Consider the following 57,671-nt stretch of genomic DNA (forward strand, 5'->3'; position numbering starts at 1 on the left):
CAGACCGTGCCGACCGGGCTGGTGCCGGACGAAGACCAGGGCTATTTGATGGTGGTGCCGGTGATGCCCGATGCGGCCTCGATGGCGCGCACGCAAAAGGTGACGGCGCAGCTGGACGCCACCTTGATGGCTGATCCGAATACCGATCAGCTGATGACGTTTAGCGGTTTCGATCTGTTGTCGGGCACGTATAAATCCAGCGCCGCCGCGCAGTTTTTAACGTTGCAGGATTGGGAAAAACGCAAAGGCGACGGTCAGGATTCGTTTGCACTGGTGCGCAAGGTGATGGGCGCGGGCGCGCGCATCAACGATGCGGTGGTGTTGGCGTTTAACCCGCCGCCGATTACCGGCATGTCCACCACCGGCGGTCTGGAAGCGTATATCCAGAGCCGCGGCACCACCGACCCCGCCGCCATCCAGCAAGCCATCCAGGCCTATCTGGAAGCGGCGCGCAAACGCCCGGAATTCTCGTCGGTCAGCACCACCTATCGCGCCACCGTGCCGCAAATGTTTTTTGATCTGGACCGCGACAAAGCCAAAACGCTGGGCGTGCCGGTCGATCAGGTGTTCAGCACCATCTCGGCCACGTTTGGCGCGCAATACGTCAATGATTTCAACATCTTCGGCCGTACCTACAAGGTGCAATTGCAGTCGGATGCCAACTTCCGCAGCTCGCCCAACGACATGCGCAATGTGTTTGTGCGCGCCAACAGCGGCGAGATGATTCCGCTCAGCGCGCTGGTGACGGTCAAGCCGGTAGTGGGGCCGGAACTGGTCGAGCGCTTCAATGTATTTTCCGCCGGCAAAGTGATGCTGACCCCGGCGGCGGGCTATTCCACCGGCCAGGCCATTGCAGCGGCGGAAGAGATTGCCGATAGCGCGCTCAGCGGCGATTTTGCGCTGGCATGGATGGGCAGCGCGTATCAAGAAAAACTGGCCGGTAGTACCTCCAGCCAGGCGTTTATCTTCGGCATCATCATGGTGTTTCTGATTCTGGCGGCGCAGTACGAACGCTGGACGCTGCCGATTGCCGTCATCACCGCCGTGCCGTTCGGGTTGTTTGGCGCGTTGCTGGCGGTGTGGCTGGTCGGGCTGAACAACGATGTGTATTTCCAGATCGGGCTGGTCACCCTGATTGGCCTGGCTGCAAAAAACGCCATTCTGATCGTCGAATTTGCGGTGGAAAAACACCACGAAGGCATGACCTTGCATGAGGCCGCACTGGAATCGGCGCGGTTGCGTTTCCGCCCGATTGTGATGACGTCGCTGGCGTTTATTCTGGGCTGTGTGCCCTTGGTGACGTCCAGCGGCGCGGGCGCGGCCAGCCGCCATTCCATCGGCACCGGCGTGATCGGCGGCATGCTGGCGGCCACCTGCATCGCCACGTTTTTTGTGCCGCTGTTTTTCCGCTTGATTATGGGCATAGGCAGCAAAAAAACGGTCGCGCCATCCCCGCCCGCCGCCTTGCCGCCACCGCCGCAGGAGGTGGGCCATGATTAAGCGCCGCCTCACCCTCGCCCTGCCCGCGCTGATGTTGCTGGCCAGTTGCGCGCTGATGCAACCGGACACCCGCGCGCCCGCCTCCGACCTGCCGACCAGCACGGTCGACAGCGCGTGGATTTCGCCGCAATGGTGGGCGCAGTTTGGCGATGAGCAACTTAACCAGCTGATCGCCCAGGCCCGCGCCAGCAATCAGAACCTGGCGCAAGCGGTGGCGCGCGTGGCGCAGGCGCGCGCCGCGCTTAACATCAACCAGTCGGCGCAATGGCCGCAACTGGGCGTCGGCGCGGACGCCGGGCGGCAGCGCGTGCCGCCCACTGCCTCCACCACACCCGGCGTATACGACAGCTACCAACTGGCGGCGCAAGCCAGTTGGGAAATCGACGTGTGGGGCCGCCTGGCCAATCTGACCGAAGCCGCGCGGCGCGACTGGCTGGCGGCGCAATACAACCAGGAAGCGGTGCGTCTGTCGCTGGATGCCGAGGTAGCGCAAACCTGGTTCAACCTGTTGTCGCTGGATGCACAATTAAGCATCGCCAGCGACACCGTACAAAGCCGCCAGCAAAGCCTGGCCTTGCAGCAGAAGCGCTTTACCGGCGGGCTGATCAGCGAACTGGATGTGCGCCAGGCCGAAGCCGAATTGAACACCGCGCAATCCACGCTGCCCGACATCTTTACGCAACGCGCCGCCACCGAAACCGCGCTGGCCATCCTGCTGGGGCAGACGCCGGCACAGATCAGCACCATCGATTCGTCGCGCCCCACCACGCTGGCCAATATCAAGCCACCGCTCCCCATTCCGGCAGGCTTGCCTGCAGATTTGCTGGAGCGCCGGCCCGATATCCAGCAAGCCGAAGCGCAGTTGATTGCGGCGCGGGCGCGGATTGAGGCGGCGCGTGCGGCGTACTTTCCGCAGATTTCATTAACCGGATTATTCGGCCTGCAAAGCGCCGCTTTTGGCGATCTGTTTACCGGCGCGGCGCGCACGTGGTCGTACGCGGGCAATCTGACCCTGCCGCTATTCAACGGCGGCTTGACCGCCGCCCAGGTCAACCAGGCGCGCGCGGTGGAACAAGAGGCGCTGGCGGCGTATCGCGGCAGCGTGCAGCAGGCATTTGGCGATGTGCGCAACGCGCTGGTGGCCGACCAGCAAGGCACGCTTAAAACCACCGCCCAGGCCGAGAAAGTCAAAGCGCTGACACGCCAGCTGCATCTGGCCAATCTGCGCTACGACAACGGTTATTCGGATTATCTGGATGTGCTGGATACCGAGCGCAGCCTGTTTGATGCGCGCTTGTCGCTGGTGCAGGCGCGGGTGGCGGAACTGAACAATCGCGTGGCGCTGTACAAGGCAGTCGGCGGCGGGTGGCAAGCGCCGGCGGGTCTGGCCGCGCAGCACTGAAGCTGGCATAGTTAGCGCTGATGGCGCGCCGGGCGGGCGCGCCATTTTTTATGGGTCCGCCCCGGAGCGCAAAACATGCAGGTACGTATCGGTTTGATTGGCGATTTCAACCCCGATGTGGTGGCGCACCAAGCCATCCCGCTGGCCCTGGCTGCGGCCGGGCACGTACTGGATGTGGAATGGCAAGCTGACTGGCTGGCCACCGAAACTCTCACCAGCCCGCATGCGCTGGCCGGTTATCACGGCTTGTGGGCGGTGCCCGCCACGCCGTATCGCTCGATGGATGGTGCACTGCTGGCCATCCGCCATGCGCGCGAAACCGGCTTGCCGTTTCTGGGCACCTGCGGTGGTTTTCAGCACGCCCTGGTGGAATACGCGCGCAATGTGCTGGGCTGGGCCGATGCGCAACATGCCGAAGAAGCCAGCGGCGAAGGCCGCGCGGTGATTGCACCGCTGCATTGCGCGCTGGTGGAAGTAACTGATCAGGTGCGCTTGCTGCCTGGCAGCCGTATCGCCGATGCCTATGGCGAGGATGCGGTGCACGAGGGCTATCACTGCCGTTACGGGCTCAACCCGGAATTCCGCGCCGCGTTGATTAATGGGCCGATGCGTGAATGCGCGCTGGATGAGGCCGGCGATGTGCGCGCGGTAGAACTGACTTCGCACCCGTTTTTTGTCGGCACCTTGTTCCAGCCCGAACGCGCCGCGCTAGCGCAACGCCGCGCCCCCATCGTCGAAGCCTTTATGCGCGCCGCCATGGCGTAACCCGCCTGTGGCCTGTGTCGCGCAGCCCCCAAAAAACACAACCCCAAACCGTCAGCAGGTCGTCCGTAGGGTGCGTTACCCCGGCTTTTCGGGGCAACGCACATTTGGGGCCTTCGGCCCCGGCCCCACCTGGGGCCACCCCGCGTCCATGGCATAACCGAAATGTGCGTTGCCCCATAAACCCGGGGTAACGCACCCTACGCGTAATCTTGAGGGCGCACCCTATACGGCATGGGCATGGGCGCGGGCGCGCAGCAGGGAGACCTCGATGCCGTGGCCGATGGCCACTTGCAAGCGTTCCAGCAGCATCACCTGGTCGTTGCTGGGCGTTTGCAAAAATCCCAGTTCGATCACGGCGTTGGTGCCTTCGCTGCCCGTCATCGGCAGCGCCAGCACGCAGCTGGGTGCCATGTCGCCGAGTTGGGACGCCAGCGGCATATAGTTGGGCGGCACGTCGTGCAGCCATTGCGCCTGTTGCGTGCGTGCGCTCTCGCCAGCCACGCCCTCGCCCACATCAAAACCATCCACCGCATGGCTCTGGCGCACGATGCCGTGGCCGCTGATGCGGGCAAAGCGCTGCCCATCTTCCGCCGCCACATAAAATGCGCCGACCAGCGCCCCACTCCATTGGCACAACATCGCCAGCAAGCCCTGGCCGATATCCGCCAGATCGCCGCTTTCCACAAACAAGCGCGCCACGCGGCTTTCGGCTTCCGCCATGGCAGTCTGGTGTTGCAATACCGCGTTGCTGCGGGCAAAGGCTTGCTCGCCTTCGCGCTTGAGTTGCGCCACGCGTTGCAACTCGGCGCGGCCGCGAATCGCAAACGCCAGCGCCAGCGCAATAAAACCAATCAGCACGCCGCCCGCCAACAATGCTAGCGTTACGCCCGCCCGCTTGAGGCCCTCGGCGCGGCGGATGCGCTGGCGTTCGGCAATCACTTCCAGGTTATCGGCGATATTGGTAATCAGCTGTCGCCCGCGCCCCTGCCGGATGATGGGCACCACGTCCTGGCCCTGCGCTTGTTGCTGGATCAGCGCATCCACGCGCGTGTGCCAGGTGCGAAACGATTCTTCCGCCAGCACCGCATCGCGCAACTGGTCCGCGTCGCCCGCCAGCAATTGCTGCAGATGCTGCATTTGCGTGTGCAAGCGCGGCACGTTGTCTTTGTACGGCTGCAGAAATTCATCGTTGCCGGTTAACAAGTAACCACGCTCGCTGCTTTCGGCCTGATGCAACTGCGTGCCGATATGCGTGGCCAGCTTGGCGATTTCGGTGGCCTTGCCGCTATCGAGCATCGATAAATACAAAAACACGATGATCACGCCCAGGCCGAACACGGCCCCACCCGCCACACCCAGTGGCATCAGGATGAGCTTGCGAAACGACTGGTCAATAAACTGGTTGGGCATGGCAATAAGCATCTGCTGATAAGTGGCGCGATTATGCAATGAACCGGCCGCGCTGACATATCGATCTGCAGGGCAAGCAGCACCGGTTGCGCTCACGGCAACGCACGGTGTAGCGCGCATCACGCCAGACGCTGCGCCTTAGGCGGTGACCCGGCGCGGCGGCGCGGTGGAACCACGCACCACCAGCTCGGTGGGCAACACAATTTGCGGCGATGCGGCCTCCAGCCCGGCAATCAACGCCAGCAAGGTATTGACGGCCGAACGCCCCATTTGCTGCATCGGCTGGCGCACCGTGGTCAGCGGCGGATGTTGTTGTTCCGCCGCCGGGATATCGTCAAAGCCCACCACCGACACATCGTCTGGAATGCGCAAGCCGGCATCGCGAATCGCCTGCAACGCCCCCAGCGCGCTCATATCGTTGGCAGCGAACAGCGCAGTCGGGCGTTCGGGCAAGGCCAGCAAGGTTTGCGCGGCGGCATAGCCTTCCGCCTTGGCGTAATGGCCGGGCACCACCAGCGCCGGGTCTTGCGGCAGCCCGGCTTGCGCCAGCATGTCCAGATAGCCGCGATGCCGGTCCTGCGCCGACGCCATATGTTCGTTGCCGGTAATAAACGCGATGCGACGATGGCCTTGCGCAATCAGATGCCGCATCGCCATGCAAGCGCCGGCGTAGCTGTCGGCGGCAATGGAGGGAAAGCGCGAATACTGGCCGTGCTGGTCCACCGTAATCACCGGCACGCGCGCTGCCACCAGCGCATCCAGATAGCGGTATTCGTAGGGCAGCAAGGCGATGATGCCGGCGGTGACTTGCTGCATCAGTTTCAGCACGCTGAGCAGCGGCGGCTGATCGTGTTCCACCAGCGAGTACACCAGCAATTCGTAACCGGCCGGGCGCGCCGCGCGGCCCACGCCCGCCACCAGCTCGCCAATAAACGGATTGTGCAGTTCAGCGGTAATCAGCCCGACGATCTGGCTGCGGCGGTCAGAAGAACGTTGTTCGGCGCGATGCCCCACATAACCGAGTTCGGCCGCAATGCGCAGGATTTCATCGCGTTTGTCGCGCGACACGCCGGGCTTGCTGGCCAGCGCCCGCGACACGGTCATCTGCGAGACGCCCGCAGCGGCGGCGATGTGTTCAAGGGTGACATTCTGGCGCGGCATTGCGGGTTTCCTAGCGGGCAATAGCGGCCGATGTTACTACGTTAGAGACAACGTTAGAAACAGCAAAAAAACGCGTTAGAGCACGCCGCTGCCAACGTAACCCACGAAAAGCCCGGCACAGGGCAAAGCCGCTTATTCATTAGAACTACGCCGTTTCCAGCATCGCTAAAACGCCCGTTTAAACCCGCCGTTCATCGGTCGCGCTACGTTAGCGTGTAGTCGCGCAATTGACGCTACATTCGCCGCGCCAATAACGTGGCTTCCGCTTTACGCGACTCTGACAAACGCACTCGATGCGGGAGAACAACGATGCACAAGATCACAGCCCTGGGCGGCTTGCTGAGTATCTGTCTGGCCTGGGCCGCCGGCCCGGCGCATGCGGCGGACCAGGTCATCAGCGAATGGGACCAGATGACCAACACCGCCGCCAGCAAGATCATGAACGATGCCGGCGCGCGCTTTGAAAAAGCCAACCCCGGCTTTAAAGCCGAACAAGCGCACATCCTTAACGAAGCCTACAAAACCAAGTTGAAGATCGCCTTTGGCGCAGGCCAGCCGCCGTGTGTGTTTGCCAGTTGGGGCGGCGGACCGCTGCGTGAATACGTCAAGAGCGGCCAGGTGCGTGACTTGACGCCTTATCTGGCCAAAGACCCGGCGTATAAGGATCGCTTTGTTTCGACGGGTTTTAACGCGGTCACCATCGACGGCAAGATTTATGGCGTGCCAGCCGAGAACACCACCGCCGCCGTCATCATTTACAACAAGGATCTGTTCGCCCGATACAAGCTCAGCCCGCCGCAAACCTGGGATGAGTTGCTCAATGTGGTGAAGGTGCTCAACGCCAACCATATCGCGGCATTTGCGCTGGCCAACAAAGCCAAATGGCCGGGCTCGATGTACTACATGTATCTGGTCGATCGCATCGGTGGCGCCGACACCTTCCGCGACGCCGTCACGCGTAAAAATGGCGGCAGCTTTGCCGCACCGGCGTTTGTGGAAGCCGGCAAACGCATTCAGGAACTGGTGAAGGCGGGCGCGTTTGCGCCGGGCTTTAATGGCCTGGATTACGACGTCGGTGCTTCGCGTCGGCTGATGTACTCCGGCAAGGCAGCGATGCAGCTGATGGGCAGTTGGGAGCCATCGACCATCCAGAACGAGAACCCGGGTTTTGTCAGCAAGCTGGGCTATTTCAACTTTCCGTCGCTACCCGGTGGCAAGGGTGATCCCAAAGATGTGATCGGCACCGTGGGCGACAACTTCATGAGCGTGTCGTCCAGCTGCAAAAACCCCGACGCCGCATTCAAGCTGATCCAGGCGCTGACGGATGACGTATCGGCGCAAGCGCGGCTGGCGGACAAGCGCGTGATGCCGCTGAAGAATCTGAACGTCAGCGATCCCTATCTGAAGCAGATCCAGGCCCTGGTGTTGCAAGCCCCCAGCGTGCAGCTTTGGTACGACCAGGAACTGCCGCCCAAGCTGGCCGAAGTGCATAAGGACACGGTGCAAGCGCTGTTTGGCTTGAGCGTGACGCCAGAGGCCGCGGCGCAGCAGATGGAAGCGGCGGCAAAAGCTGAACTGCATTGACGGGACAGGCTGTTTGAACGCAGGCGTGGGTAGCGCGCCGGGCTGGCCGCTTTGCGTGGCCGGTCTTGAGGGAAAGCCGAGTCCCATCCTGAGGTGTCTTTATGCATATGACTTTGAATCGGCCCGCGGCGCTGCCTTTGTTGCGCTGGCCGCGGTCGCCGGCGTGGCTGGTGCCCGCCTTGTTCCTCGCGCCTGCGGTGCTGATGTTGGCGGTGTTTCTGCTCTACCCGCTGCTGTCCAGCTTTCAGTTGTCCTTGCTGGACTGGAACGGGCTGGGCGAGCAAGGCCGCTTTATCGGACTGGGCAACTGGCTGCATCTGCTGCATGACCCACTGTTCTGGCGCGCACTGGGCAATAACGCGTGGCTGGCGCTGTTCTCCATCGTCATCCAGTTGCCATTGGCGCTGGCCTTGGCGGTGTTGCTGGATAAGGCCGGCGAGCGTTCGCGCTGGCTCAAAATCATCTACTTTCTGCCACTGCTGATGTCGAGCGTGGCCTTGGGCGTGCTGGCCAAAAACCTGTATGACCCCAATTTCGGCCCGATCAATCTGCTGTTGCAGCAACTGCATCTGGACGGCCTGGCGCATGACTGGCTGGGCGATCCCGCCTATGCGCTGGGTGCGGTGATTGCGGTGGTGTGCTGGCAGAACGTGCCGTTTTATATGGTGCTGTTTCTGGCCGGGTTGGCGTCGTTTCCGGAAGACCTGTCCGAGGCGGCCACGCTGGATGGCGCCAGCGAATGGACGATCTTCTGGCGCATCAAACTGCCGCATCTGCGCGGCACCGTGCGCACCGCCGTGTTGCTGGCCATCATCGGCTCGCTGCGCTATTTCGATCTGGTGTTTGTGATGACCGGCGGCGGCCCGGAGCATGCCTCCGAGCTGATGGCCACCTATATGTATCGCACGGTGTTCAGCGGCTTTCAGCTGGGTTATGGCAGCACGATTGCCTCGGCGATGTTCCTGGTCGTGACATTGATTGCCGCGCTGGCTTTGCGGCTCTCGCGCCGCTTTCAGACGGAGGTGTGAACCATGGCCACTCCGCTGTTGTTACAAAAAATCCGGATCGGCCGCGTGGCGATTCCGGTGCTGGCCTTGTTCTGGCTGGGCGTTACCTTGCTGCCGTTTGTGTTGATGGTGTTTACCAGCCTCAAGTCGCAGGAAGACAACTTTGCCAGCCCGATGTGGGCCCCGCCCAGCCATCTGGAATGGGGCAACTATCTCAGCGTATTGCACGGCTCGTTTCTGCTGTATCTGCGCAATAGCGTGTTTGTGATTGGCGTGGCGCTGGGGCTGACTTTGCTGTTTGCCTCGATGGCGGCGTATGCACTGGCGCGGCTCAGGTTTAAAGGCCAGGGCTCGCTGTTCGGGCTGATTGTGGCCAGCATGATCGTGCCGCTGCATGTCACCCTGGTGCCGGTGTATCTGCTGACGCGCAATGCCGGGCTGTACGACACGATGTTCGCGCTGATCGGCCCGTATGTGGCGATGAGCCTGCCGGTGTCGATCTTTATCCTGACCGAATTCATGCGGCAGATTCCGCGCGAACTGGAAGAAGCCGCGCGCATTGACGGTTGCGGCCCCATCGCCGTGTTCACCCGAATCTTCTTGCCGTTGTCGGGCCCCGGTTTGTCCACCGTGGCCATCTACAACGGCATCAATCTGTGGAACGAATTCATCTTTGCCTATGTGCTGACCTCCTCGCCCAACCACCGCACGTTGCCGTTGGCGGTGTGGGATTTCCAGAGCGAATTCGCCGCCAATATCCCCGGCATGATGGCCGTGGTGACGCTAACCGCTCTACCGCTGATTGTGGCCTATGCGTTTGGCCAGGAAAAAATCGTCAAAGGCATGATGGCCGGCGCGCTGAAGGGCTAAGCGCCCGTCACCGGGCTGCCGTCGCCCCCGTTGCACTCTCTACCCGCTTGCAGGAAACACCCGCCATGACCGCGCTGTACAAAGACCCGCAACACCCCGTGGCCGACCGCGTCGCCGATCTTCTGGCGCGCATGACCCCCGCTGAAAAAATCGCGCAGATGCATGCGTTCTGGCTGCTGCTGTCGCCCGATGGCGAACACCGCGTGCGCGAAGATGCGTTTACCGGCAAAAGCGATCCGGCCACCTTGCAGAACCAGTTGCGACTGGGCCTGGGCCAGATTACGCGGCCGCTGGGCAGCCACACCGTCGATGCGCGCACGGGCGTGCAGGCGTTTAACCGGCTGCAGCGCTTTATGCTGGAAGAAACGCGGCTGGGCATCCCGGTGATGGCGCATGAAGAATGCTTGCTGGGTCTGATGAGCAAAGGCGCGACCTTGTTTCCGTCGCCGCTGGCGATGAGCGCCACCTGGAACCCGGCGCTGATCGAGCATGTGGCGGCGTTGATTGGCGATGAGGCGCGCAGCGTCGGTTGCCATCAAGGCCTGGCCCCGGTGCTGGATGTTTCGCGCGATGTGCGCTGGGGCCGCACTGAGGAAACCTTTGGCGAAGACCCCTATCTGGTGGGCGTGCTGGCCACGCGCTATGTGCGCGGCTTGCAGGGCCCCAGGCGCGATCTGTTCGCTACGCTCAAACACTATGTCGGCCATTCCTTTAGCGAAGGCGCGCGTAACCATGCGCCGGTGCATCTGGGTTGGCGCGAGCTGAACGACACGTTTTTGCTGCCGTTTGAGATGGCGGTCAAACAAGCCAACGCCGGTTCGGTGATGCCCGCGTATCACGACATCGATAACGAACCGAGCCATGCTTCGCGCCATTTGCTGACCGAAGTGCTGCGCGAGCAATGGGGCTTTGATGGCCTGGTGGTGGCCGATTATGTGGGCGTGAGTTTGCTGTACCAGCATCACGGACTGGCGCGCGATCAGGCCGAGGCGGCCGCGCTGGCCTTCAATGCCGGGCTGGATATCGAACTGCCCGGCGACGACTGCGCCGCGCATCTGCACACGGCGGTGGAACGCGGGCTGATTTCGCCGCACAAGATTGATGAAATTGTCGCGCGCATCCTCCAGCACAAATTCGAGTTGGGCCTGTTTGAACACCCCTACGCCGACGAAAACAACATCCGCCTGCGCAGCCCGGCCGCGCTGGCGGCCGCGCGCGAAGTCGCGCAGCAATCGATCGTGATCCTGGAAAACAACGGCATCCTGCCGCTGGCGCCGGCGCAACAAAACATTGCCGTCATCGGCCCCACCGCCAACGACGCGCTGGCGATGCTGGGCGGTTACAGCTTTCCGGTGCATCTGATTCTGAGCGAAGCCCATCAGGCCGAGCAGGCGGTCATCACGCCGCTGGCAGGCTTGCAAGCGCGCTACGGCGCGGAGCACGTCAGCTATGCGCAGGGTTGCGCCATCCTTGATGAGCGCGTGTATGGCACGCCGGTATTTCCGGGCGATGTGGCCGACAGCAGCCAGTTGCTGCAGCAATCAGCGGTCTCGCATAACACCGACGGCATCGCCGCCGCCGTCGCGTTAGCGCAAGCAGCAGACGTAGCGATAGTCTGCGTCGGCGATCTGGCCGGCTTGTTTCAGACCGGCACCGTGGGCGAAGGCTCGGATACCGACAGCCTGAATCTGCCCGGCGTACAACAGCAATTGCTGCAGGCGGTGGTGGAGACCGGCAAACCGGTGATCGTGGTGCTGACTGGCGGCCGTCCCTACAACCTGCAAGGACTGGAACAGCGTGTAGCGGCCTTGCTGATGGCGTTTACCGGCGGGCAAGAAGCGGGCCCCGCGCTGGCGGCGGTGCTGGCGGGCGATGCCGCACCGTCCGGGCGGCTGACTGTATCGGTGCCCAAAAGCGTTGGCGCGATGCCGTATTACTACAACCACAAACTGAAAAGCGCGGGCACGCCGGTGGCGTTTCATTTTGGCAGCGCCTATCCGTTTGGCTACGGCTTGGGCTACACGCAGTTTGACTATGCCGATCTGCAGATCGAAGCCAGCGAGGTGGATATCGACGCCGGCGACATCGTGTTCAGCTTTAGCGTGCGCAACACCGGCGCCCGGGCAGGCGTGGTGGTGCCGCAAATCTATGTGCGCGATCAGTTCGCCTCGCTGGTGCGGCCGGTCAAAGAACTGAAAGGCTTTGCCCGGCTGCACCTGGCGGCGGGCGAAGTGCGCACGCTGCAGGCGCGCATTCCGGTGGATATGCTCAACTTCACCGGGTATAGCGGTCAGCGCATCGTCGAGCCGGGCCAGTTTGAGCTGATGGTGGGCGAACACAGCGCCGATATCCGCCTGCGCGCCGTGGTGAATGTCACCGGCCGCGAGCGCACGCTGGGGCGGGACTGGCGCATGGAATCGACCGTGATTGCGCTATGACAGATACGCCCGCGCCAGCCGCACCAGCTGCTGGCGCATGGCGTCCAGCCGATCGGCGCTCAGCTCGCCTTCCAGCCAGCCTTGCAACGGGCCGTTGAGCGCGCCCATCAACGTTTCGGTAACCAGCACCGGTTGCACAATGTCTGCGGGCAGGGCCGCCACCACCGCACTGCGAATGCGCCCGCGCATGCTATCGAGCAAGGCGCGGCTATCCACCATGGCCGCCACGGCATACAGGGCGCTGGACACGTCGGCGCGGTCGATCTTGGCGTTGAAATACGCAATTGCAATCGCCTCGCCCACGTCGGGCGCGGGCGCACCGCGGATTTGCGCGCATGCGGCCTCGACCTTGCCGGTCACCCGCAGCAAGTGATTTTCCAGCACCGCCGCCAGCAGCGACTGCTTGTTGGGGTAGTACTGATACAGGCTGCCCACCGACACGCCGGCCCGGGCGGCCACGCGCGTGGTGTTGAATTTCTCCAGGCCATCGCTGCGCAAAACCTGAATGCTTGCCTCAAAAATCGCTTCCACCGTCACGGTGGACCGCGCCTGAACCGGCCGCCGCCGCGGCGCGAGCGGGATGTCATTGGGCTTCATGGGAAAGCGAATTCCATATGTGAAGGATTCTTCATAATATAACCGGACTCCTCTCTACACCACTCAGGAATCCTGTTTATGACATCCGCACAACGTACCGTTCTGATCAGTGGCGCCAACAAGGGCATCGGCCTGGAAACCGCGCGCCAGCTGGCAGCCGAGGGCTATCGCGTTTATGTCGGCACGCGTGATCTGGCCAACGGCCAGGCCGCCATCGAAAGCCTGCACCTGCCCGATGCTGATCTGCGTGCCATCCAGCTGGACGTGACCGACGCCGCTTCCGTGGCCGCCGCCGCCGCGCAGATTGATGCCGAAGTCGGCCAACTGGATGTGCTGATCAACAACGCTGGCATCGCTATCGATCTGGCGCCGCCATCGCAAGTGGGTCTGGACAAGATGCGCCAGACTTATGACGTCAATGTCTACGGCCCGATCACGCTAACCCAGGCGATGCTGCCATTGCTGCGCAAAGCGCAGACGCGCGTGGTGGTTAATCTATCGAGCGAGCTGGGTTCAACCACGCTGCACGGCTACCCCGACTTTGCCTATTACGGCGTCAATCTGGCGGCGTACAACATGTCGAAAGCGGCGCTGAATATGTACACCGTGTTGCTGGCCAAAGAGTTGCGCGACGAAGGTTTTCATATCAACGCGATCAACCCCGGCTACACCGCCACAGACCTGAACAACCACCAGGGTACGCGCAGCGTGCAGCAAGCGGCGGCCGTGGTCGTCAAATACGCCACGCTGGATAAATCCGGCCCCAATGGCGGCTTTTATACCGATGGCGGCGCAATGCCGTGGTAAGCGCTTAAGGTGGTCTGCCTGGGCCGGATTGCTCCGGGCGCTGACAGGCAGACCACCCGCGCGTGCTTAAGCTGTAGGCATCCTCGGGCCATGCCCGACTCACTGTCTGCAGGAGCACATCATGAGCAATACACGTGTCGAACTTGAACAACGCCCCGGCCACGATCCGATTACGGGCGAAGATGAATTCCACCCCGCTGGCACCGCCGGTGGCGCGGTAGTTGGTGGCGTAGCGGGCGTCGGTGTCGCCGCAGCGGCGGGCGCGTCGTTGGGTGCGGTGGCTGGCCCGATCGGCATGGCGGCAGGCGCAGCGATCGGCGCGGTGGCCGGTGGCCTGATCGGCAAAGCCGTCACCGAAAAATTTGACCCGGCGGCAGAAGACACCTATTGGCGCGAAGCCCATGCGGGCCAGCCCTACGCCAATCCGGACCAACCGTTTGAGTACTACCAGAGCGCCTATCGCGCTGGTTACGAGGGTGCGGTGCGCTATCCGGGCGAGAACTTTGAAGATGTCGAAACGCATATCCGCCGCGATTACGAAAGCCACCGCGGCGCCACTGATCTGGACTGGCCCGATAGCCGCGACGCCGCGCGCGCCTCGTGGGACCGCGCCTCCAGCCGCCTGGTGCCGCGCTAAGCCATGGATATCACGCAACTGATCCTTGACGATCATCACGAACAACGCCGCATGTTTGCCATCCTCGAACAGATCGACCCCAGCGAGACTGAAGCGCTGGGCGCGGTCTGGGCGCGGCTGGCGGCATTTCTGGAAATCCATGCCGAAGCGGAAGAGCGGTTCTTCTACCCCGCCCTGCTGCGCAAAGGCCGCGGCGAAGGCGGCCGCGACGATGCCGCCGACGAAACCCGTGACGCCATCAAAGACCACAACGAACTACGCCAGGCGGTGGCAGCGGTGGCGGATTTTCATGTGGGGACGGACGAATGGTTTGCGGCGATTGCCAAGGCGAATGAGGCCAATGGCGATCATATGGCGGAAGAAGAACGCGAAGGTTTGACGGACTTTCGGCGGACGGCTTCGCTGGCATTGCGGGAGAAGCTGGCGGTGCAGTTTGTGGCGTTTGAGGCGCAGCATTATCGGGGGGTTAAGCCGGTGGATAAGGATCCGGAGGCTTATGTGGAGGCGCATCAGGGGTGATGAGTTTGGATACCCTTTAACCGCTTAGCCTGCGGCGCATTTTTGATACCCGGGGGTGCCCGGGAGCACGTCACTTTTCTTTGCTTCGCCAAAGAAAAAGTAACCAAAAGAAAGGCGACCCCACTCGCGAATCCTTCGCTCGCCAGGGGGCCCGGTAGGTCAAAAGCCGAAACGGACCGTCTGGGACTTCCATGTCTCAGCTGCCGCTCCGCGGAACTTCGGTCGGATGGAGCCCCAAAAACGGGTCTCCTTCCCCTCCCTCGACAGGTAATGTCCGCTGTCTGCCTAGCGTGCTGCCTCGTTCCTTCGGAACATCGGGTGGGCGTGGTGGCGACGGGTGACAGTGAACATCGGCACTGCCTGCTTAACGCACCACGCTTCATAGGGTGGGTCGAGACCCACCACCCAAAGTCATCGAGCGATTCGCCAGCGTTGAAATCACTTCTCTGACTATCTTCCGCTGCGCTTGCAAGCCTCGTCCCCCGTTTTATGGCATTCCATCCAATGCGACACCCCTGATATTTGCGCGCCGCGCTGGAGCATGCCCATGCGCCATCGCCAAACAAAACGGGCGACACCCGTTTGGGGAGTCGCCCGTTTTTAACAGCTAGCGTCCAGCGTTATTGCTTGCTGGGCACGCTGCCCATCAGTTCTTCTTTGCGGGCGGCCATTTGTTGGGCCAGTTCCGGCATTTGTTCGCGGCCTTTGGCGCGGACTTCGGGGAACCATTCGCCTTCTTCTTCTTCGACGTGGTGTTCGATCATTTCGCTCAGCACGGTAAAGCGGGCGTCGTACATGTCGTCGCCGGCGTGCATGGCTTCGAGTTGTGCGATCAGCTCTTTACAGCTGGCGTGTTCGACCAGCGATTCGTCGATTTCGTCGTCATCACCCAGAATCTGGCGGCTGGCCGGATAGAAGATTTCTTCTTCGATCTGGGTATGGATGGTCAGCTCCTTACAGGCCTCACGCACGATGCGTTCTTTTTCGGCGTTGTCGTCGCTGTCCTTGATCTTTTCAAACTGGCGGAACAGCGCTTTCACCTTGCGGTGATCGGCGATCAGCAGATTGGTTGCGGCGTCGGACTTGCTGCCCGGTGCGGCGCGCTGAGTGGTGGATTTACGGCTGGTTTTGCTGGTGGAGGCTGCAGTGGCCATGGTGTTGTACTCCGGGTGCGTTGAACATGACTGCAGCATGCCACCGCGCTCCGGCGCAGGCTGTCGGTACGCCAACGAACCCGGCGTAGGCGTGTTTTGGCTGGCCCGTGCCAGACACTGACACGGCGCGTGCCGGATGACCTCCGACCCTGGCGCGATCGCTCACGGGCGGGCTGCCATGACGCGATGGCGCGAAAAGTGGCGAAGCTTCACAAAAATGACATTTTTGTCATGCAGCGGTCATGCGGCGCTGCGCGCTGCGGGCCTAAATTGCACGCCATGCCGCGCCATCCGACGCGGCGCGATCCAGCAAGGAGACCCATCATGAAAAGCCTGATCACCACCGTATTTGCTGCCTGCCTGAGCACCGTCAGTCTGGCCGCGCTGGCAGCCAACACCGACGCCAGCCCCCTCGCTTATGGCAGCCCGGTGGCCGAGAACACCACCCAACCCGTGCGCCAGATCAACCTGAACAACGGCCAGTCCGTTGACGTACAGAAGGGCGAAGTGGTCGAGCTGGTCAGTGGCAGCGCGCATGAAGAATGGAAGTTTGATGGCGTGCAGCCCGAGTTCACGCTGGCGCATGTCTTCCCCGCGGCCGATCATGCAAATAGCATTCGCGTGTATGTGGCCGACCCGGATCATCAAGACTGAGCGTCCAGCGCCCGCATAACCCTCAAAACACCTGCCCCGCCGCCCAACCCACGGAGACCGCTGTGCGCATTCTGATTGTCGAAGATGAACCCAAAACCGGGGATTACCTGCGCAAAGGTCTGCAGGAATCGGGCTTTGTGGTCGACCTTGCGCGCAACGGCATCGACGGCCTGCATCAGGCGCGCGAAGAAGCGTATGACCTGATCGTGCTGGATGTGATGTTGCCAGGGCTGGACGGCTGGCAGGTGCTGACGCGGTTGCGGGAAGACAGCGAGATCCCCGTGCTGTTTTTAACTGCGCGCGACGAAATCGCCGACCGCATCAAAGGTCTGGAAATGGGCGCGGATGATTATCTGATCAAGCCGTTTTCGTTTGCCGAACTGGTGGCGCGCATCCGCACCCTGTTGCGCCGCGGCCCGATGCGCGAAGCCGAGCGTTTGCAGGTGGCCGATTTGCAGATTGATGTGCTCAAGCGCCGCGTTACCCGCGCGGGCACGCGTATTACGCTGACCAACAAGGAATTTGCCCTGCTGCAATTGCTGGTGCAGCACGAAGGCGAAGTGCTGTCGCGTTCGCAGATTGCCTCGCAGGTGTGGGATATGAATTTTGATAGCGATACCAATGTGGTCGATGTCGCCATCCGCCGTTTACGCGCCAAGGTGGACGAGCCGTTTGTGCCCGCGCCCCGGCTGATCCATAGCGTGCGCGGCATCGGCTATCGCTGCGAGGTGATCGATTGAAAGCGCGTACGCCGTATTCGTTGACCCTGCGCCTGGCGCTGCTGCTAGCCAGTTTGTCGTTTGTGGTGATGGGCCTGGTGGGCGCGGCCTTATATAACGTGCTGGCCGTGCAATTGCGCTTGCGCGACGACGCGGCCCTGGTGGCGCGCGTGGAGCAGATTCGCGCATTGCTGAAAGACACCAACACGCTGGAGCTGATCCACCGCAAACCCACGCTGTTTGCCAATATGCTCAACAACCGCGAATCGATGCTGCTGTTGCGCTACCCGGGCCAGCCGCCGCTGATCGAGATCAACCCCAATCACGCCGATATCCCCGCACCCACCCCGGTGCAGGCCGATACGCCGGTGCAGATGAGCTCGGTGGCGCATTACCGCACCGCCAGCGATATTCCGGTCAGCGCCGTTACCGCGCGCGCCCGGGCCGATGGCGCAGCGGGCGAAATCGAGATCACCGCGGCGCGCACCATGCTTGATCGCACGCGTTTGCTGGCGCTGTATCGCGAACGGATTTTTGCCCTGGCCCTGGCGGGCGCGTTGTTGTTTGCGCTGGTCGGCTATTTTTTATTGCGCCGCGGCCTGCTGCCGCTGCGGCAACTGGCGGCGCATGCCGACACCGTCAGCATTGCGCGGCTGGATGGTCGGCTGGATGGCCGCGACGCCCCGCGTGAGTTGCTGCCGCTGATTACCGCGTTTAACGAGATGCTGGCGCGGCTGGCCGACGGCTTTATGCAACTGCGGCAGATTTCGGCCGATCTGGCGCATGACTTGCGCACGCCGGTCAACAATCTGCTGGGGCAAACGCAGGTGGCGCTGGGCCGGCCACGTAGCGTGGAAGAATACGAGACGCTGCTGGCGTCGAATGTGGAAGAGCTGGAGCGGCTGATCCGCATGTCCGACAACATGCTGTTTCTGGCGCGCTCCGAACATGCGCAGATGGCAGCGGAAATCCAGCCCTTGCCCATCGCCGAAGAACTGGCGCGCGTAGCCGAATATTTTGAGGGGCCGGCCGAAGAACGCCAGTTGCGTATCAGCGTGCATGGCGAGGGCCAGATCGCCGCCGACCCGATCCTGCTGCGCCGCGCGCTGGGTAATTTGCTGGCCAATGCGGTAACCCATGCCGACGTGGGCAGCGAGATCCGCGTACTGGCCGAGCATGGCGCGCACAGCGTAACGCTGGCCGTGGAAAACCACGGTGCGACGATTGCGGACGAACATCTGGAGCGTGTGTTTGATCGCTTCTACCGCATTGATGCGGCGCGCACGCAATCGACTACGTCGAATGGACTGGGGCTGTCCATCGTGCGCAGCATCATGCAACTGCACCACGGCGCATGGCAGGCACACAGCGCCGCCGGCCTGACGCGCTTTAGCCTGGTCTTCCCCAACCCGCCGCTTTGAAAATACATAAGGTGGGTCTCGACCCACCCCCCAAAGCCGCCTTCCCAAGCCACGCGGGTGGCGTAGGGTGCGTCCAGCGCATGTTAGCAATACGACCCGACCCGCCAGCGCTTGATGACAATTTTGTCATTCACCCGTCATTAGTCAGTGCGTGCGCCGCCATTAATCTGAGCACAGCTGCCGCATGGTGCGGCTGCGCTTTTCGACTGGATGGCCGATGGCGACTTCTCTTCCTCCTCTACGCGCGTTGCGCCAGGCATTGCACCTGCCGCCCGACGCGCCCGTGCTGCGCCCCGCTTTATGGATAGGCGCGGCGGCGCTGGCCGTGCTGGGCGCGTATGGCGCTGCTGCGGGCTGGTTTAGCCCGCAGCGGCTGAGCCCGCGCCGCATTATCAATACGTTTAATGCCAACTTTGGCGAGCACCCTGGCTACCGCCGCAATCACGCCAAAGGCGTGTGCGTACTCGGTTATTTTGAAGGCAATGGCAGCGCCAGCAGTTTGTCGACCGCCGCAGTGTTTGGCACCACGCGCACGCCGGTGGTGGGCCGCTTTGCCGTGCCCGGTGGCAATCCCGGCATTGCCGATGGCAGCGTGCCGGTGCGCAGCATGGCGCTGCAATTTTCTTCACCGGGCGGCGAACAATGGCGCATGGGCATGAACAACGCGGCGCTGTTTACCGTCAACACGCCGCAAGCGTTTTACCAGCAGCTGATCGCCACCCGGCCCGACCCCGCCACCGGCAAGCCCGATCCGGCCAGGGTCAAAGCCTTCTACGCCGCGCATCCCGAGTCCGCCGCCGCGCTGGCGTGGGGCAAAAGCCATCCGCCCTCAACCGGCTTGGGCAACGGCACGTATTACAGCATCAACGCGTTTGAACTGATCGACGCGCATGGCGAGAAGCATGCCGTGCGCTGGGCCATGCAGCCGGAGCAACCGTATGCCGCATTGGGCAAACCGGCTCCGACTGATCCCGATTTCCTGAGCCATGATCTGCAACAGCAACTGCAACAAGGCCCGCTGCGCTGGCATCTGATTCTGACTCTGGCCGCACCGGGCGACCCCACCAACGACGCCACCCGCGCCTGGCCCGCCGACCGCCCCACTGTCGACGCCGGCACGCTCACCCTGCAAAACAGCGCGCCACAGGCCGACGGCCCCTGCCGCGACATCAACTTTGATCCGACCATCCTGCCGCACGGTGTCGCGCTGTCGGACGACCCACTGCTGGCCGCACGCCAGGGTGCTTATTCGCGCTCGTTTAATCTGCGTACCCACGAAGAAGCGGCAGCGCAGACGCCCGCTGCCCGCAAGGTGAACCCATGACCCCATCCACCCGACCGATGCGATTTTCCTTGCCCGCGCGCGTGCTGCACTGGCTGATGGCGCCTGCGATTTTTGTGATGCTGCTGCTGGGCAGCGGCCTGGTCACCACCGTATCGATATGGCGGCCGCTGCTGCTGGATACGCACAAGACGCTCGGCATGCTGTTGTTGCTGTTGGTGCTGCTGCGCCTGGCTATCCGCCTGACGCGGGGCGCACCGGCGTTGCCGTCCAACATGCCCGGCTGGCAACGCGGCCTGGCGCATCTGTCGCACTGGCTGTTGTACGGCCTGATGCTGGCGATGCCGCTGATCGGCTGGGCCATGCTGTCGGCGGCGGGCTACCCCTTGCCCGGCATCGGCGGTTGGCATGTGCCCGCGCTGATGGCACCCGATGTGGTTCGTTATGCCTTGCTGCGCCACGCCCACGGCGTGCTGGGACGGGTGTTTTTCTGGGTGATCCTGGTCCATTTGTGTGCGGGGCTGGCCCATGCGCTGCTGCTGCGCGATGGCGTATTCAACAGCATGGCCTTGCGCTTGCGCCGCTAAACGCAACAAGGCCCGGAACGCTGATGCCTTCCGGGCCTTGGGGTGTTGCTTGACGACCGCAGATTAACGCGTGGCGGCCGCAGCGCCCACCGGGCTGCCCGCTTTCGCCGCCGCTGCAGCGGCATCCGCATCCACGCGATGGCCGCGTACGCCAAAGTGCACGATATACAGATAGCAAACCAGCGGAATCGCGAACGACGCCAGGATGTTCATGTGGTCCGCCAGGAACGCCTGCAGCACCGGCACCAGCGCGCCGCCCACAATGGCCATGCTGAGGATGCCCGAGCCTTCGGAGGTATGTTCGCCCAGGCCTTCCAGCGCCAGCGAGAAGATGGTCGGGAACATGATCGAATTAAAGAAGCCCACCGCAATCAGCGCCCACATCGCGATATGACCGCTGCACGCCATTGCCAGCGCAATCAGCACCACATTCATCAGCGCATTAAACGCCAACAAACGTGCCGGTTTGATTTTGGTCATCAGCGCGCTACCGATAAAGCGGCCGACCATGGCCGCGCCCCAATAAATCGACAGATAACGACCGGCCGCTTCCGGGGTCAGACCTGCAATTTGCGGCTGGCCCATCAGGCTAACCAGAAAACTGCCGATGCCCACTTCCGCGCCCACATAAGCAAAGATGCCAATCGCGCCCAGGATCAGATGGCGATACGCCCACACGCCGCCTTTTTTGGCGCTGGATTTGCTCGCGGCCTTGCTGACCGGCTTGACCGCTTCTTCAATCACCGGCAAACGGATCAGCCAGATGGCGGCGGCCAGCGCCAGCAAAATGCCCGTCAACACCAGATACGGCGTTTGCACCGCAGACGCTTGCGCGGCGGCATTGCTGGCCGAATTGGCCTGGCTGCCGGCAATACCCAGAATGACGGTTGCGCCCAGCAACGGGCCCAAGGTGGCGCCCAGCGAGTTGAACGCCTGGGTTAGATTAAGCCGGCTGGATGCGGTTTCGGGCTTGCCCAGGGCCAGCACGTACGGGTTGGCCGCCACCTGCAAAAACGCAATGCCGCTGGCCAGAATAAACAATGCACCCAGAAAGAACGCATACGATTGCGCGCCCGCCGCCGGATAAAACAGCGCACAACCCACCCCCGCCGTCACCAGGCCCACGATAATGCCGCGCTTGTAGCCAATCTTGCGGATTAACGCACCCGCCGGAAAAGACACCACAAAGTAAGCCGTAAAAAAACAGAACTGGATCAGCGCGGCTTGCAGATAGCTCAGCGAAAACAGCGCTTTCAGATGCGGAATAAGAATGTCATTCAGCGAGGTAATCAAACCCCACATAAAGAACAGCGAAGTCAGGACGGCCAGCGCCTTGCCAAACTTCGGGTTAGTGGCAGATGGGTACATGCAGAAAACTCCACAACGCAACTTGCAAAAACTGGGCGGCGCAAGGGCCAGCCCGGCACGGGAAATCTGCATAAAACGCGGCGGGCCAGCCACTGTCCATGGTGGCGGTTGGATCGGCGTCGCGCTTGGGTCGCTTCAGGCAGAGCGTCGTCAGGCATGTCAGCGGTTATTGCTAATGCACAGGCAATAATCGACCGCATCCCGATCGCGCCTGCGCATACTAACGCCGCATAAGGACGGCTTCATATACCTGGAAACGTTGATTGCTGCGTCGCAGAATGGCCTACACGCAAGGTTTTTCGCACCATTGCTGGGCTGTTTGCTGCGCGGCAACAATTAATTTCCTGTTTGTTGATAATCGAACGAAGGGCGTTGTGATGCAGCGGGCCTCACCGGTTCGACCCGCCTGCCGCCCTTGCAACCGAACGCATCATCCCGTTGGCCCGTATATCTATCGAAAATCGCGCCCGCCCCACCCCTTCTGCAAAAGCGCTTGGCAATTTTTAAGGGATGACGTATAGTGCGGCCTCTTCCGCGGAGAGATGGATGAGTGGTTTAAGTCGCACGCCTGGAAAGCGTGTATAGGTTAATAGCCTATCGGGGGTTCGAATCCCCCTCTCTCCGCCAAGAATATCGTTTTGAATAGCGCAAGACATAGTAAATAACCGCTTAAGAATGTTCATCTTAAGCGGTTTTTTTGTTTTAGCACCCCGGACGAGCCCTCGGTGTTACGCCATCCAGTTTATTGGGGTAGTTTCAGTGGCGCTAGCCGTCTTTTGCCGGTCATCTACCCTTTAAATTTCGGCTACGCCGTCTGCAGTGCTGTTTATGGCACTGACGGGGAGTGGATCATGCCAAAAACATCACTCTGCTGCTGATGCATGCATCAAGAACGGCAAGCTGCGCGATAGGATGTGCAAGCCGTCTGGCGGTGACGGCCCGTACCTCCAAGCCCCCCCGCGACCCGCGTAGCTGGAGGTTCAGTTTCGCCGGGCCGACAACGAGGAAACTCGCTGGCCTTCAGCCCCTTGCCCCGAAATCACCTTGCAAAAAGCCCGGGAAAAGCGACTAGCGATTTGCCGAACCGGCAGTTGATAACCTCGTGTACCAGCGACAATGTCCACAAGCAATTCAAACTTGAATTACCGCTGGTATCGTTACCGCAAGTATCGTATTTCACCGCTAGCATTCCGCTGCAACTCCTGCTTCTGAACGCTGGGCTTTGCCGGATGGCTTGGAATGGGCTTTGCCAGCAACGTCTTCTAGCCGCCATCGGCAAATTCGGGATGAGAGCGAAAACGGTCGTCACACTCCGGCGAGTCGCAGCCACGCTAGCCACTGTTTGTCTTATCCCCACAGCTTTGATCGCTTGCTGCCGCATGCCCCTAAAGCGCATAGTGGCCTAGTTTTCAGCCGGCTGACGTTCATTGCACTTCATGCGACATTACGAATTAGCATTACTTTCCAAGAAAGTTGACAGCTCTTCCAATCCAAGCAGCACAGCAATTTGCCCAGAAATCATAGAAAAATCGCATATATAATATATTAATGGCATGAAGGGGATTATGTGGCGTCCTCTGCTCATAGTAAGCGAAGGCAGTGGTCATCATAAAAAATATTGCAAATCAACAACATGGCAGATTGGAATTGGAGGCTAGCGGCAGTTACGCGGAAAATTAGTGCGCGGGGATGCCCCATAAACGACTTCTACGCCTGCTTGCGGACATTGATGTGGAGGAAACCTCCAGCGGCATCACGAACAAAATGTCGCGTGGGACGAATTTCGCTTTTTCTGCAATGCATGAAAGCACTCGGTCGCACTCACATAGAGCCTAGCCTCGGCAAAATTGGTCCCAAGGGCTGCTTGAATCACAAATGGTCGCAGTTGGGTCCTTTGGTACCTGTAGACGTCTTGCCATCGGAACAGGGCGGATTGCAGGAAAAGTAATTGACAAAGAGTTGGCACGGTACAATAGAAAACCGTTCTAAAATTAATGGCATAAGCAAGCATTCTGGCGTTTCCGCCGTGCGGGAATTGAGAGAACTATGAACAACATTGACGAAACCAAACAATTGCTTCGTGAGCAATATGAAGCCGACAACCGGCCTTGGGTTGTGGCCTATTCAGGGGGGAAAGATTCTACTCTTGTCCTCCAACTCGTCATGGAGCTGTTGCTTGAACTCGGTCCAGCTGCGAAGAAGCCTGTGTATGTGCTATCCAGTGATACGAGGGTGGAGGCTCCCATCGTATCCGAATATGTGATGGACGCGATGAAGCGCATCGAAACTTCTGCTCGGGCGCGAAATCTTAATGTACAAACCCAATTAGTATTTCCGGACATCGATGAAGGGTTCTGGGCTAAGTTGATTGGAAAGGGCTATCCACCGCCGAGCCGATGGTTCAGATGGTGTACCAGTAATATGAAGATTAAGCCATCGCGACGCGCGATTGATAATATTGTCGCGAAGAGCGGGAGCGTAATTTTATTGCTTGGGTCACGCATGGATGAAAGCTCGTTGCGCGCTCAGTCGATTCAGTCGTTTACTAACAGCGAACGGAACTTAAACCCACACCATGAGATACCTGATGCAATGGTTTTTAAGCCCATCGTGTCGTGGACTACAGATGAGGTGTGGGAATATCTTTACTCCAACCCGCCCGCCTGGGGGGGCAGCCACGACAAAATCATTCAGTTGTATCGTCAAGCCAACGGTGGCGAATGCCCTGTGGTCTTCGATTTAAATACACCGTCTTGTGGTGGAAGCCGTTTTGGTTGCTGGACTTGCACGGTAGTTAGGCAAGACAAGTCTATGGAGGGCTTCATCGCCACGGGTGAAGAATGGATGAAACCTCTAAACATTTTCAGAGCAAGTCTAATTGAGTACCGTGATGCCGAAGGGATGCGCAGTTCAGTCAAACGAGACGGAACTCCAGGCACGGGGCCTTTCACCAGCGAGGCCCGTAAAAAGATTCTGCGTGAACTCTTGGAGACGGAAAAACAGGCGGGTTGGGAGCTGATATCCGCTGAAGAATTAACTAATATACAGCGCATTTGGAACACCGAATTCGATTATACAAAAGCGGAAGTAGTTGATCTCGCCAAAGCCTTCGGTCGCACATTAACTGCTGATTACTTGGAGCATCCCGAGGAGGCTGTAAAAGCGGCAGCTGCCGATTTCCTAGAAACGGCTGCGCTGGAAGCAGATGTGCCTGCCGAGCTGTTACACGCCATCTTGCATCTCACAAAGAATAAGTGGTCCTCGTTAGAAATATATGGTGCAAAGACGGGCTTAGAACGCGACCTTGAAAAAACGTTGATTTTGGCTGCTAAGCAGGTGGAACAGGCTGCCCCATGATTTTTAAAAATATTACAATAAAGAATTTATTTTCTTATCGTGAAGGTGTTTTTGATTTTCCTGATGCCAATGCGGCGGGGAAAAACGTAATCTTGATCCACGGTCGGAATGGCTTTGGCAAAACCAGTTTCATTAATTCATTAATTCTATTTTTTGTCGGTAGTGGCGATACCGAGCTGCGTACTGTGTCCAGAGGAAAGTTATATTCGCCTCGCGAATATATGCTTGGGCGCGGTGCGGAATGGGAAGGGGTATTCAACCGAAAAGCCTTGGCCGCCGGGGAAGCAGAGTGCAGTATTTCCGTCACGTGGCAAGAGTCGAAAGGGACCGTCACGGCAGTCAGGTCTTGGGTCTTAGATGGAACCTCCGCAATTGTCGAGACATTGTCTGTCAAACCTAGCTTTGCAACGGATCAGGATGTCCTTGATGAGGCCGAGCAAAGGCAGGAGTTTTTGAATAGAAGACTTCCAAGGTCGCTAGTTCCATTTTTCATCTACGATGCTGAGCAAGTACAGAAGATTGCTGAGAGTAATTCGGAAGCAGTGTTAGAACAAGTTGAGCGCCTTCTGGATATTACCTCTATTAATACCGCCGATAGTTATCTAAGCCGAGTGCTACAGAAGCTTCGCCGAGACAGCGACGCTAAGCAGGAACAATTGCGCTTAGAGGAGCTACGTGGGCAATACGAAGTAGAACGGTCGAAACGTTCGCAAATCGAGCTCGAAATTGACAACTTCGAACGGGATGATATAGAGCTCAAGCGCCGAATTAAGGAACTTGACAAACGCTTGAATACATCGCGCGCCTCAATGAATGAACAGAGCGAAAGCATTGTTAGGGCACAAATCGCAGAGAAGAAAAGCGACTTGGAAATTAAAACGTCACTGTTTATCGACTCATTTCCTGCCGTCGCGCCGCTAGTCTGCCATCCCAAACTTCTTGCCGCTACGATTTCTAAGGTAAAAGATAGTTCGCAGGGCAAGGCCGAACTAGTTGAGGAGTTGCGCGCTATTATTTCTCGGTTGCCAGCGAGATTGTTTGATGAGCCACAGTTTCCTAAACCAGTTTTAAGTGAATCACAAACAAGGTTTCTGAAACAAAAGGCGGAATTGCTAATCGAAGCCGAAATTGAGCTGGCCAGTGCATCAAATGAGAAGGATGCGTGGCGACTTGGTGTTGATCGGGCAAGAAAAATTGAGGCCATTTTGCGTCCGTTTACCACAAACGGTGTCGTGCGCGAGACGTACACATCCCAGCTGCGGGACATTATCAAGATTTCTAGAGACGAGTTATCACTTTCGGCGCAGTTGGAGGATTTAAGTTCGCTCCCAGAAGTTGAACGCGAACGTCAATTAGCGAGACGTGAGGAAATCGCCGATTTAACTGGCCAGTCCGATAAAATTCGAGAACGAATTGGCTTTCTGAAAGAGAGCCTGAATCCAGCCGGTCGTTTAATCGAAAAATTGAAGATTGATGTCAACGTTCAAGAGCGAAAAGTGAGCGAGGCAACAAGGAATCAGATTGGGGTCGAAATTGCGGAAAAAGCGCTGAACGGGATAAGACTGTACAGAAGCGCGCTGAAGCAGGCGCATCAGACACAAATTCAACAGAAGATGAATGAGCATTTTCAAGTATTAATGGACTCAAATTCATTGATTCGTAATATTGTTTTTGATGAAGACTACAAAATAAATTATCTCGATTCGGATGCAAAACTTGTCGGAATGGGGAACATATCGGCTGGTATGAAGCAGCTTGCGGCGCAATCGTTCCTCTGGGCGTTGAAAGATGTTGCAGGAATGCCTTGCCCCGTCGTGATTGATACTCCCTTGGCGCGTATTGACGCTGGACATCAGAAACTATTGATTACTAAATTTTATCCGTCCGCTGCTGAGCAGGTAATTGTTTTGCCAACTGATTCCGAATTAGATGCTTCGAAGTATGCTTTGCTCAAGCCATTCATTGCTGGCGAGTTCTGCCTGAGTAACCCCAAAGGCGACTCTACTACCGTGGCGCCGGGAGTTGCGATGCACTCGGGAGTTGGAGAGGTTCAATGAGTAAAGTATATATAAGCGAAGAAGATGAGTTGCTTGTCCGGAAGATTTTGAGAAAAGGCCTGTTAGCTGAGGAGCGAGAGCCGAAATGGAAGGCTCTCCGTTTAGCATTGGCATTATCATTTGCGCGCGCAGAACCCCCATCTGAAGACTATGACGATTATCGCCCGCGTGGCGGCGAATACGCTTGGGAACAGCTGCTTGGGAAGGAGCCAGAGGTGAATTACGAGGACTCCTACCGGGCGGTACTCTCCGTCTACCATAATTTGGACCTCTTTGATGCAGCACATGACGAATTCGGTCGTCTGCTTCAGCGCCATATCCGTAGGGGCTTGGCAGAGATTCGGAAAGGTTGGCGGGAAACTCACAATTTCTACGAGTTTCTCTATCAAGAATTGCTGAGTCGGGTGCAAGTTCCAGATGCAGTCGAGACCGACTTGAGTGGTCCGCTAATGGGTGCTTTAGCCGAGTTGGGGATAGCTGCCCAGATTGCAAAAAGCACGGTGGGCCCACGATTGCAGAGCGTTGATTTGGTCCTTGCAGATGCGACGCAGTTGCGCACTCTTCAAAAAGCAAACGAAAATCTAGCTTTAATTTTGGGGACGGGGCCAATATCCTTTTCATTACCTGGCACACCGAGGACGGTTACCGCTCACATTCCTAAACCGAAAGACGCTTGGCATACTGTCACGTGGGGTCAGATTGTTTCACAGGTACCGGATGAGCCGGACGCTCATTTGGGAGTTTGCCTTGGAATGGACCCGTTAGGCGCCGCAGTAAAGTTTGATTTGACCCAAGCTCCTCATCTCTTGGTGGCCGGAACTACTAATAGTGGAAAGAGCGTAACCCTTCATGCCATTTTGGGTTCTCTACTTGTTAAGAGTGGGACGGATAAGCTTAAACTGTCTTTAATTGACCCGAAGCAAGTTGAGTTCGCCGTTTATAAAGGGTTGGCCCATTTAACTGATGAGAGTCCGATTACCGACATGGCTGTCGCCAAATCTCATCTCGACGAAATCGTGAATGATATGGGGGAGCGTGAGGCGAAGTTAGCGGAACTGGGCTTTAAAAATCTACAAGAATGGAGAAAGCGACGGACTGATGCGCCGCCCTATCATGTGGTATTTATCGAGGAACTTGCTGATTTGATTATGCAGTTCCCCGAGGCGGAGGTCCCTTTAGTTCGCCTTGCCCAAAAAGGACGGGCCAGCGGTATCCACTTGGTACTGGCGACACAACGCCCAGATAGCGTAACACTGAGTGGTCTGCTTAGGACTAACGTTCCGAGTCGGGTGGCATTGAGTGTGCAAAAAGCTTCGGAGTCTAGGATTATTTTAGATGATTCGGGGGCGGAACTTTTGCTTGGACAGGGCGATGCACTTGTTAAAATCGTTGGGGAAGAAGTGCGGCGTGTTCAATGCGCTTTTGTAGATAACTCTGATATTAAATCTATTATTTCTGGCCGTCGTTCTTAAGAAGGTAGTCATGGACAATTCGTTTATTTTGACTGAGTTTGTGCCGCTTTGCCTAACACTAGAGCGAATTGGGCCATTTCAGGACAGAGTTGAATACTTTGACTTTAGAGACGAACCCGGCGAACCAAGTAATTATTTTTTGTTTTTGAGCGGGAACGGGAAAGGTAAGACCCATATTCTCGAGACCATGGCTGCTCTGATGGGGGTTTTAGGAAATCATCCCGAGCGTGCTGCAACTAGTTTCGGTTTCGAACCATTAGATGCAGGGAATGGACGGGCCCAACTGGACTTTCGCGCGTCGTACGCCAGCGAGGGAGTTTCGCACACTGTCGTTTTCTCTATTTTTGGTGGTAAGGCGGATTCCGAGGTGTGGTTCAAGCCATGGTCTAAAGATATGTTACTCGAAGTCCGCGCAGACAGCTGGCATAACGTAGGCGTGATTAGGCGAGGCAGCGCTGACTACCTTTGGGCTGGCATGGCCGATAATTGGTCTAAGGAATTTGTCTCCTGGATTGCAGATAGCGTTGGCGACAATGTGGAAGCTTTCGCCAGTTCTCCGTTATCAGCGCCGACGATGATTTATTTCCCAGCCTATCGCGACATTGTGAAGCTCCCGTCGACTGAGCATCGCGCTATCGAACCCCCTGCAGATTGGAACTATCGCCCCCTACATGTTTTCCGACAGGAGGGTCGTCGCTGGACAGAGTCATTAGATAATCTTCTTGTTTGGATGCTTTGGCTCGACGACGGTAGGTACGATGCAGCTCTGGAATTCGTTAACGAATTCATGTTTGCTGACTCCGAAAAAGAGCTTATGGGAATTCCCAATCGTAACGAGCTCGTTGCAAGGGTCAGGACGCAGGGGTCCCAGCCTTACCGACTTGACCAGCTGAGTAGCGGCGAAAAATCGTTGATGCAAATTTTTCTTCGGGTCGGTGCGCACATGACTCGAAATACGATACTCATTGTCGATGAAGTTGATGCCCACTTGCACACCCAGTGGCGCTCTCGAATTTCACTTAGGTTGAAAGAAATGCTTCGTCGAAACGATGGCTTGTCTGTCTATCTCGCAAGCCACGCCATGGAGATAATCGATTCTCTCGCCATAGAAATTGATGAGCCGGGCCTAAGGAAATCTGCCGCAATCTTGGAGAGTCCGGAAGAAGAAGAACGAGCTCAGAAAATTCAGCAAGAGGTAGCTTTTCTGAAACGTAGCTTTGAGGGGGGGCATTGATGGCTAGCATACGTGGTCGAGGCCTTTCAACGTCCCAAATTCGGAGCCGGTATGCTAACCGGGTCGAGATTTTTGTGGAGGGCCAAGATGACCTTGGCGTTTACAAGAATTACTGGTTTTCTGGTATAGCGGATAAAGCGGTTTTCAAGCTGGCTGAGACTGGACCAGTTCCTCTGCCGGGATGCAACGGAGTGGAGCGGAATGTCCTCTATCAGCGAGCTGCCGGAATTCAGGCATACGGGCTTGTTGACCGTGACGCAGTCGAGGACTCGGCACTTTCATGTACGCCGGATGATTCATTATTTTTGTCTGAAAATATGAACAAAAATCCGAACATTTACTACACCCTTCGATGGGAGCTGGAGAACTATTTAATTGACGCGGTAGCTTGGGAGCAGGAGCGGGTCAATTCCAAGACTAGAGGAGACGGCCGCCGCCCTGCTGAAGAGGTAATGGTTGAGATTTTTTGTCACTGCGATATCCTTGTCGCGCACGCGGCAGCTAACGCCCTATTGCACTCATTAGGGAAGCCAAAAATAGGTGATGGTTTTGGTACGAAGGTTGATACCCGAGCGGATTTCGAAGACCTTCTTTTCGCAGGTCCTTTCAAGGGACTCAGCGCTGCAGACATTGCTGATTACTCGTCTTGGAAGCAACGCATCGAGGCTTTCGACTTGCCTCATGGAACAGTGGAGCAGCGTGTTTTCGCAATCTCGCGACGCATTCACGGCAAAGCTTTGCTAGAGCGCTTCTTTAAAAAATATAGCATTCAAGATGACAAACGATTTAGCGTAGCCAGCCGAATTTCTGGAAGAATTCCGCAGGAAATTGCATTACGTGTAGCAGAATGGGTTCAAGGGAATTAATATATACCACTATCAATTTTGTTAAATAACAGAAATATTGGTGTCCGATTGCCGTAATTCGCGCCGCGCGAGCAATTTACTGAAAAGAGATTTTTTGAAGTTTAGACGTCACTACTGTTATTACGGGCCCTGTTGCATAAATCAAATTTGACAAAAATTCCGCCAATCCAGTGCTGGATTTATGCAATACGGGCCGGGCCCGGAGGCGAGCCTGTTCCGACACTTTGGCGCTATCAGCGCCGTGCATACCCGGCCCCTGTTCGGATCCAGGGCAAGTGCACTTTTCATCATGCGCGCCGCTTTGAATCTCCACCCTCCGCGCCTTCTATCTACCTACCAATATCTTCCATCCCGTGCCGTCGACTCCCAGATGCAACGCCTCACTGCTGCTCAAAGCTGGCAGTATCACTTGTGAGTAGCCTGGCTGACGATGCACGTTGTTTGGTGATCACACGCCAGTCGGCAAATCGAGTTCGCCAATCTGATTGCAAAGATGCGGCACGCAGCGATAGCTGGAATACTGCTTGAGCCCCGCGCAGCACCTTAACGGTCGCGTCAGGGAGACTGCTGCGTTTGCCAAGCCCGGCGCCGTCTGACGTGCGGTACTCGTTTCCACTCACACCTTTACATCGCACAGGGCTAAACAACGGTGGCAGTTCTACCTATTGCTACTCGTTTCTCAGCCGAAAAAGAGCTTCATGCTTACTCCGAACATATTTTGCTTTGATTTGCGCCGTAGATAGGAAAACTATTGCCAACGCCAAAATTGGAGGTTTTTATCCATTCCCTATTCCTTAAAATCAGCCAGTCATGCTCGTTCTTGCCATGGTTCGAATCCCCCTCTCTCCGCCAGCAGAATTAGTTAAAAAAGCCCTCGAATGATTCGAGGGCTTTTTTATTTTCTGCGGGGCATGGGCACTATCGCGAGTAACTACTGCAAATCGCCCAAGTCACCGGTGTTCGCCACATAGCCATTGTCGGATCCACGCAAGGATTGCGAATCTCAGCGCTTAACGCTGCTTTGCAAAAATGCCTTCACCTGGCCGAGTACGCCCGCCGCCTCCAGCTGGTCTTTAGGGAAAAAAATCGTAAAGATACGCGAGTGCACCAGGATAAAGCGGCGCGATTCAGTCACCCGAGAAAATTCGCTCCAGAACATTTCTCGCGCAAATTCAGCTTTTTTATACCGTAGCCCGGTTTCGCTCATGGTGTAATCACACGTATTGATCAGGGGATTTTTCTGGCGAGTAAAAAATAATCCGCCCGCCAGCATCGCCGGACCAATAAAAAACGTCGCGATGAATAACACCCATGCGCCAGCGGTCCAATGCGCCCCGCTGCTCACGAGGTCGTGATACACAAAAGCGGGAAAGCCAAACAATGCGAAAAAAAACGATGGTTTTTTATATGAGATTTCCAAAAGTCCGCGCAGATGAACGCTTACCGGTGTATTTACTCTGAATTTAATTTCTCCCGGCATGATCCCATCTACTGGATCAACCGGCGTTTCGATCACAGATTGTTGATCGCGCCCGCCAGTCTTTGCGGTATGGGTGCCTATCAGCGAGCGTACCGCTTCAAGTTGCCCTTGCATGCTTAACAGGCGTATTGGAAATACCAGAACGTCAAATTGTCCAGAGTGCAAAAAGATAAAGCGCCTGGATTCTTTTACCTTGCGAAATTCAGACCATTTATATTCGTGCGCGAAACCGGGGCCGGCTTTTTTAATGCCGTAATCCGACACCGTGTACGCGAAAGGCCCCTTTTCCTGCGGGTTATACCAACGCGACCATGCGAGAGAAAAAATAATGGCGGCTTGTAAAAACAACGGCAGCAAAAGGGCCGAGTATATATTGCCCAGCACAGGCAAACCTGCTTTGTAACCGGACCGGATGAAAACAAAAAACAGCAATAAATTACCAATAAGCAGAAACCACCCCGTGCTCCGCCACATGGCCAGCCACGCCATTCCAAACGACATGGGAGCCGAAAATGACACTTGTTTTTGCATGTTTATTCAAACGGCCATCAAAAAAAGATGGGCCATGATAGCGAGCGTCGAGCCGGCGCGACGCGCAAGTGCATCGCGCCGCTATACGCTGCGGTAAAAACACAACAAATAGCCGCGAATAGCGCGGACCAGTTTCATGCAAATACATCATTGCGACGTGATGCGCTCACCGCGCCACAAACTGCTGCGACTCCCACGGCGAGCAGCGGTCCTTGCCCACGTAATGTTTAACGCAGCCCGACACCGCAAACGTATAGGTCGCACCCGCGTTGGCGTGGTGGATGGTAAAGCGGCCGCCGTCGCCGCCCGACCCATCTGCGGTATGCACCGGTTGGCCCAGGCGTTGCCAGCGGATGTGGTATTTGCTCCAGCTCTGGTCGGCGCTCCATTCGATGACGAGGTCGGTGCCGCGCATGTAATGGTTGCTGATGCAGGGCTGGCCCGCCGCGCAGCCGACCGTGTCGCCATCCTGGTTACCGGCGCGGGCCGATGTCATTGCTGCCAGCGTGGCAATGGCCAGCAACGCCCGTGCTGCACGGCGGGTTGTTGCCGCGCCGTGGGGTGAAAGTTGACGTGCCGTGGCGCGGCTGGAGGGCGCTGCCGGGATCGCGGAAAAGAACATGGGCGGATACCTCTCTTGGTGACCAGACGCCGTTCGCCGCTCATGCCGTCGCTGGCTCGGCTCGCGCACGCCATCGCGATAAAAAACCAGCATAGGTGGCGCTTGCGCGCGGACGGTGTCAGGGAGACAGCCGGTGCGGCGCGGCCGGTTGAAAAAGCCCGTATGCGCCGGGGCGCGCCCGTGGTTCGGCGCTTATATCCCTGGCACGGCCGGCGCCAGCGCCACCGCCGTCCGCATCAAACCCGCAGGCGCATCTCGCATCCGTTGCGCGTCCTGCGCGGGCGGCGCGCCAAACAGCTGGACGTAATCGCGGCTGAATTGCGATGCGCTTTCGTAGCCCACCGCAAAGCCCGCTTCGGCCGCATTCAGCGCTTGCGCCACCATCAGGCGGCGCGCTTCCTGCAAGCGCAGATGCCCGCGAAATTCCAGCGGACTGATGCCGGTAACGGCCTTGAAGTGCAGATGAAAGGTGGAGCGGCTCATGCCCGCAATATCCGCCATCTGCTCGATACGGCACGGCTCGCGATAATGCGCGCGCAGCCAGCTGATGGCCTTGCCGATCTGGCGCAGGCGGCTATCGGCGGTGGCCATCTGGCGGATCGCGCTATGGCCCGGCGCCATCAGCAGGCGGTACAGGATTTCGCTTTCGATCAGCGGGGCCAGCGCTTCGATATCGTTGGGCTGGTCCAGCAGCGCGGCCAGCCGGGTGACGGCGTCCAGCAGTTCGGGCGGCGTTGCGCCAAATGCGACGGCGGCTTCGGGGCTGTTCTGCGCGGGCGGGTGGGCAAAGCGCAGCGCCAGCTCGCTCAGGCGCGTCATGTTCAGGTCGATGACCACGCACAGATACGGTTGCTCCGCGCTGGCTTCGATCACCGTGCCCACCAGCGGCACGCCGACCGAGGCCACCAGGTAGCGACTGGCATCATAGATAAATGCCTGGTCGCCAAACAGCACGCGTTTGCGCCCCTGCGCAATCAGACACAGCGTCGGTTCGTACACCACCGGCATCGGCAAGGTGGGGCTGCTGGCGCGCACCAGCGACAGCCCCGGCACCGCCGTGCTGCACGTGCCGTCTTGCGGCAGATGTCGACCCATGATGTTAACCAGTCTGGCGCAGGCATCCATCCCGTGCTGTCTCCTCTTTTCATTCTATACCGGATAATCGTGCAATAACGTCGGCGTATCTGGCTACGCCCTGCGCGAGCGGCCTATTAGACTTGCTCAGGCTTTAACACACCTTTCGCAACGCAGGAGCATACACAATGTCACCACCGATCGCACTCGACCATTATCGCTTGTTAGGACGATCAGGCATGCGCGTGTCGCCGCTGGCCTTGGGCACAATGACCTTTGGTTCCGACTGGGGCTGGGGCGCCCAGGCCAGCGAGGCCGCGCGGATTTTTGATGCCTATGTCAGCCGAGGCGGCAATCTGATCGACACCGCCGTCAATTACACCAATGGCTCGTCCGAGCAGATTCTGGGCCGTCTGATCAAGCCTCAGCGCGAACGCCTGATCATCTCCACCAAGTTCACCATGGCGCGCCATCCTGGCGACCCCAACTCGGGCGGCAACCATCGTATGAACCTGGTCAATTCGGTCGAAGCCAGCCTGCGCCAGCTCGATACGGACCGCATCGAATTGCTGCATTTGCATGCTTGGGATTTCACCACTTCGGCCGATGAAGTGATGCGCGGACTGGACGATCTGGTGCGCGCCGGCAAGGTGCTTTATCTGGGCATCAGCAATACGCCCGCCTGGAAAGTGGCGCAGCTACAAACACTGGCCGATTTGCGTGGCTGGGCGCCGCTGGTGTCGCTGCAGATCGAATACAACCTGCTGGAACGCAGCGTGGAGCACGAGCTGATGCCGATGGCCCGGGAATTGGGCTTGGGCGTGATGCCGTGGTCGCCGTTGGCGGGCGGCATGCTGTCGGGCAAATACAGTTCAGCCGATCTGCTGGACAGCAACGAGGCCGATGTTTCGAAAACCCGTCAGGGCGTGATCGCCTCCACCGGGCATATGTCAGCGCATGCGTTGGCGATTGCCGATGTGGTGGTGCAAGTGGCGCGCGAGCTGGCGGTCACGCCGTCGCAGGTTGCGCTGGCATGGACCTTCCAGCACGACGCGGTGGTCGCGCCAGTGATGGGCGCGCGCACGCTGGCGCAGGCAGAGGAGAATTTTGCGGCGTTGGCGATTGAGCTGAGCGATGCGCACCTCGCGCGCCTGCAACAAGCCAGCATGCCCGCGCCGATCTTTCCGCAACGTTTTATCGAGCGGCCGATGGCGCAGCAACTGATCTCGGGCGGCGCACGCTTTCCGTTACGCGCTTGATGCAGCATATGGCGGGCGGGCCAGCAGCAGGTGCTGGCCCGTCGGCCTTATTGCGCCAGCATCTGGCCGGTGTAAATGGCCACCGCTGGTACCATGCTGCCGCCGTCCGCCACCACCGTGACGGTGGCGTTGCCGCTGGCGTCCACACTGACCGTGTCGCTGGCGCAGGCGGTGCCCGCAGTGTTTTTAAGGCCATGCACGATATTGCAATAGGTGCCGCGCGGCAGGCCGGTGTAGAAGGTTCTGCTCCATGCCGTGCTGGTGTTGTTCAGCGCCACAAAACCCACGCCACCGCGACTGAAGGCGATCTGGTTGTTGTTGCCCGTCACCCAGTTGCTCTGCGCCAGGTTGCGTGTGGCGGCGCGGAACCGGACCATCGGCGCGATATCGCTCCAGCGATGAAAAAAGTCCCAGGCCACGTTGATTTGCGCCACGCCATTCAGATACGGGCTGGCGCTGGGGCGGTCCTGATCCTTGTTGCTAAAGCGGAAACCCGAAAACAGCTGCGCCTCGCCATAGGCCTGCGCCAGCATAAAGATATTGGCCAGTTCGTAGCGATGATTACCCTGCGCGTCGTTGGTGGCGCCGCTGCCATTGTCAGCAGTCAGCCCGGTCAGCTCGCGTTCGGTATCCCAGTTGGTAACAAACACGGTGGCGTGCTGCGGCTGCAGAAAATACCAGGTGCCACCCCACTGCCCCGAGGTGCCCATCACGGTGGGAATCGACGCGGGCGTCAGTCCGTTGGCGTTGCGCCAGGCATCGCGCATCACCCAGGTAAAGTCGAATTCGTTCAGCGTGCCGACGGCGTAATAATCCGCGCGCACCACTTCGCCATCCGGCACCACTTCCTGGGTCACCCAGATGGGTTCGCCCAGATTGGTGGTGGGATGCGCCGCCTTCACTAGCGCCATGATGGCTTGCAGCGATGCGGCCGATTGATGCTTGGCCGCGTCGATGCGAAAGCCGTCGATGCCCAGCGCCAGCAACGAGTTCATATAGCCGGCGATATGGCTACGCACATAGCTGCTTTCGGAGTTCAGATCCGGCATCGAATTGAGCCGACAGGTCTGCACATGCGCCTGGCTGGCGTCGTAATCGGTTTGCTGGATATCGCAAGCGGCATGGAAATCATTGGCGCTATAGCCAGGATAAGTCAGCGTGCCAGCATCCCAGCTCGAACCATCCGTGGCCACGCCTTTAACCGCGCTGGCGCTGCCCGCCATCTGGTTGGCGACGATATCAGCGTACACGCGCACGCCTGCGGCATGGCAAGTATTGATCATGGCCTGTAACTGCGCCTGCGTGCCAAAGCGACTGGTCAGCGCATAACTGACCGGCTGATACACCGCCCACCAGTTGGGCGCAACCAGCGAGGCGGACGGCGGCGAAATCTGGATAGCGCCGTAGCCTTGCGGGCCAAGAAACGTGGTGCATTCGGTGGCCAGATCGTTCCAGCTCCATTGGAACATCTGCACCGAGGTATCGGCCGGGTTCAGCGTGGCGGCGCTGGGCGCGGGCGTCGGCGTGGGCGTGGGCGTGGGCGTGGGCGTGGGCGTGGGCGTCGGGGTGGAGGCGCTGCTGCCGGGCGTGGGCGTCGGCGTGGCGTCCGGCGCGTTAACGGGGACCGGCGTGGGCGTGGCGCCCGTAGCGGAAACCGGGGTCGGGCTGGCGGTGGGGTTGGCGGCCGCGACGGTCGAAGTGGTCGCGCTGTCGTTGCCGCCACCGCCGCCGCAACCTGCCAACACACTGGCGCTGACGATAATCGCCAGCAAATCCTGAAAACGCATTGCAATTCCTTGGGCAGATGCCGCCGCATTGCGCGGTCTAATAAGCACACGATGGCAACGGACAGCCCGCCGCCAGATCGCAAGAAAAATCCTTACGCCATTGTGCCCAAACACCCTTACGCCCGGCGGCCGCGGCCCCGCCAGCCGTCTCGCCTGCTGCGCCGCCCGTCATTGATTGGCCACAATCAGGCCCATGCGCCCTGCTCAGACCACGGCATCCCAATACGGCGGTGTGCCGATCGCCTCGCGCAGATAGTCCGCTACCGCGCGCACTTTGGGCGAGCGCAAACGGTTTTCCGGGGACAGCACGTGGATCTGGCTGGGCGTGGCCTCCACCGCAGCCGCCCATTCCGGCAGCAGCCGCACCAGGCCGCCACTGGCAAAATCGGTCGCGCGAAACAGCCACGATGGAAACAGCACCACGCCGCGCCCCACCCTTGCGGCTTCCAGCAAGACTTCGGCGTTATTGCTGCGCAAGGGGCCGCTGGCTTCGATCACCACTGCGGTCTGATCCGATGGCGACCGGAAATACCAGCGCTGCGGCCCGCCCGCGCCTTTGTAAACCAGCGCGGCATGCTGCAGCAGATCGTGCGGCGCGGCGGGTTGGTCGTGGGCTTGCAGATAGTCCGCGCTGGCCGCCAGCACATAACGCTGATCGCAAATCTTACGTCCGATCAGCCCCGAATCGGCCGGTTGCCCCACGCGAAAAGTGATATCCACGCCCTCGCTCACCGGATCGATAAACGCATCGGTCAGCGTCAGTTCCACGGTCAGTTCGGGGTAGCGTTGTTGCAGGCCGTCCAGTAAGGGCGCGATATGCAGCCGGCCCAATGCCACCGGCACGTTAAGGCGCACCAGCCCACGAATGTCGCCGCCCTTGCCCGCGATTTGCTCGTCGGCGGCATCCAGCAAGTCCAGCACTTCACGAATCTGCTGGTAATAGCGTTCGCCGGCGTCGGTCAGCGTCACGGCGCGCGTATTGCGATACAGCAGTTGCTGCCCGACCTCGCGTTCCAGCGCCGCAATAAAGCGCGAAACCGACGAGGCCGGCACCTGAAAATGGCGCGCCGTGGCCGAAAAACTGCCCGTGGTCGCCACCATCGCAAAAAACCGATGCGCTTTTAGATGCATGTGTTGTCCCGCCCCCGGATTCTCGCATTGCGATAATCGCAATACTGTTTTGAGTTCTGGCTGGATTGTAGCGATTACAGCAAGCCTGCACGATAGCGCCTCTTTGGTATTGGGGCGCAGCAGGTGAAGCATTTCTGGGTATTACCGCTGGTGGTGTTGGCGGGCATGGGTCTGTCGGTGGAGGCCGGCCTGCTCGGGCCTTTGGGTGCCGCCGCCGGGCATTTGTGGGCCACGCTGGGCATCTTTGGCATCGGCACCACGCTGCTCACGCTCGGGCTTATCTTCAGCCGACCCCGGCTGGGCCTGCTGTTTGCGCAACCGCGCTGGTTGCTGACTGGCGGCCTGCTCGGCCCGGTGTATGTGGTGGCTCTGACGCTGGCCACGCCGCATATTGGCGTCGGCCTGACCATGGTCGGCATCCTGTTTGGCCAGGTGGCCGCCAGCCTGGTCATCGACCACTGGGGCCTGCTGGGCAGCGCGCGCCGCGCGGTCGACCGCTACCGCGTGGGCGCTCTGGTCGCCATCCTGGCCGCGCTCTGGCTCATCCATTAATCGGGAAAAAAATGATGGTCTTTTTGATGTTGTTGCTGGTCATCCTCAGCGGCGCGGTGTTGTGTGCGCAGTCCGCCATCAACGGACGGCTGGGCGCGGATGTGGGCGTGCTGGAAAGCGCGTGGCTGACCTTTGCGCTGGGCACCCTGGTCAGTTTTTTACTGGCGTTTTTTCTGGAACCCCCGCACGCCTTCACGCTGTTCAGCGTGCCGCGCTGGCAAGTGGCGGGCGCATTTTTTGGCGTGATCTACATGCTGGTGATTGTGTTCGCCATGCCCCGCATCGGCACCGCCGCCGCCACCGTGGCCGTCATCAGCGGACAATTGTTGATGAGCTTGCTGATCGACCACTTTGGCTGGCTCGGCAATGCGGTGATCGCGTTGGGAGCGCGGCGCGGCTGCGCGCTGGTGTTGCTGGCGGTGGCGCTGGTGCTGATCTATCAGAGCAATGCGCGGCGTGAGCAAGCAGCGCAGGCTTAAGCGGACTACGCCAAGGCAAGCAGCGGCATAACCCCACATGCTGGAGGGTGGCCCGGCCAGCATCAACCATTGGCCACCTGCCCGTTCTCATCCTTGCGTCCGCGCGCTGTTTGCCCCAGCAGATCGTAGCGCGCCAGCAGCGTGCGGATCTCGTTGCGCGTCAGTCCCAGCAAGGTGGCGGCGCGTAGCTGGTTGTAGCCGCTGTGCTCAAAGGCTTCGCGCACCAGCAGGCCTTCCAGCTGGCTGAACAAACCTTCGCCATCGGCACCCGCCGCCTGGTCGAACAAGCGGGGCGACTGGCTGCGGATGATTTCCAGCGGGGTCTCGGCCAAAGTCGCCGTGCGCGTGGGCGTATTGCGGGAGAACGATGCGGCGGCGGACGAAAACTTCAGATGCTCCGGTTCGATTTGCGCGTGGCCCGATACCAGCACGGCAAAGTGGATCACGTTTTCCAGCTCACGAATATTGCCCGGCCAGGCGTAGTGCTTCAGCGCCGTGGCCGCCGCATCCGAGATCGCCGGCTCCGGCAGATTAAGCCGCTGGCTGTGTTGCGCCAGAAAATACTGCGCCAGCGGCAGGATGTCGCCCACCCGCTCGCGCAAGGGCGGCAGCGTCACTTGCGCGATATTCAGCCGATATAACAAATCCAGCCGGAAATGCCCCGCCGTCACCGCGTCGTCCAGATCCACGTTGGTGGCGGCCACCAGCCGCACATCAATCGGAATCGGCTTGCGCGAGCCAATGCGCACCACTTCGCGCTCTTGCAGCACGCGCAGCAATTTCACCTGCAGATTAAGCGGCAAGTCGCCAATCTCATCCAGAAACAACGTGCCGCCGTGCGCCGCTTCAAACCAGCCTTCGCGCCGCCCGGTAGCGCCGGTGAATGCGCCCGCTTCGTGGCCAAACAGTTCGCTTTCGGCCAGTTGCTCGCTGATCGCGCCGCAATTCACGGCCACAAACGGGCCTTTGCGCCGCGACAGCAAATGAAAATGCCGTGCCACCAGTTCTTTGCCGGTGCCGGTTTCGCCGGTAATCAGGATCGGCGCTTCGGAGGGGGCCAGGCGCTCCACATAATTCAGCAGCGCGCGCGAGGCCGGGTCGACAAACACCAGCGCCTTGGCCCGGATGGACAAGGGTTGGGTTTCCCCTTGTGGCAAAGCAAGCAACGGCGAGTGGGCGGGCGGGTTCTGACCCATGGATAAGCTCCGGTAGTGACGGCTTGGAACCCGACTATAATCAATCCGTCCATGTAACAAAAAATAATTATAAATTGCTTCTATATTCTTTTGAAAGATAAAGGCGGCGTGCAAACATGGCTCGCACCGTGGCCTGGCCGCGTTGCTCAACGCGCAGCGCACGCCCGATTGGCATGTTTTGTGCTGGATAGCGCTGCTCCCGCTGTCGGGTCACGCAACCTGGAGTATCCAACTGATGACGCACAAGGTAGACACCGTCTGGTACACCCGCTGTCCGGACCCTACCCCCTTGGGCCTGGCCGCGCGGCTGGGCTGGATTGATGACGAATTCGCCCACGACGACTTTGCCGTGCGCACCATGCACGAGGTGCCCGACCCGTCGTTGCAGATGTCGTACGTCACGCATCACCAGCGCTATTCCATCCGCCAGGGCGGCAATGTGCCCGCGCTGTGGGCCAAGGCCAGCGGGGCCGATACGCGCTTGATCGGCTTGTCGTGGGCCGATGAATACCAGGCCATCCTGACGCTGCCCGATTCGCCGATCCAGCAACCGGCCGATTTACGCGGTGCGCGGTTGGCGCTGCCGGTGCAGCAGACGCGCATCGACCAGGCGCGCGCTGGTGCCTTGCATGGTTTTCTGGTGGCTTTGCAACTGGGCGATGTGGCCGAGGCAGAAGTGACGTTTGTGCCGATTGCAGTGCGCCCGATCATCCATCAAAAGCCGCATATGCAGTTTTTTGGCGGTTATGGCGTGTTTGCCGAACTGGTGGAAGCGCTGGTCACGCGCCAGGTGGATGCCATCTATGTGAAGGGCGCGCCGGGCATTCAGGCGGCACTCAAACTGGGGGCGCACGAGGTGATCGATTTGCGTCGCTGTGCCGACCCCAACCACCGTGTCAACAACGCCGCGCCACGGCCGATTACGGTGGACAGCGCCTTGCTGCGCGAGCGGCCCGATGTGGTGGTGCGCTTTCTGCGCCGCATTGCCGACGTCGGCTACTGGGCCCCGGCGCACGCTGCAGAAACCGTGCATTACGTGGGCCAGGAAACCGACGCCGCACCCGAGATCGTACGCGCCGCCTATGGCCGCAATCTGCATCTGTACCAACGGCTGGAATTGTCCACGCAATCGGTTACCGCGCTTGATTACTACAAGCGCTTTCTGGTGCAGCGTGGCTTTCTGCCGCGCGACTTTGATCTGGATGCCTGGATCGACCCGGCCCCGCTGACCGAGGTGGGCCGCTCGCTGCAACTGCATTACGCATAAGCCAACAGCGCCGTGCTGAAAAACCAACACAGCCGCCGCCAGCTGGTGATTTTTCAGCAGCAAAAACGGGCCGCAACGCCAGCAATGGCGCGGCCAGCGCGCTGACTGCGCATGGCACGGAAACTGCTCCATTGACGGCATCGCGGCCGATGCCGTAGCAAGGAGCAACATCCGATGTCGATCGAATTTCTGTGGCGGCTGCCGGTTCATGGCGATGGTCGTAATGCGCATGACCAGCACACCCGCGGCGAGTGGAATGCCCGCGCCGCCCATCGCGTCGCGCCACGGCAGCAAGACCCGGACTTTGCCTATATCGATTACCTGGGCCAGGTGGCGCGCGCGGCCGATATCAACCATTTTCATGGTGTGCTGATTCCGGCGTTTCGCCATACCGAAGAACCGTGGATGGTGGCTGCGGCGTTGGCGCGCGAGACCCGCCGCCTGCGCTTGCTGATTGCCATCCAGCCGTGGTTTATCCACCCCGCCTACGCCACGCAAATGGCGGCCAGCCTGCAACGGTTGAGCCAGGGCCGGGTGGAATGGAATGTCATCACCGGCGGTGGCGGCGCGGAGCAAGAAGCGTATGGCGACTTTATCGGCCATGACCAACGCTACGAGCGTACCGGCGAATTTCTCGATTTCATCAAAGGCTATGCCTCGGGCGAACCGTTCAGCTATGACGGCAAGTATTTCAAGGTCAACGAAGGCGGCCTGACGGCGCCGATGACGCACTACCCCACGCCGCGCATCTGGTTGGCGGGGGCCAGCCCGGCGGCGATGGCGGTGGCGGCGCGCCACGGCGACATCCATCTGACGTGGGGCGAGCCGCTGGCCAAACAAAAAGAAGTGATCGCCCAGGCGCGGCGCGCGCTGGAAGCCGCCGGCAGCGAGCGCGATCTGCGTTACGGCATGCGCATCGACATTCTGGCGCGCGATACCGAAGCCGAGGCGTGGGCCGAATTGCGCCGCATGTACGGCACCGTCACCGAGCAAACGCTGGGTTTTGGTCGCCGCAAAAACAACAGCAAAGCCGCCAGCGAGTCAGTCGGTGCGCAGCGGCAATTTGCATTGCACGGTGGGGCCAAAGATTTCGATTCGCTGATCGTCGGGCCCAATCTGTGGTCGGGCATGTCCAGCGTGCGCGGTGGGCCCGGTTGCGTGATAGTCGGCAATTACGAGCAAGTGGCGCAGCGGCTGGCGGAGTACGTCGATATCGGCGTCAGCCACTTTATTCTGGCCAGCAATCCGCACCTGGAAGAAGCGTATCGCGTCGGCGAAGAAGTGCTGCCGCTGGTGCCGCAAGCCGTTAAAGGCGCGCTGAGCATCGCCGCCGAAACCGCCACCACCGCCACCGCCACCGCCACCGTATAAGCGCCGCCATCATGACCTCAACAATCTGGTACACCCGCTGCCCCGTGCCCACGCCGCTGGGCATTGCCGCAAGACTGGGCTGGTTGGATGACGAATTTGCGCCCGATGGCATTGCGATCCGCTCGCTGCAGGATGGCGGCGTCAGCGCGGCGCAACGGCGTTCACATGTAGACCACACCTTGCCGCATTCCTGGCGCCAGGGCGGCAGCATTCCCGCGTTGTGGGCGCGCAGCAATGGCGCCGATACCCGCGTGCTGGGCTTCTCGTGGGTGGATGAATCGCAGCTGATCATCACGCGCGCCAATTCGGGCATCCACACGCTGGCCGATCTGCGTGGCCGTCGCATCGGCTTGCCGCTGCGCGCTGTGGATAACGTCGATATTTTCCGGGCGATGGCGTTGCGCGGTTTTGTCAGCGCGCTGTCTTTGGCGGGCCTGGGTCTGGCAGATGTGGAGCACGTGCATGTGCCCGTCACCGACACGCCCGATATCGCCATCAACCCCGAGCAAGCCGGAGCGCGCCAGCCGTCCGCGCTGCGCAGTCGGCGCTTGTATGCCGCAGAAACCGGCGCGCTGCTGCGCGGCGAAGTCGATGCGATTTACGCCAAGGGCTCGCTGGGACTGGAGCTGGCCTATATGGTCGGCGCGCGCGTGCTGGTGGATATCGGCTTTCATCCCGATCCGCAAATCCGCGTCAATAACGGTTCGCCGCGCCCGATTACGCTGGATGCCGCCGCGCTGCAACAGCATCCCGAGCATGCCCGGCGCTTTTTACGCCGCATTGTTGAAGTGGGTGACTGGGCGCGCCAACACCCCGATCACGCCATCGACTGGCTGGCCGGCGAAACCGCCAGTGCGCCCGACTGGGTGCGGCTGGCCTACGGCGCACGTGTGCATGAAGGCCTGGCCACCACACTGGACGACGCCACGCTGCGCGCCTTCGATGAGTTCAAGCACTTTTTGCTACAGCACCAGTTTTTGCCCGCCGACTTTAGCGTGCGCGATTGGGTGGACCCCGCGCCGCTGGCCGATGTGCTGGAACAACTGCACGCGCGTGCCGCTTAAGCCCGCGCACTAAAACAACAAGGAAATCCGCTTTATGTCTTTTCGTCATTTTTTGCTGACGCTGCTGGGCGCAGCCACGCTGACCAGCGCCGCCCTTGCCCACGCCGAGGCCGCGCCGCCGCTGAAAGTGGTGCGCATTGCTACCATCTCGTTTGCCAACAACGGCAAGGTGGGCCATACCGCCGAAAGCGCCGTGCTGGACAATGACGGCTGGCTGCAGGCCGAACTTAAAAAACGCGGCATCGGGCTGGAATGGGTGCCGGTGTCGCCCGCCGCCGTTGGCCCGCAAGTGAACGAAGGCTTTGCCAATGGCCGCATCGACTTTGCGGGTTATGGTGATTTGCCATCGATTATCGCCAATGCCTCGGGCATCCAGACCCGGCTGATCGTGCCCGGCGGCCCGGGCAGCAATACCTATCTGGTGGTGCCCGCGGGCTCGGCCGCCAAATCGATCAAAGACCTGAAAGGCAAGCGCATCGCCTTGCATCGCGGCCGGCCGTGGGAATACCCGTTCAGCAAATTGCTGGCCGCCAACGGCCTGACGTTTAACGATGTCAAAATCGTCAACCTGAACCCGCAAGCGGGCGCGGCGGCGTTGGCCTCGGGCAGCGTGGATGCGTTTTTTACGCTGGATGACGCCTATCTGCTAGCCGATAAAGGCGTGGGCAAAATCATCTGGGACAGCAAACAATCCTCGCCCGACTGGAAGATGCGCGCCGAGTTGTGGGGCCGCAAAGCGTTTATCGACCAATACCCCGACGTCACCCAGCTGATTGCCACCGCGCATATCCGCGCCGCGCATTGGTCGGCGCAAGAAGCCAATCGCAAAGCGTATTACCAGTTGGCCACCGGCAGCGGCATTCCGCTCAGCGTGGTCGAGCGTGAATATGCAGGCGATATCACGCCGTGGAAAGACCGTTTTTCGCCGCTGTACGACACCTTTTTGCAAGACCATTACCGCGACGAAGTGGTGTATGCGCGCAATGCGGGCGTGATCCATGCCGATCTGGATTACCGCACGTTGTTTGATACGCGCTTTGTCGATGCCGCGCTGAAAGACCCGGCGCTGGCGGGCTTCTGGGCCGCGCGGCGGAGCCAGTAACCATGAGCCTGAGCCTGCCCCTGCCCTTACGCGGCCCGCATTGGCGGCGCGTGCTGGCGCATCCGGCGTTTTTGCTGGTGTCGCCGCTGGCCTTGCTGGCGTTGTGGCAAGCCGCGTGCAATAGCGGCGCGGTCTCACCGCAATTGCTGGTGCCCCCGCTGCAAGTGTGGCGCACCGCGCTTAGCCTGGCCGCCAGCGGCGATTTGTGGCTGAACCTTAGCGCCAGTCTGTATCGGCTGGCGGTGGGCTTTGTCAGCGGCACCGTGCTGGGCCTGCTGGTGGGCGCGTTGCTGGGCACGTCGCCGCGTTTTGTGGTGTGGGTGGGGCCGACCTTTAATGTGCTGCGCCAGGTGCCGGGCATTGCGCTGGTGCCGGCGTTGATTTTGCTATTGGGCGTGGGCGAAGCCTTCAAGATTGTGCTGGTGGGCAAGGCGGTTTTTTTTTCGGTGGCGCTGGCCACCAGCGAGAGCATCCGCGCGGTATCCGGCCGCTGGTCCGAAGTGGGCACGCTATACCGGCTGAGCCGCTGGCAACAACTACGCCATATTGCGCTGCCCGCCTCGTTGTCGCCGGTGTTAACCGGCATGCGCATCGGGCTTAATCGCGCCTGGATGGTATTGGTGGCCACCGAGCTGATCGCCTCCGAAAGCGGCCTGGGCCAGATGATGGAAATGGCGCGGCAGATGTTCCAGATGGATGTGGTGATGGTGGGCATCGTGCTGACCGGCGTGATTGGCTTTGGCCTGGATCGCGGCTTGCGCCTTGTCCAACGCATGCTGTTGCAACGCCAGGGAGGCCAGCAATGACCGCGCGTGTGTCCTGGCCTGATCGCTTGCGCGGTCTGGCGATTCCGGCCGCCCTGCTGCTGCTGTGGCAATGGGCGGCACACCACAGCACCGCCTACGCCTATGCCTTTGTGCCATTCGAACAAGTCTGGCGCGGCGCGGTGCAGGCGCTGGAAAGCGGTGGCTTGCTGCCTAACCTGGGCGCCAGTCTGGCGCGTACCTGCGCCGGTTTGCTGATCGGCAGCGTGCTGGGTCTGGCGCTGGGTGGTGTGCTGGCCATGTCGACGCTGGCCGACAAGCTGGCGGGCACGCTGTTCCACGCCTTGCGCCAGGTGCCGTTGCTGGCGTGGGCCCCGCTGATAGGGCTGTGGTTTGGCAATAGCGAACCCGCGCGTTTGCTGGTGATTAGCCTGGCCGCGCTGTACCCGGTGACGCTGAACACCTTCGAAGGCTTGCATCAGGCCGAATCGCGGCATCTGGAGCTCGCCAGCCTGTATCAATTGACCGCATGGCAGCAATTCTGGCGCGTGCGTTTGCCCGCCGCTTTGCCGCACGTGTTTACCGGCTTGATGCATGCGCTGACCTTTGCCTGGATCAGCGCCGTGGGGGCCGAGATGCTGTTCTCGGCCGGGCCCGGCATCGGTTCGATGATGCTGACCGCCGAGACCAATCAGCAGATGGAAATCGTGCTGATTTGCGTGATCACCATCTCGGCCATGGGCACGCTGATGAACCACGCGCTGACACTGGCGGCGCGCCGCTTGTTGCGTTGGCATCGCTGAATTGAAAAAGCAGCAGTGCTGTTGAAATCTCAACCTGCGCCACATTGATAATCCAGCACACCCCGCAAAACGCAGGCCGCCGCGCCTGCGTTTTTTGCCTTTTACCGTTAGTAATCAAGCACTTGCAATTCTGGCACAGCGCTTGCTGTACAGATGACATTGCCGCGTAGCCAAGGCGGTCTATCTGCAGGGAGCATTGCATGAGTCTCGAATTTTTCTGGCGTTTGCCGCTGGGCAGCGATGGCGCCAATCTGGCCTCCGATAAAAACAACCGTGGCGCGGCCGAGCATGCGCCAGGCCATATCGCGCCGGGCCGTCTGCCCGATGGTTCGCCCGACGGCTTTAACTACATCGATTACATCGCGCAGGTGGCCAAGGCGGCCGAACTGGCGGGCTTTGAAGGCGCCTTGCTGCCCACCGGCCCCGAACCTTGGGTAGCGGCCGCGGCGCTGGCGCGTGAAACCCGGCGGCTGAAGTTTCTGATTGCGTTTCAGGCCACGTGGATCTTGCCAGCCTATGCCGCGCAAATGGCAGCGGCGCTGCAGCATCTGTCGGGCAACCGCGTCGAGTGGAACATCATCACCGGTGGCAACCCGGCGCAACAACGCGCCAATGGCGACTTTGCCGAACACGATCTGCGCTACAAACGCACCGGCGAATTTCTGGATGTGGTGCGTGGCTTGTGGTCGGCGCCGCAGTTTTCCTACCAGGGCGATGTGTACCAACTGGAAAACGGCAGCCTGCCACCCGCGCTGCGCCACGAGCGCATTCCGGGCATCTATTTCTCCGGCTTCTCCGATGCCGCACTCGAAGTGGCGGCGCGCCATGCCGATGTGTATCTGAACTGGGCCGAGCCGGTGGACAAGCTGAAACCGCATATCGAACGCGTGCGCGCACTGGCTGCGGCGCAAGGCCGTAGCGTGCGCTTTGGTATCCGCGTGGACGTCCTGGCGCGCCATACCGAAGCCGAAGCCTGGGCCGAAGCGCGCCGCCAATACGAACTGATCGATGAAAAAACCCAGGCTCGCTTGCAGTGGATCGGCAAGGGTTCCGATTCGGTGGGCGCAGCGCGCCAGCAGGCCTATTACCAGAACGCCGAGCGCTTTGAGGACCTGATCGTCGGCCCCAATCTGTGGTCCGGTTTTGGCAAGGCGCGCCCCGGCCCCTCCATCGGCATCGTCGGCAGCTACCAGAACGTGGCCGAGCGCCTGAATGAATACCGCGAAGCCGGCATCAGCACCTTTATCCTGGCTGGCAATCCGCATCTGGAAGAAGCGCTGCGCGTGGGCCAGGAAGTGCTGCCGCTGGTACACGCCGCCGCGCGCAAACCGGCCAGCGCCGCCGCGCAAGATTCGCAACAACCTGCCCTGATCGTCTAACCGGAGAACCCGCATGAACCAACCCGCCCTGCCCACGCTGTGGTACACCCGCTGCCCCGTGCCCACCGGCCTGGGCATTGCCTTGCAACACGGCTGGCTTGATCAGGCGTTTGCCGCGCAATGCACCGAAGTGCGCTCGCTGCGCGAATCCAATGACCGTGCGGTGCGCGAATCGCACTTTGATCACACGCTGCAAAACTCGGTGCGCCACGGCGGCAATATTCCGGCGCTGTGGGCGCGCAGTTCGGGTCGCGAAACACGCGTGATTGGCTTGTCGTGGGCCGATGAAGTGCAGCTGATCCTCACCCGCCCCGATAGCGGCATCCGGACCCCGGCCGACCTGAAAGGCCGTCGCTTTGGTTTGCCGCGCTGGCGCGATGTGCAGATTGATTTCACCCGCGCCCAGGCGCTGCGTGGCCTGGAAAACGCGCTGAAACTGGAAGGCCTGAGCGTGGCTGACGTTGAGCTGGTGGATTTCGACATCAACGCCGGTTACAGCGACGCCCCCGCCACCCGCGGCCCTGGCGGCACAACCTGGAACAACCGGGGCCACCACAACCACGAACTGGTGGGCCTGCTGCGCGGCGAAGTGGACGCCATCTTTTTGAAGGGCGCGCACGGCGCACAAGCAGCGCGTGATTTTGGCCTGCATGTGGTCATCGACACCGGCAGCCATCCCGACCCGCTGATCCGTAGCAACAACGGCACGCCGCGCACGCTGACGGTGGACCAGCACTTGCTGACCCACCACTTTGACGCCGCCGTGCGCATCGTCGATCAGGTATTGCGCGCCGAGACGTGGGCGTGGGCGCACCCCGATGAAACGCGCCGCTATCTGGCGCGCGAGGCCAATACCAGCGAGGCCTTGGTGGTGACGGCCTATGGCGAAGATGCGCATCTGCGTCTGCGCACCAACCTGGCGGAGACCTCGATTGCCGCGCTGCAGGATTTCACCGATTTTCTGGCGCGCTGGCAGTTTATTCCGCAGCGTTTTGATGTGCGTGACTGGATCGATCCGCGCCCGTGGGCGGCCGCGCAAGAACTGCAGCGCGCCAACGCCGAGACGGTTGCAGCATGAGCCAGACCGCCGCGCCGGCCGAGGTGCGCCGCTTTGTGTTCGCCTTTGCCGGGCTGAGTTTGATCTCGGGCATCACCATCGGCATGAACAAGATCCTGGGCACGCTGCTGGGCCTGCAGTTGGCCGTCACGCCGTGGCAACTGGGCGTGATCAGCGGGGCCGAAACACTGGCCCTCGCACTCGGCACATTACCGGCCGGGCGACTGTTGGGCCGCGGCGACCCGCGCGTGGGTTATGCCGTGGTCAGCCTGTTGCTGGCCGCGGTGTTTGTGCTGCTGCCGCGCCTGGGCCAATGGCAATGGGTGGCGCTGGCGATGTTTGCGGCGGGTCTGTGCATCTCGTTCCGGATCGTGGCGATGAGCACGGTGTTTTTGCTGCAGCTACCCCGCATCGGCCAGGCCAAAGCGGGCTGGTACAAGGGCTCGCTGACGTTGGGCATCCAGTTTGCCGGGCCGCTGATCGCCAGTTATTTCACCGCGCAACTGGGGCTGACGCTGGCGTTTGGCATCTCGGCCGCGCTGTTTGTGTTGCTGGCGTTGCTGGGCTGGCTGGTACTGCCCGCCGACACCGGCGCGCCGCGCAACGCCGCCCGCGCCGGTCTGCGCCAGGTGCTGCAATTGGCCGAAGTGCGCCGCGTGTATCTGTTTGAAGTGCTGGGCAGCATGACGGCATCCGCGTGGGGCGTGTTTGCGATTTTGTTGGCGGTGCGCTTGTTGCACTGGTCCGCGCATAACGCGGTGTGGCTGGTGGCGTTGCAAGGCATCAGCTATGTGGCCGTGCTGTTTTTCGGCGGCCGCTGGTTGTTGGGCGCGGCCAGCGAACGTTGGTATCAGACCGGCCACGCGCTGATCCTGGCCGGCTTGTTGCTGGCCGGGCTGTTTCACTCGGACAGCGCCTTTGTGCTGGCGGCGTTGGCGTTTGGCTTTGGTCTGGGCTTTAACAATCTGATCAATTTCAGCCGGCTGGCGCAGGCCCCGGTGGACAAGGCCAGCGTGTCCGCGCATCTGACGCTGTTCCAGATGCTGGGCAGCGCAGCGGGTGCCATGGGCTCGGGCTGGCTGGGCAGCCATCTGGGCTTGCAAGCGGTGTTTTTGCTGTGGACCGCGCCGTGGATCATCACCTGGCCGGGCTGGCTGCGTGTGTGGCAACGCATCGCCCGCACGCCTGTCGTTATCGCCAACAAGGAAACCGCATGAACGCTCCCGTCCCTATCAACACCGCCCGCCAGGCGCGCGGTGCGCTATCGGTGATTGGCATCAACAAACAGTTTGGCGATGGCAAAGCGGCGCTAACCGTGCTGCAGGACATCAATCTGCATATCAAACCGGGCGAATTTGTCGCGATTGTGGGCGCCAGCGGCTGCGGCAAATCCACGCTGTTGCGCTTGCTGGCCGGGCTGGATACCGAGTTTGACGGCGTGTTGCTGCACGACGGCGAACCGTTGCGGGGCGCCAGCGCGCAGCGCGGCCTGGTGTTTCAGGACCACCGCCTGCTGCCATGGCTAACGGTGCGCCAGAACATCGATCTGGCATTGCTGAATGCCGGGCTGGATGCCACCACGCGCCAGCAACGCATTGCCGCGGGCGTCGAACAAGTGGGCCTGACCGCGTTTATCGACGCCTGGCCGCATCAGCTCTCGGGCGGCATGGCGCAGCGCGCGGCGATTGCGCGGGCGTTGGCCGCACGGCCGCAAGTGTTGTTGCTGGACGAACCGCTGGGCGCGCTGGACGCGCTGACGCGGCTAAAGCTGCAACAGGAACTGCGGCGGCTGTGGCAGGAAGAAGGCATCACCATGGTGATGGTGACGCATGACATCGAAGAAGCGCTGTACCTGGCTGACCGCGTGATTGTGCTGGACGCCCGTCCCGGCCGTATCCGCAAAGAAGTGCGCGTGGAATTGCCGCATCCACGCAGTCGCAACGGCCTGACCTTTGTGGCGCTGCGCGACAGCTTGCTGGCCGACTTTACCGGCGAGCACGCCACGGAAGCGCCGCCGCCCGAACCGCATCAGCAATGGCGCGGCAGTGACTGGCTGCAACGCATGAGCTGGTAGGCCGCTGCCCTTCTCGTTTTTTCTGGCCACTGCGCTGGCCGCGTTTACCCCCTTTTCAAACCCTCAATTGCAAGGAGTTTTAACCATGTCTGTACAACCTGTTGCCGCGACGCTGGAACACGCACTGGACGCTGATCTGGCCGCCTTTGTCGCCACCGTGCGCAAGGCCGCCATCAAGGCCGTTAAAGTGCTGACCGAAACCGGCACGCTGTCCGCCACCGGCACTTTTGGCGCGGCCGAACGTGTGCCGGGCCAGAACCGGTTGGTGTCGGTGGGCTATGCCGGCCCGTTTGCCGAGGGCGATGGCATCAGCGTGGCCGTGGTCGAATTCGACGGCACCATCGTGTATAGCGAAGGCGGCGCGGCGGGCGGCGGTGCGCGGTATGCGCCGGTGCTGAAAGCGCATCCGGACATCACCACCGTCATCCACGCGCACACGCCGTATCTGGGCGCATGGGCGGGCGCGCATCGCACACTGCCGCTGCTGTATGTGCCGGCGCAACGCTGGACGCTGGCGCGCGAAGTGCCGATCTACATCAACCGTCGCCAGGCGGAATCGGCATTCATCCTTGAGAAAATCGCCGAGAATTCGTACCACGAGGCAATTCTGGAAGCCAACGGCGGCTCCACCTTCTGGGGCAAAAAAGGCCTGCTGAAAACCGCCGCGCAGATCCTGGTGCTGGAAGAAGGCGCCCGCTTCCAGGCGCTGGCCGAACCACTGGGCGGCACCCAACCGTACGGCTCCGGCGTGCTGGAACAGCAATGGAAAATGAGCGGCTTGATCGAGAAGGCCGACCCGGCGGTTTATTCGGTTTGACCGGCAACGCTGCATGGGGTGGGACTCGGCGTCCCCGTCGAGACCCACCATTCAAAGCCATTGAAAAGACCCGCGATCCCTGCATTCTTCTTAATGGCTTTGGGTGGTGGGTCGTGACCCACCCTATCTGAAACGGCGCTGTGCATAGGGTGGGTCATGACCCACCATTCAAAGCCATTGATGAGACCCGGGATTGTTGCGTTCTTCTTGATGGCTTTGGGTGGTGGGTCGTGACCCACCCTATGCGCATGGCGCGTTTGAATTGCAATTGCTGATAAATCAGCAGCGCTACTCAGATATCAACAGTGTTTAAATCGCATTTAAATCAAATACAATTAAAATTAAAATTTTACATATATATATCAATGGTTTAAATAACATTCAATACATGGCACGCGCATTGCTATTACCCCGTTGCAGGCTGGCAGCCAAGCCCAGCCAGAAACAAAAAACACCGGCCCATCACACTGCCGGCTCCATGGGGAAATACCAATGCACCAGACAAAACAATGGCGGCTGACTGCAATCAGCACCGCGCTTTTAGGGATCAGCCTGTTTGGCCCGGCTTATGCGGCAGACAACGCAGCGGCCAATAACGCCAGCGACACCGCTGCCGCCAGCAAAGACGGCACGCAGCAAGTCGAAACCGTTACCGTGACGGCGCAACGCCGCAGCCAGCAAATCCAGAAAGTACCGATCGCGGTGACGGCGATTGGCGGCAAAGACCTGGATAGCAACTCCATCCAGATTGCCAACGATGTGGTCAAGTACGTGCCCAACTTCAACGCCGATTCCACCGAAGGGCGCGAGCGCCCGCGCTGGTTCTTGCGTGGCATAGGCAATAACGATCCGTCCAACCTGTCGCTGTCGCCCATCGCTGTCTACGTCGACGACGTGTACTGGAACAACGTGTTTGCCCAAGGCTTTCCGCTGTTCGACCTGCAACGCATTGAAGTGCTGCGCGGCCCGCAAGGCACGCTGTGGGGCAAGAACACCACCGGCGGCGCCATCAACTACATCTCGCGCAAACCGAACTTTGGCGCGGCCAATGGCTACGCCGACATCAGCTACGGCAGCTTTGCCGATCGCAAAGTGGAAGGCGCCATCGGCGGGGCCATTTATGGCGATACGTTGGCGGGCCGCGTGTCGTTCTTTAACGAACAGAACGACGGCTACATCGACAACACCTATTCGGGCCAGAAAGTCGGCAGCCTGCGTGATACCGCAGTGCGCGCGCAACTGCTGCTGGCCGTGGGCGAAACCTCGGACTGGCTGCTGAACACGCACTACCGCGACTATTCGGGCGGGGGCAGCTTCTGGCATCTGGACGGCACCAATAACGGCAAAAACCAGTACGGCTATCAGCCCCCCTCCGACCCCTACACCGTCTCGGAAAACGTCGCGCAAAACGACAAGATCACCAGCAACGGCGTGGACCTGACCGGCCACGTGGACCTGGGCCGACTGACACTGACCTCGATTACTGCACTGGAAAACGCGCACCGCACTTTTGTTAGCGATGGCGATGGCTCGCCGCTGGAAATCTCGCGCGGCTATTCAAAGCTGGACACCCGCCAGATCTCGGAAGAACTGCGCCTGGCCTCGCCCGCCGAAGACCAGCTCAGCTGGATTGCCGGCGCGCACGCGTTTAAAGAAGACCTGAACTCAGTCGCCACCTCCGGCACGCTGCCCGGCGGCCCCGCCGCCACCGCCTACCAGCAAACCAGCATTGGCCAGCAAACCAAAAGCTTCGCCATTTTTGGTAACGCCACCTATCGCTTTACCGATCGCTTTAGAGTCACCGGCGGCCTGCGCTGGACCACCGAGAAAAAATCCATCGATCTGGTGGGCATCAACGGCACCGGCAGCGTCGGCTTCCAGAGCCTGGATTACTGGTATCTGGCCAACCAGCTGACCGGCGCCACCAAGGTCAACGCCACGCAAAACGAAAGCCACACCTGGAGCGCGCCGACGTGGGACCTGACGCCGTCGTATTCGCTGACCGACAATATCGAAACCTATTTCCGCTACGCACGCGGCTTCCGCTCCGGTGGCTATAACGGCGGCGCCACCACACAAGCGGCGGTGAATACGGTAACGCCGGAATACCTGACCGATTACGAACTGGGCGTTAAATCGCAATGGCTGGATAACCGCCTGATCGCCAACCTCTCTGTCTTCCGCTACGACTACAAAGACATGCAGGTCTTCGCGATTGCACCCACCGCCAGCGGCCAGACCGTGCAGACGCTGTCCAACGCCGCACGCGGCAAGGTCGACGGCGTGGAACTGGAACTGAAAGCCGTGCCGGTGAACGGGCTAACGCTGTCGGGCAACGCGGGCTATCTGTACACCGAGTACACCGACTTCCCCACCTACGTAAACGGCGCAGCCACCAACTTGTCTGGCCACGCGTTTCCGCGCTCGCCCAAGCTGACCGTGGGCGTCGGCGCTAACTACCGCATTCCGGTCAGCAGCGGCCACGTGGAACTGGGCACGCTGTGGAACTACAAGGCCAAGGAATATTTCAACGCCATCTACCAGAACGACGCGATGGCCCAGGCGGGCTACACCACTGGCGACCTGGAGGCCGCGTGGCACGGCAAAGACGACAAACTGGTCGTCACCGCCTTTGTGCGCAACGTGACCGACAAGCAATACCGCACGCTGGCCGTGGTGCCGACCTACGGCGCGTATGAATACATCTATTCGCAGCCCCGCTTTTATGGCGCGGAAGTGGCGGTGAAGTTTTAGCAAGAGGCGTCAAGGCTGTGCAGGATTGACGTTTGATATGAAAAAAACGGCTGCCACGGCGGCCGTTTTGTTATTTGGTGGGCGCGCTATCCCTGCCTATATTCAGCAACATTCTTGATCGGCTTGCGGCCCACCGTGTGACCGCCGCAAGCCCACGGGGCCACAAGCCCCCCTTCCGGAGTGCCCGTGTGAAGCAATCGCTGCGTAAAACGTTTTTCTGGATGTACATCGCGCTGGTGGGCTGGTTTTTTATCCAGGCCGCGCAAGCCCATTCCATCGTGCAACTGCTGTTTGCCGCCGGCATGGTCTGCGGCGCACTGCAAGACCTGATCTCGCCCAGCAGAGCGCTCAACCTGACGCTGCGCGAACTGTATGCAGACTTTAAACAACGCCCCAACCCACGCACCCCATTGCACCGGATGCTGTCGGGGCTGATGCTGGGGTTTTGGGTTGCGGCTTTGGCCTGGCTGTTTAAATAGCGGGGCGGATTACGGACGCGCCATGGCTTTGCCGCGGCGCGCCACCTCACCGAAAACTGTTGAGCGCTAACCTGCCCAGCGCTGGCTGGACGCTCGTTCACCCGCGATACATTGCAGACGCAAATTAGATACACATCATCATTTGCTTCTTTACCGCTCGTGTAATTGCATGACGTCTAGCAGCTCACGCTCGGCGCAGATAGCAATATTTCGAAAAAGAACTCGATAATGCTTGAGTGGAAAAATAATCAAGATCCCATATTGGCAGCTCAAAAACCGGCAGTGCAAAGTCTGGACGGATTCGCTGCAGGCTTATACCGGGGCCATCATGGCGCGTGAAAAGCTGTGGGCAATTTCGAATCCTGGTGCAATTCACTAAAAACCAAGAAATAGTTACTTCAAGAGAAGAAAAGAGGTCTCGAATAGATTATTTTTGCAAAAAAAAATAGATTACAGGCAATTACCAGTTAGCGCGTAACATCACATCAAAATGGAATGTAAATGAAAATTCATATGAAATACCTGTTGCTGACTTTGGATTTGATATTTACTACGCCAACGCACGCATTATCGATGCAATACCCCATCTCGGCAGCGAGCAACAAACGGTCCTTTCCATATGTAGAACTGCCTTGGACTTCGCCCGACAGGCTTCTTTTCTACTCGCCCAACCATTTTGCCGCGCAATTTTTTTATCGCGGACAAATCGAATGAATATTTGATAGGCACATTCGAGAAGGCTGCAATCGAGCAGGATTCGATGTATTTTGACCCACTCTATTTTCACGCCACAACGTTTAACCAAAGTCCTGATGTTGTTTTTCTCAGCAACGATGAATAGTTGGGAAAAGGCCTGAACTTGATATACGGAAGACAATGGGCTCCCCAGTTCGATGACACAACGAATCCGTGGCTGCGACAAGCAGAGGGATCATACCGATAGCAACGCGCAATGATGATGTTAGCGCGGCTTCTTTTCATAACGACCGCAGGAATTTCACAATGATAAAAATGATCTTTTTGTTGATTGCACTGACCGTAAATACTTATGCCACCGCTCGCGGCCTATTTGGGGACCAGTGGCAGGAAGACGTGGTGACAAGCGACGGCGGGCACATTCGCGTCAATCGATCGCAACGCTATGGAGGCCCCCATTGGCCAACAAAAGCCCGTTAATCATCAAAAACTGAGTTTTGAACTGCCCGGCACCAAAGAATCGGTTACTTGGGAAAACAGCGCATCGGAGCTGGGCTATGTACTTTATGAGCCCCTGCTGTTGGACGTCATAAATAACGTGGCATATCTGGTGGTTACTCCAAAAATGTGCGCCGCGTGGCGCCTGGTCGGAAAACCGAATCCACCCTATATCGTTTTCCGATATATGGATAATAGATGGGAATCCGTCGATATCAATGTTTTGCCATCCAATATAGCGAAATCCAATTTATTGGTGGCTGCCGTCCCCCCGGACAATTTGTTGCACGACAAAACCATATCAGATAAAGATATCAATATAATGAATGGATACATCGACGATAGTTATCTGAAGACTATTTATCGAGGTAAAATCAGATACGAATGCAGTGAGAACTAAAGCAAACGAAATCTCGCCTTCTAGAAAGGCATTGCTTCGAAAATGAAAAAATAATTGTTTTTTTCTTACCAATAGAGGTGGCTAAATTCGCTGGCGCACATCGCTTTTTTGGTGATTATTGGAAAGAGGAGATTGTCACCCATGATGGCCAACATATCATCGTCAGC

General features: G+C 59.6%; 49 protein-coding genes and 1 tRNA gene (1 of these 50 only partly in view). 39 read left to right on the plus strand and 11 right to left on the minus strand.

Features of this window, described 5'->3' with window-relative positions; genetic code table 11:
* The 3 genes from WG78_RS19460 to WG78_RS19470 all read left to right on the plus strand — a co-directional run.
* Nucleotides 1-1,500 carry the 3' end of an efflux RND transporter permease subunit gene (locus tag WG78_RS19460; protein ID WP_053939508.1) on the plus strand. It extends 1,665 nt beyond the left edge of the window, so 1,500 of the gene's 3,165 nt are visible here — the last part of the coding sequence; its start codon lies off the left edge, out of view; it ends in the stop codon at nt 1,498-1,500.
* The gene (locus tag WG78_RS19465) at nt 1,493-2,902 is read left to right on the plus strand and encodes an efflux transporter outer membrane subunit (protein ID WP_053939509.1); all 1,410 of its coding nucleotides are present in this window, start codon (nt 1,493-1,495) and stop codon (nt 2,900-2,902) included. The genes WG78_RS19460 and WG78_RS19465 overlap by 8 nt, the downstream gene beginning before the upstream one ends.
* Nucleotides 2,903-2,977: 75 nt before the next feature.
* Nucleotides 2,978-3,667, plus strand: coding sequence for a CTP synthase C-terminal region-related (seleno)protein (locus WG78_RS19470; protein ID WP_053939510.1), 690 nt, complete (start codon nt 2,978-2,980; stop codon nt 3,665-3,667).
* A 222-nt stretch (nt 3,668-3,889) separates the two neighbouring features.
* Here the strand turns inward: WG78_RS19470 and WG78_RS19475 are convergent, their stop codons facing one another.
* Entirely contained in the window at nt 3,890-5,077 is a 1,188-nt protein-coding gene (locus WG78_RS19475; RefSeq protein WP_161805162.1) for a CHASE3 domain-containing protein, read from the minus strand.
* A gap of 138 nt (nt 5,078-5,215) precedes the next feature.
* Entirely contained in the window at nt 5,216-6,238 is a 1,023-nt protein-coding gene (locus tag WG78_RS19480) for a LacI family DNA-binding transcriptional regulator (protein ID WP_053939512.1), read from the minus strand.
* A gap of 309 nt (nt 6,239-6,547) precedes the next feature.
* On the opposite strand from WG78_RS19480, the gene WG78_RS19485 reads away from it, so the two are divergent.
* From WG78_RS19485 to WG78_RS19500, 4 genes are all read left to right on the plus strand, one after another.
* Complete coding sequence (locus WG78_RS19485; RefSeq protein WP_053939513.1) at nt 6,548-7,822, plus strand: extracellular solute-binding protein; 1,275 nt, start codon at nt 6,548-6,550, stop codon at nt 7,820-7,822.
* Between the two features lie 101 nt (nt 7,823-7,923).
* Complete coding sequence (locus tag WG78_RS19490; protein ID WP_201782495.1) at nt 7,924-8,850, plus strand: carbohydrate ABC transporter permease; 927 nt, start codon at nt 7,924-7,926, stop codon at nt 8,848-8,850.
* Nucleotides 8,851-8,853: 3 nt separating this feature from the next.
* A complete protein-coding gene (locus tag WG78_RS19495) occupies nt 8,854-9,699 on the plus strand; it encodes a carbohydrate ABC transporter permease (RefSeq protein ID WP_201782496.1) in 846 nt (281 codons plus the stop codon).
* A 65-nt stretch (nt 9,700-9,764) separates the two neighbouring features.
* A complete protein-coding gene (locus WG78_RS19500; RefSeq protein ID WP_053939514.1) occupies nt 9,765-12,137 on the plus strand; it encodes a glycoside hydrolase family 3 N-terminal domain-containing protein in 2,373 nt (790 codons plus the stop codon).
* On the opposite strand, the gene WG78_RS19505 is transcribed toward WG78_RS19500, so the two are convergent.
* Nucleotides 12,132-12,734 carry a TetR/AcrR family transcriptional regulator gene (locus WG78_RS19505; protein WP_053939515.1) on the minus strand — a complete coding sequence of 201 codons (603 nt, stop codon included), beginning with the start codon at nt 12,732-12,734 and terminating at the stop codon, nt 12,132-12,134. The two genes, WG78_RS19500 and WG78_RS19505, sit on opposite strands and share 6 nt — an antisense overlap.
* A gap of 78 nt (nt 12,735-12,812) precedes the next feature.
* On the opposite strand from WG78_RS19505, the gene WG78_RS19510 reads away from it, so the two are divergent.
* From WG78_RS19510 to WG78_RS19520, 3 genes are all read left to right on the plus strand, one after another.
* Entirely contained in the window at nt 12,813-13,541 is a 729-nt protein-coding gene (locus tag WG78_RS19510; RefSeq protein ID WP_053939516.1) for an SDR family oxidoreductase, read from the plus strand.
* A gap of 121 nt (nt 13,542-13,662) precedes the next feature.
* Nucleotides 13,663-14,178 (plus strand): hypothetical protein, encoded by a 516-nt coding sequence (locus tag WG78_RS22765; protein WP_053939517.1) that lies wholly within the window; start codon nt 13,663-13,665, stop codon nt 14,176-14,178.
* Between the two features lie 3 nt (nt 14,179-14,181).
* Complete coding sequence (locus WG78_RS19520) at nt 14,182-14,697, plus strand: hemerythrin domain-containing protein (protein WP_053939518.1); 516 nt, start codon at nt 14,182-14,184, stop codon at nt 14,695-14,697.
* A gap of 620 nt (nt 14,698-15,317) precedes the next feature.
* Here WG78_RS19520 and WG78_RS19525 read toward each other — a convergent pair.
* The gene (locus tag WG78_RS19525) at nt 15,318-15,851 is read right to left on the minus strand and encodes a hemerythrin domain-containing protein (protein ID WP_083459422.1); all 534 of its coding nucleotides are present in this window, start codon (nt 15,849-15,851) and stop codon (nt 15,318-15,320) included.
* A gap of 324 nt (nt 15,852-16,175) precedes the next feature.
* Between WG78_RS19525 and WG78_RS19530 the strand changes: the two genes are divergently transcribed.
* The 5 genes from WG78_RS19530 (at nt 16,176) to WG78_RS19550 (ending at nt 20,514) form a co-directional block, all read left to right on the plus strand.
* Complete coding sequence (locus WG78_RS19530; RefSeq protein ID WP_053939519.1) at nt 16,176-16,505, plus strand: CzcE family metal-binding protein; 330 nt, start codon at nt 16,176-16,178, stop codon at nt 16,503-16,505.
* Nucleotides 16,506-16,567: 62 nt separating this feature from the next.
* Entirely contained in the window at nt 16,568-17,245 is a 678-nt protein-coding gene (locus WG78_RS19535; protein ID WP_053939520.1) for a heavy metal response regulator transcription factor, read from the plus strand.
* Nucleotides 17,242-18,645, plus strand: a complete 1,404-nt coding sequence (locus WG78_RS19540) for a heavy metal sensor histidine kinase (RefSeq protein ID WP_053939521.1) — start codon at nt 17,242-17,244, stop codon at nt 18,643-18,645. Before WG78_RS19535 ends, WG78_RS19540 begins: the two co-directional genes overlap by 4 nt.
* 217 nt (nt 18,646-18,862) lie before the next feature.
* Nucleotides 18,863-19,969: a catalase family peroxidase gene (locus tag WG78_RS19545; protein ID WP_083459424.1), complete on the plus strand. Its 1,107-nt coding sequence runs from the start codon at nt 18,863-18,865 to the stop codon at nt 19,967-19,969.
* Nucleotides 19,966-20,514: a cytochrome b gene (locus tag WG78_RS19550; protein ID WP_053939522.1), complete on the plus strand. Its 549-nt coding sequence runs from the start codon at nt 19,966-19,968 to the stop codon at nt 20,512-20,514. Before WG78_RS19545 ends, WG78_RS19550 begins: the two co-directional genes overlap by 4 nt.
* 63 nt (nt 20,515-20,577) lie before the next feature.
* Here the strand turns inward: WG78_RS19550 and WG78_RS19555 are convergent, their stop codons facing one another.
* Nucleotides 20,578-21,882 (minus strand): sugar MFS transporter, encoded by a 1,305-nt coding sequence (locus tag WG78_RS19555; protein WP_053939523.1) that lies wholly within the window; start codon nt 21,880-21,882, stop codon nt 20,578-20,580.
* A 536-nt stretch (nt 21,883-22,418) separates the two neighbouring features.
* Here WG78_RS19555 and WG78_RS19560 point away from each other — a divergent pair.
* The 6 genes from WG78_RS19560 (at nt 22,419) to WG78_RS19585 (ending at nt 30,868) form a co-directional block, all read left to right on the plus strand.
* Nucleotides 22,419-22,509 (plus strand) — tRNA-Ser (locus tag WG78_RS19560).
* 1,419 nt (nt 22,510-23,928) lie between these two features.
* A complete protein-coding gene (gene dndC / locus WG78_RS19565; protein WP_053939524.1) occupies nt 23,929-25,239 on the plus strand; it encodes a DNA phosphorothioation system sulfurtransferase DndC in 1,311 nt (436 codons plus the stop codon).
* Nucleotides 25,236-27,296, plus strand: a complete 2,061-nt coding sequence (locus tag WG78_RS19570; protein WP_053939525.1) for an AAA family ATPase — start codon at nt 25,236-25,238, stop codon at nt 27,294-27,296. Before dndC ends, WG78_RS19570 begins: the two co-directional genes overlap by 4 nt.
* The gene (locus WG78_RS19575) at nt 27,293-28,768 is read left to right on the plus strand and encodes an FtsK/SpoIIIE domain-containing protein (protein WP_053939526.1); all 1,476 of its coding nucleotides are present in this window, start codon (nt 27,293-27,295) and stop codon (nt 28,766-28,768) included. Before WG78_RS19570 ends, WG78_RS19575 begins: the two co-directional genes overlap by 4 nt.
* A gap of 10 nt (nt 28,769-28,778) precedes the next feature.
* Nucleotides 28,779-30,002, plus strand: coding sequence for an AAA family ATPase (locus WG78_RS19580; protein ID WP_053939527.1), 1,224 nt, complete (start codon nt 28,779-28,781; stop codon nt 30,000-30,002).
* 74 nt (nt 30,003-30,076) lie between these two features.
* The gene (locus WG78_RS19585; RefSeq protein WP_161805163.1) at nt 30,077-30,868 is read left to right on the plus strand and encodes a DUF4435 domain-containing protein; all 792 of its coding nucleotides are present in this window, start codon (nt 30,077-30,079) and stop codon (nt 30,866-30,868) included.
* A gap of 1,003 nt (nt 30,869-31,871) precedes the next feature.
* Here the strand turns inward: WG78_RS19585 and WG78_RS19590 are convergent.
* From WG78_RS19590 to WG78_RS19600, 3 genes are all read right to left on the minus strand, one after another.
* Nucleotides 31,872-32,879, minus strand: a complete 1,008-nt coding sequence (locus WG78_RS19590) for a YcxB family protein (protein WP_152969315.1) — start codon at nt 32,877-32,879, stop codon at nt 31,872-31,874.
* Between the two features lie 166 nt (nt 32,880-33,045).
* Complete coding sequence (locus WG78_RS19595) at nt 33,046-33,501, minus strand: hypothetical protein (RefSeq protein WP_152969316.1); 456 nt, start codon at nt 33,499-33,501, stop codon at nt 33,046-33,048.
* Between the two features lie 192 nt (nt 33,502-33,693).
* Complete coding sequence (locus tag WG78_RS19600; protein WP_201782497.1) at nt 33,694-34,596, minus strand: AraC family transcriptional regulator; 903 nt, start codon at nt 34,594-34,596, stop codon at nt 33,694-33,696.
* A gap of 167 nt (nt 34,597-34,763) precedes the next feature.
* Between WG78_RS19600 and WG78_RS19605 the strand changes: the two genes are divergently transcribed.
* Nucleotides 34,764-35,834, plus strand: a complete 1,071-nt coding sequence (locus WG78_RS19605; protein WP_053939532.1) for an aldo/keto reductase — start codon at nt 34,764-34,766, stop codon at nt 35,832-35,834.
* Between the two features lie 47 nt (nt 35,835-35,881).
* Here WG78_RS19605 and WG78_RS19610 read toward each other — a convergent pair whose 3' ends face one another.
* Entirely contained in the window at nt 35,882-37,621 is a 1,740-nt protein-coding gene (locus WG78_RS19610; protein ID WP_152969317.1) for an alpha amylase C-terminal domain-containing protein, read from the minus strand.
* Nucleotides 37,622-37,825: 204 nt separating this feature from the next.
* Nucleotides 37,826-38,752 (minus strand): LysR family transcriptional regulator, encoded by a 927-nt coding sequence (locus tag WG78_RS19620; RefSeq protein WP_053939534.1) that lies wholly within the window; start codon nt 38,750-38,752, stop codon nt 37,826-37,828.
* A 123-nt stretch (nt 38,753-38,875) separates the two neighbouring features.
* Here WG78_RS19620 and WG78_RS19625 point away from each other — a divergent pair, with 123 nt between their 5' ends.
* The gene (locus WG78_RS19625; protein ID WP_053939535.1) at nt 38,876-39,304 is read left to right on the plus strand and encodes a DMT family transporter; all 429 of its coding nucleotides are present in this window, start codon (nt 38,876-38,878) and stop codon (nt 39,302-39,304) included.
* Nucleotides 39,305-39,315: 11 nt separating this feature from the next.
* The gene (locus tag WG78_RS19630; protein ID WP_201782498.1) at nt 39,316-39,783 is read left to right on the plus strand and encodes a DMT family transporter; all 468 of its coding nucleotides are present in this window, start codon (nt 39,316-39,318) and stop codon (nt 39,781-39,783) included.
* 62 nt (nt 39,784-39,845) lie between these two features.
* Here the strand turns inward: WG78_RS19630 and WG78_RS19635 are convergent, their stop codons facing one another.
* Entirely contained in the window at nt 39,846-40,979 is a 1,134-nt protein-coding gene (locus WG78_RS19635; RefSeq protein WP_053939536.1) for a sigma-54 interaction domain-containing protein, read from the minus strand.
* 235 nt (nt 40,980-41,214) lie between these two features.
* Here WG78_RS19635 and WG78_RS19640 point away from each other — a divergent pair, with 235 nt between their 5' ends.
* The 15 genes from WG78_RS19640 to WG78_RS19705 all read left to right on the plus strand — a co-directional run bounded on the left by WG78_RS19640 (nt 41,215) and on the right by WG78_RS19705 (nt 57,504).
* Nucleotides 41,215-42,246, plus strand: a complete 1,032-nt coding sequence (locus tag WG78_RS19640; protein WP_053939537.1) for an ABC transporter substrate-binding protein — start codon at nt 41,215-41,217, stop codon at nt 42,244-42,246.
* Between the two features lie 174 nt (nt 42,247-42,420).
* Complete coding sequence (locus WG78_RS19645) at nt 42,421-43,617, plus strand: LLM class flavin-dependent oxidoreductase (RefSeq protein ID WP_053939538.1); 1,197 nt, start codon at nt 42,421-42,423, stop codon at nt 43,615-43,617.
* A gap of 11 nt (nt 43,618-43,628) precedes the next feature.
* Entirely contained in the window at nt 43,629-44,681 is a 1,053-nt protein-coding gene (locus tag WG78_RS19650; protein WP_053939539.1) for an ABC transporter substrate-binding protein, read from the plus strand.
* Nucleotides 44,682-44,715: 34 nt separating this feature from the next.
* Entirely contained in the window at nt 44,716-45,783 is a 1,068-nt protein-coding gene (locus tag WG78_RS19655) for an ABC transporter substrate-binding protein (protein ID WP_053939540.1), read from the plus strand.
* 2 nt (nt 45,784-45,785) lie between these two features.
* The gene (locus tag WG78_RS19660; RefSeq protein WP_083459430.1) at nt 45,786-46,589 is read left to right on the plus strand and encodes an ABC transporter permease; all 804 of its coding nucleotides are present in this window, start codon (nt 45,786-45,788) and stop codon (nt 46,587-46,589) included.
* Entirely contained in the window at nt 46,586-47,350 is a 765-nt protein-coding gene (locus WG78_RS19665) for an ABC transporter permease (RefSeq protein ID WP_053939541.1), read from the plus strand. Before WG78_RS19660 ends, WG78_RS19665 begins: the two co-directional genes overlap by 4 nt.
* Nucleotides 47,351-47,550: 200 nt before the next feature.
* A complete protein-coding gene (locus tag WG78_RS19670; RefSeq protein WP_053939542.1) occupies nt 47,551-48,729 on the plus strand; it encodes an LLM class flavin-dependent oxidoreductase in 1,179 nt (392 codons plus the stop codon).
* A gap of 13 nt (nt 48,730-48,742) precedes the next feature.
* Entirely contained in the window at nt 48,743-49,807 is a 1,065-nt protein-coding gene (locus WG78_RS19675) for an ABC transporter substrate-binding protein (protein WP_053939543.1), read from the plus strand.
* Nucleotides 49,804-51,003, plus strand: coding sequence for an MFS transporter (locus WG78_RS19680; protein ID WP_053939544.1), 1,200 nt, complete (start codon nt 49,804-49,806; stop codon nt 51,001-51,003). Before WG78_RS19675 ends, WG78_RS19680 begins: the two co-directional genes overlap by 4 nt.
* Nucleotides 51,000-51,860 (plus strand): ABC transporter ATP-binding protein, encoded by an 861-nt coding sequence (locus WG78_RS19685; RefSeq protein WP_053939545.1) that lies wholly within the window; start codon nt 51,000-51,002, stop codon nt 51,858-51,860. Before WG78_RS19680 ends, WG78_RS19685 begins: the two co-directional genes overlap by 4 nt.
* Nucleotides 51,861-51,945: 85 nt before the next feature.
* A complete protein-coding gene (locus tag WG78_RS19690; protein ID WP_053939546.1) occupies nt 51,946-52,677 on the plus strand; it encodes a class II aldolase/adducin family protein in 732 nt (243 codons plus the stop codon).
* A gap of 492 nt (nt 52,678-53,169) precedes the next feature.
* Nucleotides 53,170-55,431 carry a TonB-dependent receptor gene (locus tag WG78_RS19695; RefSeq protein WP_053939547.1) on the plus strand — a complete coding sequence of 754 codons (2,262 nt, stop codon included), beginning with the start codon at nt 53,170-53,172 and terminating at the stop codon, nt 55,429-55,431.
* 188 nt (nt 55,432-55,619) lie between these two features.
* A complete protein-coding gene (locus WG78_RS19700) occupies nt 55,620-55,910 on the plus strand; it encodes a hypothetical protein (RefSeq protein ID WP_053939548.1) in 291 nt (96 codons plus the stop codon).
* A gap of 501 nt (nt 55,911-56,411) precedes the next feature.
* Entirely contained in the window at nt 56,412-56,624 is a 213-nt protein-coding gene (locus WG78_RS22595; RefSeq protein ID WP_152969318.1) for a hypothetical protein, read from the plus strand.
* Between the two features lie 427 nt (nt 56,625-57,051).
* Nucleotides 57,052-57,504: a hypothetical protein gene (locus tag WG78_RS19705; protein ID WP_053939549.1), complete on the plus strand. Its 453-nt coding sequence runs from the start codon at nt 57,052-57,054 to the stop codon at nt 57,502-57,504.
* Nucleotides 57,505-57,671 lie beyond the last annotated feature (167 nt).

It is taken from the genome of Amantichitinum ursilacus (assembly GCF_001294205.1).
In the GTDB taxonomy this organism is placed as follows: domain Bacteria; phylum Pseudomonadota; class Gammaproteobacteria; order Burkholderiales; family Chitinibacteraceae; genus Amantichitinum; species Amantichitinum ursilacus.

Excerpts from the sequence above, each read along its gene's own strand:
- WG78_RS19465 (WP_053939509.1), top strand. The coding sequence starts at position 1,493 with ATGATTAAGCGCCGCCTCACCCTCGCCCTGCCCGCGCTGATGTTGCTG.
- WG78_RS19470 (WP_053939510.1), top strand. The coding sequence starts at position 2,978 with ATGCAGGTACGTATCGGTTTGATTGGCGATTTCAACCCCGATGTGGTG.
- WG78_RS19475 (WP_161805162.1), bottom strand. The coding sequence starts at position 5,077 with ATGCCCAACCAGTTTATTGACCAGTCGTTTCGCAAGCTCATCCTGATG.
- WG78_RS19480 (WP_053939512.1), bottom strand. The coding sequence starts at position 6,238 with ATGCCGCGCCAGAATGTCACCCTTGAACACATCGCCGCCGCTGCGGGC.
- WG78_RS19485 (WP_053939513.1), top strand. The coding sequence starts at position 6,548 with ATGCACAAGATCACAGCCCTGGGCGGCTTGCTGAGTATCTGTCTGGCC.
- WG78_RS19490 (WP_201782495.1), top strand. The coding sequence starts at position 7,924 with ATGCATATGACTTTGAATCGGCCCGCGGCGCTGCCTTTGTTGCGCTGG.
- WG78_RS19495 (WP_201782496.1), top strand. The coding sequence starts at position 8,854 with ATGGCCACTCCGCTGTTGTTACAAAAAATCCGGATCGGCCGCGTGGCG.
- WG78_RS19500 (WP_053939514.1), top strand. The coding sequence starts at position 9,765 with ATGACCGCGCTGTACAAAGACCCGCAACACCCCGTGGCCGACCGCGTC.
- WG78_RS19505 (WP_053939515.1), bottom strand. The coding sequence starts at position 12,734 with ATGAAGCCCAATGACATCCCGCTCGCGCCGCGGCGGCGGCCGGTTCAG.
- WG78_RS19510 (WP_053939516.1), top strand. The coding sequence starts at position 12,813 with ATGACATCCGCACAACGTACCGTTCTGATCAGTGGCGCCAACAAGGGC.
- WG78_RS22765 (WP_053939517.1), top strand. The coding sequence starts at position 13,663 with ATGAGCAATACACGTGTCGAACTTGAACAACGCCCCGGCCACGATCCG.
- WG78_RS19520 (WP_053939518.1), top strand. The coding sequence starts at position 14,182 with ATGGATATCACGCAACTGATCCTTGACGATCATCACGAACAACGCCGC.
- WG78_RS19525 (WP_083459422.1), bottom strand. The coding sequence starts at position 15,851 with ATGGCCACTGCAGCCTCCACCAGCAAAACCAGCCGTAAATCCACCACT.
- WG78_RS19530 (WP_053939519.1), top strand. The coding sequence starts at position 16,176 with ATGAAAAGCCTGATCACCACCGTATTTGCTGCCTGCCTGAGCACCGTC.
- WG78_RS19545 (WP_083459424.1), top strand. The coding sequence starts at position 18,863 with ATGGCGACTTCTCTTCCTCCTCTACGCGCGTTGCGCCAGGCATTGCAC.
- WG78_RS19550 (WP_053939522.1), top strand. The coding sequence starts at position 19,966 with ATGACCCCATCCACCCGACCGATGCGATTTTCCTTGCCCGCGCGCGTG.
- WG78_RS19555 (WP_053939523.1), bottom strand. The coding sequence starts at position 21,882 with ATGTACCCATCTGCCACTAACCCGAAGTTTGGCAAGGCGCTGGCCGTC.
- dndC (WP_053939524.1), top strand. The coding sequence starts at position 23,929 with ATGAACAACATTGACGAAACCAAACAATTGCTTCGTGAGCAATATGAA.
- WG78_RS19570 (WP_053939525.1), top strand. The coding sequence starts at position 25,236 with ATGATTTTTAAAAATATTACAATAAAGAATTTATTTTCTTATCGTGAA.
- WG78_RS19575 (WP_053939526.1), top strand. The coding sequence starts at position 27,293 with ATGAGTAAAGTATATATAAGCGAAGAAGATGAGTTGCTTGTCCGGAAG.
- WG78_RS19580 (WP_053939527.1), top strand. The coding sequence starts at position 28,779 with ATGGACAATTCGTTTATTTTGACTGAGTTTGTGCCGCTTTGCCTAACA.
- WG78_RS19590 (WP_152969315.1), bottom strand. The coding sequence starts at position 32,879 with ATGCAAAAACAAGTGTCATTTTCGGCTCCCATGTCGTTTGGAATGGCG.
- WG78_RS19595 (WP_152969316.1), bottom strand. The coding sequence starts at position 33,501 with ATGTTCTTTTCCGCGATCCCGGCAGCGCCCTCCAGCCGCGCCACGGCA.
- WG78_RS19600 (WP_201782497.1), bottom strand. The coding sequence starts at position 34,596 with ATGGGTCGACATCTGCCGCAAGACGGCACGTGCAGCACGGCGGTGCCG.
- WG78_RS19605 (WP_053939532.1), top strand. The coding sequence starts at position 34,764 with ATGTCACCACCGATCGCACTCGACCATTATCGCTTGTTAGGACGATCA.
- WG78_RS19610 (WP_152969317.1), bottom strand. The coding sequence starts at position 37,621 with ATGCGTTTTCAGGATTTGCTGGCGATTATCGTCAGCGCCAGTGTGTTG.
- WG78_RS19620 (WP_053939534.1), bottom strand. The coding sequence starts at position 38,752 with ATGCATCTAAAAGCGCATCGGTTTTTTGCGATGGTGGCGACCACGGGC.
- WG78_RS19630 (WP_201782498.1), top strand. The coding sequence starts at position 39,316 with ATGATGGTCTTTTTGATGTTGTTGCTGGTCATCCTCAGCGGCGCGGTG.
- WG78_RS19635 (WP_053939536.1), bottom strand. The coding sequence starts at position 40,979 with ATGGGTCAGAACCCGCCCGCCCACTCGCCGTTGCTTGCTTTGCCACAA.
- WG78_RS19640 (WP_053939537.1), top strand. The coding sequence starts at position 41,215 with ATGACGCACAAGGTAGACACCGTCTGGTACACCCGCTGTCCGGACCCT.
- WG78_RS19645 (WP_053939538.1), top strand. The coding sequence starts at position 42,421 with ATGTCGATCGAATTTCTGTGGCGGCTGCCGGTTCATGGCGATGGTCGT.
- WG78_RS19650 (WP_053939539.1), top strand. The coding sequence starts at position 43,629 with ATGACCTCAACAATCTGGTACACCCGCTGCCCCGTGCCCACGCCGCTG.
- WG78_RS19655 (WP_053939540.1), top strand. The coding sequence starts at position 44,716 with ATGTCTTTTCGTCATTTTTTGCTGACGCTGCTGGGCGCAGCCACGCTG.
- WG78_RS19660 (WP_083459430.1), top strand. The coding sequence starts at position 45,786 with ATGAGCCTGAGCCTGCCCCTGCCCTTACGCGGCCCGCATTGGCGGCGC.
- WG78_RS19665 (WP_053939541.1), top strand. The coding sequence starts at position 46,586 with ATGACCGCGCGTGTGTCCTGGCCTGATCGCTTGCGCGGTCTGGCGATT.
- WG78_RS19670 (WP_053939542.1), top strand. The coding sequence starts at position 47,551 with ATGAGTCTCGAATTTTTCTGGCGTTTGCCGCTGGGCAGCGATGGCGCC.
- WG78_RS19675 (WP_053939543.1), top strand. The coding sequence starts at position 48,743 with ATGAACCAACCCGCCCTGCCCACGCTGTGGTACACCCGCTGCCCCGTG.
- WG78_RS19680 (WP_053939544.1), top strand. The coding sequence starts at position 49,804 with ATGAGCCAGACCGCCGCGCCGGCCGAGGTGCGCCGCTTTGTGTTCGCC.
- WG78_RS19685 (WP_053939545.1), top strand. The coding sequence starts at position 51,000 with ATGAACGCTCCCGTCCCTATCAACACCGCCCGCCAGGCGCGCGGTGCG.
- WG78_RS19690 (WP_053939546.1), top strand. The coding sequence starts at position 51,946 with ATGTCTGTACAACCTGTTGCCGCGACGCTGGAACACGCACTGGACGCT.
- WG78_RS19695 (WP_053939547.1), top strand. The coding sequence starts at position 53,170 with ATGCACCAGACAAAACAATGGCGGCTGACTGCAATCAGCACCGCGCTT.
- WG78_RS22595 (WP_152969318.1), top strand. The coding sequence starts at position 56,412 with ATGAAAATTCATATGAAATACCTGTTGCTGACTTTGGATTTGATATTT.
- WG78_RS19705 (WP_053939549.1), top strand. The coding sequence starts at position 57,052 with ATGGAGGCCCCCATTGGCCAACAAAAGCCCGTTAATCATCAAAAACTG.